The organism is Nocardiopsis sp. NPDC006938, assembly GCF_042869555.1.
In the GTDB taxonomy this organism is placed as follows: Bacteria; Actinomycetota; Actinomycetes; order Streptosporangiales; family Streptosporangiaceae; genus Nocardiopsis.
This window is the reverse complement of the sequence record NZ_JBIAGA010000006.1, coordinates 227292-282914: the sequence shown is the minus strand read 5'-3', so window position 1 is coordinate 282914 and position 55623 is coordinate 227292. Positions and strand designations below refer to the sequence as shown.

At 70.7% G+C, this 55623-nt stretch carries 53 protein-coding genes and 1 pseudogene (2 of these 54 running past the window's edge); 33 read left to right on the top strand and 21 right to left on the bottom strand.

The features are described 5' to 3' along the window. Positions 1–725: the 3' portion of a PAS domain-containing protein gene (locus ACFYL4_RS12640; RefSeq protein ID WP_387518380.1), read on the top strand. 436 nt of this gene lie to the left of the window's left edge; the window shows 725 of its 1161 coding nt (coding positions 437–1161); its start codon lies beyond the left edge, outside the window; its stop codon occupies positions 723–725. Positions 726–850: 125 nt separating this feature from the next. Here ACFYL4_RS12640 and ACFYL4_RS12635 read toward each other — a convergent pair whose 3' ends face one another. Then, entirely contained in the window at positions 851–1492 is a 642-nt protein-coding gene (locus tag ACFYL4_RS12635; RefSeq protein WP_357760764.1) for a response regulator, read from the bottom strand. A 6-nt stretch (positions 1493–1498) separates the two neighbouring features. Further along, complete coding sequence (locus ACFYL4_RS12630; RefSeq protein WP_387518379.1) at positions 1499–5908, bottom strand: HAMP domain-containing protein; 4410 nt, start codon at positions 5906–5908, stop codon at positions 1499–1501. 440 nt (positions 5909–6348) lie between these two features. On the opposite strand from ACFYL4_RS12630, the gene ACFYL4_RS12625 reads away from it, so the two are divergent. After that, a complete protein-coding gene (locus tag ACFYL4_RS12625) occupies positions 6349–8514 on the top strand; it encodes a SpoIIE family protein phosphatase (RefSeq protein WP_357760814.1) in 2166 nt (721 codons plus the stop codon). 45 nt (positions 8515–8559) lie between these two features. Here ACFYL4_RS12625 and ACFYL4_RS12620 read toward each other — a convergent pair whose 3' ends face one another. Further along, a complete protein-coding gene (locus ACFYL4_RS12620; RefSeq protein ID WP_357760758.1) occupies positions 8560–9165 on the bottom strand; it encodes a response regulator transcription factor in 606 nt (201 codons plus the stop codon). Between the two features lie 218 nt (positions 9166–9383). On the opposite strand from ACFYL4_RS12620, the gene ACFYL4_RS12615 reads away from it, so the two are divergent. The 3 genes from ACFYL4_RS12615 to ACFYL4_RS12605 all read left to right on the top strand — a co-directional run bounded on the left by ACFYL4_RS12615 (position 9384) and on the right by ACFYL4_RS12605 (position 13160). Next, complete coding sequence (locus ACFYL4_RS12615; RefSeq protein ID WP_357760754.1) at positions 9384–11087, top strand: trypsin-like peptidase domain-containing protein; 1704 nt, start codon at positions 9384–9386, stop codon at positions 11085–11087. A 348-nt stretch (positions 11088–11435) separates the two neighbouring features. Continuing rightward, on the top strand, positions 11436–12695 hold the full coding sequence (locus ACFYL4_RS12610) for a glycosyltransferase (RefSeq protein ID WP_387518378.1): 1260 nt from the start codon (positions 11436–11438) through the stop codon (positions 12693–12695). A gap of 72 nt (positions 12696–12767) precedes the next feature. Then, positions 12768–13160: a DUF4259 domain-containing protein gene (locus ACFYL4_RS12605; RefSeq protein WP_387518377.1), complete on the top strand. Its 393-nt coding sequence runs from the start codon at positions 12768–12770 to the stop codon at positions 13158–13160. A 291-nt stretch (positions 13161–13451) separates the two neighbouring features. Here the strand turns inward: ACFYL4_RS12605 and ACFYL4_RS12600 are convergent, their stop codons facing one another. The 3 genes from ACFYL4_RS12600 to ACFYL4_RS12590 all read right to left on the bottom strand — a co-directional run bounded on the left by ACFYL4_RS12600 (position 13452) and on the right by ACFYL4_RS12590 (position 16818). Continuing rightward, positions 13452–15083, bottom strand: a complete 1632-nt coding sequence (locus ACFYL4_RS12600; protein WP_387518375.1) for an ATP-binding protein — start codon at positions 15081–15083, stop codon at positions 13452–13454. Positions 15084–15088: 5 nt separating this feature from the next. Next, on the bottom strand, positions 15089–15787 hold the full coding sequence (locus tag ACFYL4_RS12595) for a response regulator transcription factor (protein WP_357760739.1): 699 nt from the start codon (positions 15785–15787) through the stop codon (positions 15089–15091). A gap of 83 nt (positions 15788–15870) precedes the next feature. Then, positions 15871–16818 (bottom strand): HpcH/HpaI aldolase/citrate lyase family protein, encoded by a 948-nt coding sequence (locus ACFYL4_RS12590; RefSeq protein ID WP_387518373.1) that lies wholly within the window; start codon positions 16816–16818, stop codon positions 15871–15873. 193 nt (positions 16819–17011) lie between these two features. Between ACFYL4_RS12590 and ACFYL4_RS12585 the strand changes: the two genes are divergently transcribed. Continuing rightward, entirely contained in the window at positions 17012–19348 is a 2337-nt protein-coding gene (locus ACFYL4_RS12585) for a molybdopterin-dependent oxidoreductase (protein WP_387518371.1), read from the top strand. Positions 19349–19358: 10 nt separating this feature from the next. Further along, positions 19359–19502 (top strand): type II toxin-antitoxin system RelE/ParE family toxin, encoded by a 144-nt coding sequence (locus ACFYL4_RS12580; protein WP_387518369.1) that lies wholly within the window; start codon positions 19359–19361, stop codon positions 19500–19502. A gap of 33 nt (positions 19503–19535) precedes the next feature. Here ACFYL4_RS12580 and ACFYL4_RS12575 read toward each other — a convergent pair whose 3' ends face one another. Continuing rightward, positions 19536–21686, bottom strand: coding sequence for a PrsW family glutamic-type intramembrane protease (locus ACFYL4_RS12575; protein ID WP_387518367.1), 2151 nt, complete (start codon positions 21684–21686; stop codon positions 19536–19538). A gap of 199 nt (positions 21687–21885) precedes the next feature. On the opposite strand from ACFYL4_RS12575, the pseudogene ACFYL4_RS12570 reads away from it, so the two are divergent. Continuing rightward, a pseudogene (locus tag ACFYL4_RS12570) lies at positions 21886–22314 on the top strand (TetR/AcrR family transcriptional regulator); the annotation flags it as partial. 13 nt (positions 22315–22327) lie between these two features. Next, the gene (locus tag ACFYL4_RS12565) at positions 22328–22822 is read left to right on the top strand and encodes an NUDIX hydrolase (protein WP_387518365.1); all 495 of its coding nucleotides are present in this window, start codon (positions 22328–22330) and stop codon (positions 22820–22822) included. 87 nt (positions 22823–22909) lie between these two features. On the opposite strand, the gene ACFYL4_RS12560 is transcribed toward ACFYL4_RS12565, so the two are convergent. Continuing rightward, positions 22910–24472, bottom strand: a complete 1563-nt coding sequence (locus ACFYL4_RS12560; RefSeq protein WP_387518363.1) for an NAD(P)H-hydrate dehydratase — start codon at positions 24470–24472, stop codon at positions 22910–22912. Positions 24473–24646: 174 nt separating this feature from the next. Between ACFYL4_RS12560 and ACFYL4_RS12555 the strand changes: the two genes are divergently transcribed. The 10 genes from ACFYL4_RS12555 (at position 24647) to ACFYL4_RS12510 (ending at position 32947) form a co-directional block, all read left to right on the top strand. Next, entirely contained in the window at positions 24647–25084 is a 438-nt protein-coding gene (locus tag ACFYL4_RS12555; RefSeq protein WP_357760715.1) for a hypothetical protein, read from the top strand. A 119-nt stretch (positions 25085–25203) separates the two neighbouring features. Further along, complete coding sequence (locus ACFYL4_RS12550; RefSeq protein WP_357760713.1) at positions 25204–26940, top strand: N-acetylmuramoyl-L-alanine amidase; 1737 nt, start codon at positions 25204–25206, stop codon at positions 26938–26940. Between the two features lie 139 nt (positions 26941–27079). Next, on the top strand, positions 27080–27442 hold the full coding sequence (locus ACFYL4_RS12545) for a hypothetical protein (protein WP_387518360.1): 363 nt from the start codon (positions 27080–27082) through the stop codon (positions 27440–27442). Continuing rightward, complete coding sequence (locus ACFYL4_RS12540; RefSeq protein ID WP_387518358.1) at positions 27435–27869, top strand: hypothetical protein; 435 nt, start codon at positions 27435–27437, stop codon at positions 27867–27869. The genes ACFYL4_RS12545 and ACFYL4_RS12540 overlap by 8 nt, the downstream gene beginning before the upstream one ends. Positions 27870–27983: 114 nt before the next feature. After that, entirely contained in the window at positions 27984–28409 is a 426-nt protein-coding gene (locus ACFYL4_RS12535) for a hypothetical protein (protein ID WP_387518356.1), read from the top strand. A 96-nt stretch (positions 28410–28505) separates the two neighbouring features. Beyond that, entirely contained in the window at positions 28506–29360 is an 855-nt protein-coding gene (locus ACFYL4_RS12530; protein ID WP_387518354.1) for a sulfurtransferase, read from the top strand. Positions 29361–29756: 396 nt separating this feature from the next. Then, complete coding sequence (locus tag ACFYL4_RS12525; RefSeq protein ID WP_357760701.1) at positions 29757–30356, top strand: DUF4178 domain-containing protein; 600 nt, start codon at positions 29757–29759, stop codon at positions 30354–30356. A 7-nt stretch (positions 30357–30363) separates the two neighbouring features. Next, positions 30364–30876 (top strand): DUF2617 family protein, encoded by a 513-nt coding sequence (locus tag ACFYL4_RS12520; protein WP_387518352.1) that lies wholly within the window; start codon positions 30364–30366, stop codon positions 30874–30876. Positions 30877–30888: 12 nt separating this feature from the next. Then, positions 30889–31269 (top strand): hypothetical protein, encoded by a 381-nt coding sequence (locus tag ACFYL4_RS12515; protein WP_387518350.1) that lies wholly within the window; start codon positions 30889–30891, stop codon positions 31267–31269. An 88-nt stretch (positions 31270–31357) separates the two neighbouring features. Continuing rightward, complete coding sequence (locus tag ACFYL4_RS12510; RefSeq protein ID WP_357760692.1) at positions 31358–32947, top strand: polyamine aminopropyltransferase; 1590 nt, start codon at positions 31358–31360, stop codon at positions 32945–32947. Between the two features lie 339 nt (positions 32948–33286). Here ACFYL4_RS12510 and ACFYL4_RS12505 read toward each other — a convergent pair whose 3' ends face one another. Continuing rightward, positions 33287–33883, bottom strand: a complete 597-nt coding sequence (locus ACFYL4_RS12505; RefSeq protein WP_387518348.1) for a YdcF family protein — start codon at positions 33881–33883, stop codon at positions 33287–33289. A 245-nt stretch (positions 33884–34128) separates the two neighbouring features. Between ACFYL4_RS12505 and ACFYL4_RS12500 the strand changes: the two genes are divergently transcribed. Next, entirely contained in the window at positions 34129–35709 is a 1581-nt protein-coding gene (locus ACFYL4_RS12500; protein WP_387518346.1) for a peptide deformylase, read from the top strand. On the opposite strand, the gene ACFYL4_RS12495 is transcribed toward ACFYL4_RS12500, so the two are convergent. Further along, positions 35632–36483 (bottom strand): helix-turn-helix domain-containing protein, encoded by an 852-nt coding sequence (locus tag ACFYL4_RS12495; protein WP_387518344.1) that lies wholly within the window; start codon positions 36481–36483, stop codon positions 35632–35634. The two genes, ACFYL4_RS12500 and ACFYL4_RS12495, sit on opposite strands and share 78 nt — an antisense overlap. A 17-nt stretch (positions 36484–36500) precedes the next feature. Further along, entirely contained in the window at positions 36501–37235 is a 735-nt protein-coding gene (locus ACFYL4_RS12490) for a DUF6879 family protein (RefSeq protein WP_387518342.1), read from the bottom strand. 238 nt (positions 37236–37473) lie between these two features. On the opposite strand from ACFYL4_RS12490, the gene ACFYL4_RS12485 reads away from it, so the two are divergent. The 4 genes from ACFYL4_RS12485 (at position 37474) to ACFYL4_RS12470 (ending at position 40840) form a co-directional block, all read left to right on the top strand. Next, a complete protein-coding gene (locus tag ACFYL4_RS12485) occupies positions 37474–37614 on the top strand; it encodes an albusnodin family lasso peptide (RefSeq protein ID WP_387518340.1) in 141 nt (46 codons plus the stop codon). Positions 37615–37680: 66 nt separating this feature from the next. Continuing rightward, a complete protein-coding gene (locus tag ACFYL4_RS12480) occupies positions 37681–39507 on the top strand; it encodes an albusnodin/ikarugamycin family macrolactam cyclase (protein WP_387518338.1) in 1827 nt (608 codons plus the stop codon). Then, positions 39504–40256, top strand: a complete 753-nt coding sequence (locus ACFYL4_RS12475) for a lasso peptide biosynthesis B2 protein (RefSeq protein ID WP_387518336.1) — start codon at positions 39504–39506, stop codon at positions 40254–40256. The genes ACFYL4_RS12480 and ACFYL4_RS12475 overlap by 4 nt, the downstream gene beginning before the upstream one ends. Beyond that, positions 40253–40840, top strand: a complete 588-nt coding sequence (locus tag ACFYL4_RS12470) for a GNAT family N-acetyltransferase (RefSeq protein WP_387518334.1) — start codon at positions 40253–40255, stop codon at positions 40838–40840. The genes ACFYL4_RS12475 and ACFYL4_RS12470 overlap by 4 nt, the downstream gene beginning before the upstream one ends. A gap of 423 nt (positions 40841–41263) precedes the next feature. Here the strand turns inward: ACFYL4_RS12470 and gltX are convergent, their stop codons facing one another. Both gltX and ACFYL4_RS12460 read right to left on the bottom strand, forming a co-directional pair. After that, the gene (gene gltX / locus ACFYL4_RS12465; protein WP_387518332.1) at positions 41264–42679 is read right to left on the bottom strand and encodes a glutamate--tRNA ligase; all 1416 of its coding nucleotides are present in this window, start codon (positions 42677–42679) and stop codon (positions 41264–41266) included. A gap of 226 nt (positions 42680–42905) precedes the next feature. After that, complete coding sequence (locus ACFYL4_RS12460; RefSeq protein WP_387518330.1) at positions 42906–43484, bottom strand: flavoprotein; 579 nt, start codon at positions 43482–43484, stop codon at positions 42906–42908. 877 nt (positions 43485–44361) lie between these two features. Between ACFYL4_RS12460 and ACFYL4_RS12455 the strand changes: the two genes are divergently transcribed. The 3 genes from ACFYL4_RS12455 to ACFYL4_RS12445 all read left to right on the top strand — a co-directional run bounded on the left by ACFYL4_RS12455 (position 44362) and on the right by ACFYL4_RS12445 (position 46597). Beyond that, entirely contained in the window at positions 44362–44727 is a 366-nt protein-coding gene (locus ACFYL4_RS12455) for a helix-turn-helix domain-containing protein (RefSeq protein WP_387518328.1), read from the top strand. After that, positions 44622–45212: a DUF5753 domain-containing protein gene (locus ACFYL4_RS12450; RefSeq protein WP_387518326.1), complete on the top strand. Its 591-nt coding sequence runs from the start codon at positions 44622–44624 to the stop codon at positions 45210–45212. The genes ACFYL4_RS12455 and ACFYL4_RS12450 overlap by 106 nt, the downstream gene beginning before the upstream one ends. Positions 45213–45457: 245 nt before the next feature. Then, positions 45458–46597, top strand: a complete 1140-nt coding sequence (locus tag ACFYL4_RS12445) for an rRNA adenine N-6-methyltransferase family protein (RefSeq protein WP_387518324.1) — start codon at positions 45458–45460, stop codon at positions 46595–46597. Positions 46598–46804: 207 nt separating this feature from the next. Here ACFYL4_RS12445 and ACFYL4_RS12440 read toward each other — a convergent pair whose 3' ends face one another. The 5 genes from ACFYL4_RS12440 to ACFYL4_RS12420 form a co-directional block, all read right to left on the bottom strand. Further along, the gene (locus ACFYL4_RS12440; protein WP_387518322.1) at positions 46805–46999 is read right to left on the bottom strand and encodes a DUF397 domain-containing protein; all 195 of its coding nucleotides are present in this window, start codon (positions 46997–46999) and stop codon (positions 46805–46807) included. 210 nt (positions 47000–47209) lie between these two features. Beyond that, positions 47210–47380 (bottom strand): DUF397 domain-containing protein, encoded by a 171-nt coding sequence (locus ACFYL4_RS12435; RefSeq protein ID WP_387518320.1) that lies wholly within the window; start codon positions 47378–47380, stop codon positions 47210–47212. 55 nt (positions 47381–47435) lie between these two features. Continuing rightward, positions 47436–47600: a DUF397 domain-containing protein gene (locus tag ACFYL4_RS12430; RefSeq protein ID WP_387518318.1), complete on the bottom strand. Its 165-nt coding sequence runs from the start codon at positions 47598–47600 to the stop codon at positions 47436–47438. A 435-nt stretch (positions 47601–48035) separates the two neighbouring features. After that, positions 48036–48224 (bottom strand): DUF397 domain-containing protein, encoded by a 189-nt coding sequence (locus tag ACFYL4_RS12425; RefSeq protein ID WP_387518316.1) that lies wholly within the window; start codon positions 48222–48224, stop codon positions 48036–48038. 25 nt (positions 48225–48249) lie between these two features. Continuing rightward, entirely contained in the window at positions 48250–49140 is an 891-nt protein-coding gene (locus ACFYL4_RS12420; protein WP_387518314.1) for a helix-turn-helix domain-containing protein, read from the bottom strand. A gap of 290 nt (positions 49141–49430) precedes the next feature. On the opposite strand from ACFYL4_RS12420, the gene ACFYL4_RS12415 reads away from it, so the two are divergent. The 6 genes from ACFYL4_RS12415 to ACFYL4_RS12390 all read left to right on the top strand — a co-directional run bounded on the left by ACFYL4_RS12415 (position 49431) and on the right by ACFYL4_RS12390 (position 52421). Next, positions 49431–49565 carry a hypothetical protein gene (locus ACFYL4_RS12415; RefSeq protein ID WP_387518312.1) on the top strand — a complete coding sequence of 45 codons (135 nt, stop codon included), beginning with the start codon at positions 49431–49433 and terminating at the stop codon, positions 49563–49565. Then, positions 49562–50089 (top strand): ATP-binding protein, encoded by a 528-nt coding sequence (locus ACFYL4_RS12410; RefSeq protein ID WP_387518310.1) that lies wholly within the window; start codon positions 49562–49564, stop codon positions 50087–50089. The genes ACFYL4_RS12415 and ACFYL4_RS12410 overlap by 4 nt, the downstream gene beginning before the upstream one ends. Positions 50090–50386: 297 nt before the next feature. After that, complete coding sequence (locus ACFYL4_RS12405; protein ID WP_387518308.1) at positions 50387–50995, top strand: ATP-binding protein; 609 nt, start codon at positions 50387–50389, stop codon at positions 50993–50995. After that, positions 50995–51315, top strand: a complete 321-nt coding sequence (locus ACFYL4_RS12400) for a hypothetical protein (protein WP_387518306.1) — start codon at positions 50995–50997, stop codon at positions 51313–51315. Before ACFYL4_RS12405 ends, ACFYL4_RS12400 begins: the two co-directional genes overlap by 1 nt. Positions 51316–51417: 102 nt before the next feature. Then, positions 51418–51960 (top strand): ATP-binding protein, encoded by a 543-nt coding sequence (locus tag ACFYL4_RS12395; protein ID WP_387518304.1) that lies wholly within the window; start codon positions 51418–51420, stop codon positions 51958–51960. Positions 51961–52076: 116 nt separating this feature from the next. Continuing rightward, positions 52077–52421, top strand: coding sequence for a hypothetical protein (locus ACFYL4_RS12390; protein ID WP_387518302.1), 345 nt, complete (start codon positions 52077–52079; stop codon positions 52419–52421). A gap of 50 nt (positions 52422–52471) precedes the next feature. On the opposite strand, the gene ACFYL4_RS12385 is transcribed toward ACFYL4_RS12390, so the two are convergent. The 3 genes from ACFYL4_RS12385 to ACFYL4_RS12375 form a co-directional block, all read right to left on the bottom strand. Next, the gene (locus ACFYL4_RS12385) at positions 52472–53896 is read right to left on the bottom strand and encodes an NAD(P)/FAD-dependent oxidoreductase (RefSeq protein WP_387518300.1); all 1425 of its coding nucleotides are present in this window, start codon (positions 53894–53896) and stop codon (positions 52472–52474) included. 13 nt (positions 53897–53909) lie between these two features. Then, on the bottom strand, positions 53910–55355 hold the full coding sequence (locus ACFYL4_RS12380; protein WP_357760621.1) for a gamma-aminobutyraldehyde dehydrogenase: 1446 nt from the start codon (positions 55353–55355) through the stop codon (positions 53910–53912). 171 nt (positions 55356–55526) lie between these two features. Next, positions 55527–55623, bottom strand: partial view of a response regulator transcription factor gene (locus ACFYL4_RS12375; protein ID WP_357760618.1) — the end only. Its footprint extends 626 nt past the window's final position; the window shows 97 of its 723 coding nt (coding positions 627–723); its start codon lies beyond the right edge, outside the window; it ends in the stop codon at positions 55527–55529.

Sequence of the window (55623 nt, the reverse complement as noted above, 5' to 3'; positions counted from 1 at the left end):
ACGGACCGGCGCATCTGGAGTCGCGGCTGGCCCTGCGCGGATGGGCGGAGGACGTGCACCTGACCCTCACCCGTCTGGAACTGCCCACCGAGGCGCAGCCGCTGGTGCTGGTGGCGATGTCCCCGCCGATGAGCGGCTCCGAGGAGGAGGGTCCGGCCCCGCTGGAGTCCGAGGTGGAGGACCAGGTGGTGGTGCTGGCCGCCCGGCGGCTGGACGTGCTCACGCGGATGACCCGGCTCCTGCTGCGCGGGACCACCCCGACCCGTGACCTGGCCCTGACCGACGCCGCCGACCTGCTGGCCGACTCGTACGCGGACTGGGTGGTCATCGACGTCTGCGACCTGCCCGAGGGACCCCGCGCGGCCCGCCGAGCGGCCGTGGTGGGCCCGGCGGACGCCCCCGAGGGCCAGCGGGAGGAGGTCGCCGCGCTCGTTCCCGGCGACTCGGACATCCCCGGCGAGGTCCTGGGCCGGGGACAGTCGCTGTTGTTCCCCCTGATCGAGGACGAGACCGTCCTGGGCCGCGCGGAGGGCGGCGCGCCGATCCTGGCCGCCCTGGGGGCGGGTTCGCTCCTGTCCGTGCCGCTCAGGGGCAGCCGGGGCGTACGGGGCGCCCTGACCCTCATCCGCCGCAGCAACCGGGCCAGTTTCCGGCTCGCCGACCTCGGCCTCATCGAGGAGATCGGCGAACACATCGGGCTGGCGCTGCCGCCGCGGCCCCAGTGACGCGGTTCCGGCCGCGTTCCGTGGCCGGAGCGGGCCCGGCGGTGCGGTCCCCCGCGCCCGGGCCGTGCGCGTCGGGGCGCCGCGCCGGGTCTCCCGGTTCCCGGCGCCCCTCCCTCGGTCCCGCGCTACTCGTCGGGCCCGTGCAACGTGTCGACCAGCGTGGACAGTCGCGAGGCGGAGCGGTCGACCCGGCGTACGGCGTCGACCAGCGGCTGGTCGATCTCCTGGTAGCGGTCGACGACGTGCTCGCGTAGGGCGGCGAGGTCGGTCTGGACCTGGCGGGAGCGCTGCGCGAGCTGTTCGGCCAGGACCTTGCCGGGCTCCCCGGTCTCCTGGTTGAGGACCCGTTGCAGCGACCGGGCCTGTTCGCGCATCTGCGCCTTGAGCTGGTGCAGTTCCACGAACACCTCGACCTTGGAGCGCAGCACCCACGGGTCGAACGGCTTGATGAGGAAGTCCACCGCACGCGACGAGTAGCCGCGGAAGACCTGGTGCCGGTCGACCTCCTGGGCGGTCAGGAAGATGATCGGCACGTCCTTGGTCTTCTCGCGCTGCTTGATGTGCGCGGCGGTCTCGTACCCGTCCATGCCGGGCATGATCACGTCGAGCAGGATGACCGCGAAGTCGGTTCCCAGAAGGTGCTTCAGCGCCTCCTCACCGGAGTTGGCCCTGACCAGCCTCTGGTCGAGGGAGGTGAGGGCCGCCTCCAAAGCGATGAGGTTCTCGTCCCGGTCGTCGACGAGAAGGATGTTGGCCTTCTGAGTCACTGCTGGCTACTCCGAGTCTTCGTTCGGGGTGCTACTGCTGCCAGTGTCCCCGTTCGCGTCGTGGTTATCCCTGGTGTCGCTGGTGTCCGTCGCGCCATTGTGCCCGGACGCGGAGGCGTCGGACGCACCGGCCCCGAGGTCGTCGCCCGCGGCGCCCGCCCTGGTCTCCTCCGGGCCCGCGGTGAGCCACCGGCGCATCACGTCCAGGAGGTGGTCCAGGTCGACCGGTTTGGTGACGTAGTCGGTGGCACCGGCCGCGAGGCTGCGCTCCCGGTCCCCCTGCATGGCCTTGGCCGTGAGGGAGATGATCGGCAGGTCCTCGAACTGCGGCATCTCGCGGATGCGCTGGGTGGTCTGGTTGCCGTCCAGCTCGGGCATCATCACGTCCATCAGGACGAGGGAGATGTCCTCGTTGGCCTCCAGCTTCTCGATACCGGTGTGACCGTTGTCAGCGTAGAGGACCTCCAGCCCCTGGGCCTCCAGGGCGCTGGTCAGGGCGAACACGTTGCGCACGTCGTCGTCGACGATCAGCACCCGCTGACCGGCCAGCACGGCGCGCCGTTCGGGGTCGGTCCGGGCCTCCACGGCCTCCTGGGCGTTCTCGGACGCCTCCGCCTCTGAGGGTTCGGGCGCCTTGAGCACCTGCACCATCGGCAGGGGTTCCTCGGTCGTCCCGGAGTCGGTCAGCGCCGCCACGACCGCGTCGAAGTCCTCGTCCGGGAGGTCGAGGTCGTCGTCGGACAGGTCGGTGAGCGAGTCGTACTCGATCCGGCTGGGCTCGAGGGCGGGCACCGGCTCCAGGGTGGTGATCTCGTCGGCGCTCTCCCCGGCGTCCTCGGGCAGGCGCACCGGGAGCAGCAGGGTGAAGGTCGAGCCCTGGTTGGCGACGCTCTGCACCCGGATCTCGCCGCCGAGCAGACGCGCGAAGTTCCGGCTGATGGACAGCCCCAGGCCCGTGCCTCCGAAGCGGCGGGAGGTACCGCCATCGCCCTGGTGGAAGGCCTCGAAGATCACCTGGAGCTTGTCCTCGGCGATCCCGATCCCGGTGTCCGCGACGGTGAACGCGATGACCTCCTCGTTCTCCACGAACATGTCGAGGTCGGTGTCCTCCAGGGCCCAGGCGGGCTCGATCAGCAGCCGCACCTCGCCCTGCGGCGTGAACTTCACCGCGTTGGAGAGCAGGTTGCGCAGGATCTGCTGGAGGCGCTGTTCGTCGGTCCACAGGGTGCCGGGGATGTCCGGTGAGACGTCCACGGCGAACGCCAGCCCCTGTTCCCCGGTGACCGGTCGGAACGTGGCCTCCACGTAGTCGACCAGCTGGGCGATGGACACCTCGCTGGGCTGCACCTCGGCGCGGCCGGCCTCCACCTTGGACAGGTCGAGGATCTCGTCGATGAGGAGCAGGAGGTCGCTGCCGGCCTTGTGGATGGTCTGCGCGAACTCCACCTGCTTCGCGGACAGGTTCTGTTCGGCGTTGTCGGCGAGCAGGCGGGCCAGGATCAGCAGGCTGTTCAGCGGTGTGCGCAGCTCGTGCGACATGTTGGCCAGGAACTCGGACTTGTACTTGGACGAGACCTGGAGCTGGTGGGCGCGCTCCTCCAGAGCGTTGCGCGAACGCTGGATCTGCTGGTTCTGGAGTTCGATCGCGCGGTTCTGGTTGGCCAGCTGGGTGGCCTTCTGCCGCAGCTCGGCGTTCTTGCCGCGCAGTTCCTCCTGCTGGCGCTGGAGTTCGTTGGAGCGCTCGCGCAGCTGGCTGGTGAGCTGCTGGGACTGTTCGAGCAGGTGCTCGGTGCGGTTGTTGGCCAGGATGGTGTTGATGGTGGTGCCGAGCAGGGCCACCAGCTGGCGGAGGAAGTTCTTGTGGATCTCCCGGAACTCGTCGTAGGAGGCGAACTCGATGACGCCGAGCGAACGCCCCTCCGTGACGATCGGGAGGATGTACAGGTGGCGCGGCTGCGCGCCGCCCAGGCCGGACTCGACCGTCACGTAGCCCGGCGGGATGTTCGAGACCTGCTGTTCGACCTGTTGGGAGAGGGCCTCCCCGGCCAGCCCCACACCCTTGCGGATGCGCTGGCGGCCCTCGGGCGGGTCGAAACCGAACCCGGCGTAGAGGCGGAAGACGCCCTCGTTGTCCTGGTCCTCGGGCAGGTAGCAGGCGCCGTGCTGGGCCTCGATCAGCGGCGTCACCTCGGTCATGATGAGGCGGGCCAGCTCGTTGAGGTCGCGGTGGCCCTGGATGTGGCCGGAGATGCGGGCCAGGTTCGACTTGAGCCAGTCGGCGTCGGCCTGGTCGGCGGTGGTCTCGCGCAGGTTGGACACCATCAGGTTGATGTTGTCCTTGAGCTGTTCCATCTCACCGCGGGTGTCGACCTGGATGTTGCGGGTCAGGTCGCCCTTGGCGACGGCGTTGGCGACCTCGGCGATCGCGCGCACCTGCGTGGTGAGGTTGCCCGCCAGACCGTTCACGCTGTCGGTGAGCTGCTTCCACGTGCCGGTGACGCCCTCGACCTTGGCCTGGCCGCCCAGCTGGCCCTGGCTGCCCACCTCGTGCGCGACCCGGGTGACCTCGGTGGCGAAGGCGGACAGCTGGTCGACCATCGTGTTCACCGTCGTCTTCACCTCCAGGATCTCGCCCTGGGCGTTGACGTCGATCTTCTTGGTGAGGTCACCGGCGGCGACGGCGGTCGTGACCTCGGAGATGTTGCGCACCTGCGTGGTGAGGTTGTGCGACATCGAGTTGACGTTCTCGGTGAGGTCGTTCCAGATGCCGGAGACGCCGCGCACGCTCGCGCGCCCGCCCAGCTTGCCCTCGGTGCCCACCTCACGGGCCACCCGCGTCACCTCGTCGGCGAACGCGGACAACTGGTTCACCATCACGTTGATGGTGTCCTTGAGCTCCAGCATCTCGCCCTTGGCGTTGACGGTGACCTTCTTGGTGAGGTCGCCCGCCGCCACCGCCCGCGTGACCATGGAGATCTGCCGCACCTGGTAGGTCAGGTTGTTGGCCATGGAGTTCACGTTGTCCGTGAGGTCCTTCCAGACCCCGGACACGTCGCGCACGTGGGCCTGCCCGGCCAGCTTGCCCTCGGTGCCCACCTCGCGGGCCACCCTGGTGACCTCGTCCGCGAAGGTCGACAACTGGTCCACCATCTTGTTGATGGTGTCCTTCATGTCGAGCATCTCGCCCTGGGCGTCGACCGTGATCTTCTTGCTCAGGTCGCCCTTGGCGACCGCCGTCGTCACCTGCGAGATGTTGCGGACCTGGTAGGTGAGGCTGTTGGCCATCGAGTTGACGTTGTCGGTCAGGTCCTTCCAGATGCCCGACACGCCCTTGACGTTCGCGCGCCCGCCGAGCTTGCCCTCGGTACCGACCTCGCGGGCCACCCTGGTGACCTCGTCCGCCAGGGAGTCGAGCTGGTCGACCATGGTGTTCACGGTGTTCTTCAGGGCCAGCATCTCGCCCTGGACGTCCACCTCGACCTTGCGGGTGAGGTCGCCCCGGGCCACCGCCGTCGTCACCTTGGAGATGTCGCGGACCTGGTTGGTCAGGTTGTCCGCCATGGAGTTCACGTTGTCCGTGAGGTTCTTCCAGATGCCCTGGACCCCGCGGACGTTGGCACGGCCGCCCAGCTTGCCCTCCGTGCCCACCTCGCGGGCCACCCTGGTGACCTCGTCCGCGAACGTGGAGAGCTGGTCCACCATCGTGTTGAAGGTGTCCTTGAGCTCCAGCATCTCGCCCTGGACGTCGATGGTGATCTTCTTGCTGAGATCGCCCCGCGCGACCGCGGTGGTGACGGTGGAGATGTCGCGAACCTGGAGGGTGAGGCGGGACGCCATCTGGTTGACCGACTCGGTCACCTCGCGCCAGGCACCGGAGACGCCCTCGACCCGGGCGCTGCCGCCGAGCTTGCCCTCGGTGCCCACCTCGCGGGCCACCCGGGTGACCTCCTCGGTGAAGCCGCTCATCTGGTCGGCCATCCGGTTCACGGTGTTGGCCAGGCGGAGGATGTCCCCCTTGAGCTCGCCCCGCCGGCCCTCCGTGGAGGCCCGGCGGTTGAGTTCGCCCTCGGCGACGGAGTCGAGCACCCGGGCGACGTCGGTGACGGGCTCGGCGACCTCGTCCAGGAGGACGTTGAGGGCCCGGGCGCTGTTGCCCCACGCGCCCCGTGCCGGGTTGACGTTGACCCGCTCGTTGAGCCGGCCCTCGTCGCGCACCACGTCGCCGACCCGCTGGAGTTCGGTGCTGAGCTGTTCGCTGTGGTCGACCACCTCGTTGAACACCGAGGAGATCTCACGGAGTTTGCCGCTGCCGCGCGACCGGAGCCGGACACTGAAGTCGCCGTCACGCATCCGGTACAGGGCACTCAGGATCTCGTCGAGCTGGTCGTCGGCCAGTTCCGTGACCGCCTCGGGCATGAACCCCTCCTCAATCCCGCACGTCTTCTCGGCCACCGGCCGCGCACGGCCCACGGCGAACGGTCCCGCGCGAACCGGACGCACGGGACACGGGGGTACACGTGTCGCACGCGCACCCCTGGTGACATCCCGTCACGCTACCGTCGCGGAATACCACCCGAAAGAAGCGGATGTGTCGTCTTACACTATCTGCCCGGACCCGGACGCACAGGAGTGTTGGCCAGCTTCCGCGTTCGCTCCTGGCTGACCAGCCTCAGCCTTGGAGGCCGCACGCCCTCCCCGTTCGGCGTTCCCGCACGCGGAGTGACGAGGGCGGGGCCCGATATCGAGGTGGTTCTGGGTTCCCCGGGAGGACGGCGCGCGTATCGTGGCAGTGTCCACCCCTCCCAGACCCGCGCCCAGTGACGAAGGACACCGACGGCTTGGCAGCACAAGACGCGTTGAAGGTCGCACGACGAGAGTTCCCCCCTGCTCCCGAGACCGCGGCGGCCGCCCGAGAGTTCGTGCACGACACCCTCCTCAGCTGGGGCGTGCCCGACCCCTTCGACGACATCATCCTGCTGGTGAGCGAGCTGGTCACCAACGCCGTCATCCACGCGGACTCGGCGTTGGAGGTCGCCGTGCGCCGCACGGAGGGCTCGACCGAGGTGATGGTCACCGACTCCGCGCCCGAGCGCGCCGTCCCGCAGGCCGGACCGCTCGCCGTGGACACCTCCCCCTCCACCGGAGACGAGCGCAGCGGAGGCCTGGGCCTGGCCCTGGCCTCGGCGATCGCCTCCAGCTGGGGCGTGAGCTACGGCCGCAACGACAAGGCGGTGTGGTTCCGGATCGAGGACCGACCCGGCGACCACCCCTCGTTGGAGTCCCCGCCGGTCCGCCGGGGCCCGTCGCGCCCGGTGCGCCCGCCGGCGTGGTCGGCCCTGGACTCCGCGTTGGGCTCCCGGCTGTCCCTGCCCCAGCTGCTGGAACGCACCGTGGAGTACGCGACCACCGCGCTGAGCGGCGACGCCGCCTACGTCGCGCTGGCCACCTCCGACGAGACCATGTGGGAGGTGCGCTCGGCCGTCGGCCTGACCGGCGGGGCCCCGTGGCGGCCGCTGCGGGTGCGCTCCGAGGAGATCTTCCCGTCGGCGGCGCCCGAGCCCGGCCCGGTGATCAACGACGACATGATGATCTCCCGCACCACCAGGGGCGCGCTGGCCAGGGCCGGGATGCGTTCGCTGGTGACGGCGCCGCTGATCGTCGACGGCCGGGTGACCGGTCTGCTCGGTGTGGCCTCCACCCGCGCCCGGCAGTTCGGACCGGCGGCGGCCAAACGCCTCCAGGAGGGCGCGGACCTGATCGCGCTGCCCGTGGAGCGGTCGCGGCTGGCCGAGGTCGAGCTGAGCCGCCGCGCCTCGCTGAGCTTCCTGGCCGAGGCCAGCGACCTGCTCGCGGGCACGCTCGACGAGCGGATGACCGGCGCGCTCGCGGCGCAGCTGATCACCTCGCGGCTGGGCCGGTGGTGCGCCATCCACACCATCAACGAGCTGGGCATCTCCAGGCTCACCCACGTGGTGCACGGAGACGAGAACCTCAACGACGTACTGCGGTCCCTGCTGACCGCGCTGCCCCCGCGCGAACAGCGCGAGCCGGGGCCGCTGTGGGCCCACCAGGACCTGGCCGCCGAGGGGCTGGACGAGCAGATGCCCGGCTCCATAGCGCGCGGCCCGGCGATCAGCATCCCGCTGGTGGCCCACGGACGCGCGCTGGGCCGGATGACCATCGGCAAGAACGAGTCGGACGACTTCACCCGCGAGGAGGCCGACGTCGCCGACGACCTCAGCCGCAGGGTGGCGTCGGCGATGGAGAACGCGCGGCTGCACGAGCGGCACACCTCGATGAGCACGGCGCTCCAGCGCAGTCTGCTGCCGCCCAAGGACAAGGAGCCGGTGATCCCCGGAGTGGACCACGCCGTCTACTACCGGCCCTCCGACGAGCGCAGCGAGGTGGGCGGGGACTTCTACGACGTGTTCTCGGCCAGCGGGCGCTGGTGCTTCGCCATCGGTGACGTGTGCGGTACCGGCCCCGAGGCCGCGGCCGTCACGGGTCTGGCCCGGCACACGCTGCGCGCCCTGGCCCGCGAGGGGTTCACCCCGGCGCACATCATGCAGCGGCTCAACCTGGCGATCCTGGACGAGAACACCTCGACCCGGTTCCTGACGATGCTGTACGGCGAGATGACCCCGGCCACCGACGAGGCGGGCGGGATGCGGGTACGCATGGTCTCGGCCGGGCACCCGCTGCCGCTGCGCCTCAACCAGAAGGGCGAGGTGCAGCCGTTCGGCACGTCGCAGCCGCTGCTGGGCGCCTTCGAGGACGTGGGCTTCAGCACGGAGAGCGTGGACATCCGCCCGGGCGAGGTGGTGCTGGCGGTGACCGACGGCGTCACCGAGCGCCGCAGCGGCTCGGACATGCTCGGCGACGAGGGCCTGATGCGGATCTTCTCCGGCGCGGCCGGGCTCACCGCCCAGGCGGTGATCAGCCGGATCGACCGCGAACTGGAGGAGTACGCCCCCGGTGGCAACTCGGACGACACCGCGATGCTCGTCCTGCGCTTCCTGTAGCCGCTCCCGGGCCTTCGCGGGTGTCGCCCACCAGAGGTGCCCCGCTCAGAGCCAGCCCATGTCCTGGGCGGTGCGGATGGCGGCCATGCGGTTGTCGGCGCCGGTCTTGCCGATGGCGTTGGACAGGTAGTTGCGCACGGTGCCCTCGGACAGGTGCAGGCCCTTGGCGATGCGGGCCACCGTCGCGCCGTCCGCCGCCGCCCGCAACACCTCGGCCTCGCGGTCGGTGAGCGGGCTCTCCCCGCCGACCATCGCGGCGGCGGCCAGTTCGGTGTCGATGTAGCGCCCGCCCTCGTGGACCCGCCGGATGGCCCCGGCGAGCTGCTCCACCGGGGCGTCCTTCGCGAGGAAACCCCGGGCCCCCGAGGTCAGGGCGCGGCGCAGGTACCCGGGGCGTCCGAAACTCGTCAGGATCACCACCCCGCAGCCGGGGGCGCGCTCCTTCAACCGGCCCGCGGCCTCCAGCCCCGTGGCCCCGGGCATCTCGATGTCCAGGACGGCGACGTCGGCGGCGTGTTCCAGGACGGTGTCCACCACGAGGTCGCCCCGGCCGACCTCGGCGACGACCTCCAGGTCGTCCTCCAGGCCCAGGAGCGCGGCGATCGCTCCGCGCACCAGGTGTTCGTCGTCGGCGAGCACGAGCTTGATCACGGGTGGGGCCTTCCCTGTCGGACCGGGTCCTGGGAGCGGAGCGCGGTATCGTTACGGACATTGTGGTACACGGACCCCACTGCTCACGGGGTGCGCCGGTCGGGGCGGGGGCCGGGCGACGACTCGAAACCACGCTGTATCGGGCTCTCACCCTGTTCTAACCCACGCCCTCCAAGATGAGGCAAGTCAGTACATCGTCCCGTCAGTCGGAGGATGAGTTGCACCCGAACGACCCGAGTGAAAGCCCGGAGACCGGTGCTGGAGCGGAGCGCGGCGACGCCGAGCACGGTCCCACCGGGTCCGGTGCCGCCGACCAGCCCCGGACCGGTGAGGAGCGCCCCTTCGAGGACTCCCTCTTCGACGACGACCGAGCGCCCGGCCAGGAGGCTCCGGGCGCGCCCGCCGCGCCCGGCCCGTCCGCGCCCCGGTTCACGGCGCCCGAGGGGCCCGAGCCCGGCTGGGCGACCGGCCCCAACGACACGGACCGCGCCTCCTACGTCTTCCCCGGCCCGGACGGACAGCCCGGCCCCACCAGTCACCCCGAACCCGCCCCGGCGGACGCTCCGGCCGGCCACCACGGCGCGGGCCCCGCGGCTCCGGGAGCACCGTTCGGCGCACCCCGGGCACCGGGCCCCCAGGGACACCAGCCCCCCGGAGCACCGCACCAGGGTCCGCACACGGCGACGTTCATGGCGGGCGCGTACGGCGGCCCCCAGGCTCCGGGCGGCTTCGGCCCCGGACAGCCCCACGGCCCCCAGCAGACGGGTCCCTTCGGACCCCCTCCCCACTTCGGCCCGGGCCACCCCGGCCAGCCGCAGGAGCAGCGCCGGCGCGGCACCGGCCGGATCGTGGCGGTGGCCGCGGTGACCGCCCTGGTCACCAGCCTGATCGTGGGCCCGACCGCCGCCCTGGGCACCGCCTACCTCATGCCCGGCGGGTCACCCATCAGCTCGCTCACCGGCGAGCAGGGCACGACCGCGACCGAGGGCGCCGTGGGCGAGGTCGCCGACCAGGTACTGCCGAGCGTGGTCTCCATCCAGACCAGCGCGGGCGGCGGCAGCGGCGTGATCATCTCCTCCGACGGCCAGGTCCTGACCAACGCGCACGTGGTGGAGGCGGCCGGTGACGGCCCCCTGCTGGTGCGGTTCAACGACGGCAGCACGGCGGAGGCCGAGCTGCTGGGGGCCGACCCGGTCTCCGACATCGCGGTGCTCCAGGCCAAGGACCGCACCGACCTCACCCCGGCGACGCTCGGCGACTCCGACCAGGTCGGCGTCGGCGGCGACGTGGTGGCGATCGGTTCGCCGCTCGGCCTGTCCGGCACGGTGACCACGGGCGTGGTCAGCGCGCTCAACCGCCCGGTGAACACCGGCGCCACCGAGAGCGGCAACAGTCAGACGGCGACGGTGATCAACGCGATCCAGACCGACGCCGCGATCAACCCCGGCAACTCCGGCGGCCCGCTGGTGAACATGGCCGGCGAGGTGATCGGCATCAACACCGCCATCGCCGGGCTGTCCCAGGAGAGCGGGTCGGTGGGCCTGGGGTTCGCGATCCCCATCAACCAGGTCCGGCCGATCACCGAGCAGCTGATCGAGACCGGCAGCGCGAGCTACCCGGCCATCCAGGCCACCATCGCGCCCAGCCGGGTCGGTGGCGCACAGATCATGGAGCTGACCAAGGACGGGGCCGCCGAGAAGGCGGGGCTGGAGGTCGACGACGTGATCGTCGCGGTGGACGGCGACGAGGTGTCCTCGCCGGACCAGCTGATCGCCCGTATCCGCGCCCTCCGGCCCGGCGACGAGGTCACCCTGGGCGTGTTGCCGGGTGGCAGCGGCTCCGAGCGGGAGGTGACGGTGACGCTGGGCGAGCAGGGGGCCGCGTCGGCGCAGGAGGAGACCCCGGAGATCGAGGAGGACTGACGGGGGCGTCTTCCTTCCCTTTCTCCGATCCCCGGACGGGGGCGGACCGGTCACGGGGGCCGGTCCGCCCCCGTCCGCTGTCCGGGGCCGGTTCGGGGCGCGCGGCGGGGGTTCGCGGCGGGGCGCGCGGCGGGGGTTCGCGGCGGGGCCTCTTCGGACGCGCCCGTGGTGACGTGCCCCGCCTTGATGGTCACTGAGGGTATTCTGCCCTGCGCCGTGTGCTACGTCGCCGGTCGCCTCGGCGTCACCGGAAGGTCGGCGACGGTCCATACCGGTGGACCACACTCGTGGTACACCGCACCGGACCAGAGCACGGCCCAGCCGCTCGACGCCTCCAGGAGAACCGGTATGTCCACGTCCTTCGCACCACATTCCCCCACCGCCCCCCGTGCTCCGGAGAGGGGTCGCGGGGGCCGTCGCGTCCGGGTGCTGATCGGCACCGACACCTACCCTCCCGACGTGAACGGCGCCGCCTACTTCACCGCGCGACTGGCCCACGGGCTCGCCGAACGCGGCGCCGACGTGCATATGCTCGGCCCCTCCCCCACCGGCCGCCCCTACGTGAGCGAACAGGACGGCGTGGTGGAGCACCGGTTGCGCTCCATGCCGTCGCTGGCCCACGAGAGCGTGCGGCTGGCGCTGCCGCCCGGGGTGCGCGGGCACCTGAACCAGCTCCTGGGGCGTCTGCGCCCGGACACCGTGCACATCCAGAACCACTTCCTGGTCGGCCGGATGCTCGCCCGCGCCGCGCGCGTCCACGGTGTCCCGGTGGTGGCCACCAACCACTTCATGCCCGAGAACCTCTTCGACCCCCTGCGGGTCCCCGGGCCGCTGCGCCCCTACGCGGCCCGCCTGGCCTGGTGGGACCTGGGCCGCGTGCTGGCCGGGGCCGAGCACGTGACCACCCCGACCCCGGCCGCCGCGGGGCTCCTCACCGACCAGGGGTTCGCCCGGCCGGTGGAGCCGGTCTCCTGCGGCATCGACCTGGTCCGCTTCCAGCCGCTGTCCGCCGACGCCCCCGCGGCCGACCGGAGGCGCCTGCGGGAGCGGCTCGGCGTCCCCGACCGCCGGACGATGCTGTTCGTGGGCCGCCTGGACGAGGAGAAGAACGCCGACGAGCTGGTGCGGGCGGTGACGCTCCTGCCCGACACGCAGCTGGTGCTGGCTGGGCACGGCGCGCAGCGGACCCGGTTGGAGGAACTGGCCCGCGCGGAGGGGGTGGCCGACCGGGTGGTCTTCCTCGGGTTCGTCTCCCATGAGGACCTGCCCGACGTGTTCCGGTGCGCGGACGTGTTCACCATCGCGGGCACCGCGGAACTCCAGAGCATCGCGACCCTGGAGGCCATGGCCAGCGGACTGCCCGTGGTGGCCGCCGACGCGATGGCCCTGCCGCACCTGGTGGAGGAGGGGCGCAACGGCTACCTGTACCGGCCCGGTCGGCCCGGGGAGCTGGCGGAGCGGCTGCGCCTGGTGGTGGAGGACGAGGGAACGCGGCGGCGGATGGGGGCGCACAGCAGGCTGATGGCGTCCCGGCACCGTCTGGAGGACTCGTTGGAACGCTTCGAGCGCATCTACGAGGAAGCGGTGGCGGGCACCGGCCCGAGGTAGGGCGCGGGGACGCCCCGAAACGTCGGAACCGCCTGCTTCGATGGCGGTGACCGGCGGGAACGAGAGGGCGTCATGGGCACCTGGGGTAGTGGGAACTTCGAGAGCGACACGGCGGCAGACCACCTGGCGGGGGTGGTCGACCGGCTCGTCGGCGAGGTCGCCTCGGCGATGTCCGGCGACCCGGTCGCACTGGAGGCCGACGAGTACTGGGGCACGGCGCTGCCGTGCCACCTGGAGTTGTTGTACGTGCTGGCCCGGGAGGGCTACTCGGGCGGGCGCCTGCCCTCCCGCGAGGTGGTGCTGGGGTGGCGCCGGGACTTCATGGCGGCGTGGGAGCGGAGCATCGACGGACTGGAGCCCGCACCGGAGTTCAGGGAGGAGCGCCGGGCCGTGCTGCACCTGACCTTCGACCGGCTCGCCGAGGCCACCGCCCCGGGTCCCGGGGGTCCCGGGGACGTCGTCTAGGGCGGGGCGCGGGGAGGGCGCACCCTGGCGGGCGGGCGGCGGGGCGCGGGAGGACACCGGGCGCGAACGCGGCGCGAACCGGGCGAAGGGCCTCCGGCTCTCCGGCAACCCGGCTCTCCGGGAGTCTGGCAGTTCGGCAGCTCGGCTCTCCGGGAGTCCGGGAGTCCGGTGTGGTGCTCACGCTGTGGTGCGCGGTGACGCTCGGCGGGACCGCAGGTCCGTGCGGCGGGGCCGGGGCCGTCCATCCCCGGCACCCCGTCACCCCCGCGACCCCGGGCACCCCTCATGCCCCTACCGCCCCTGGGGTCCCTGGGGTCCCTGGGGTCCGAACTGGCCCGGTCGCCCCGGTGACACGTCCCCCGGAGGTCGGTACGTCGGCAGCCAGAGGCCGATCACCAGCCCGCCGCCCTCGCGGTTGCGGGCGAACACTCCGCCGCCGTGCGTGTGCGCGATCTCCTGCACCATGGCCAGCCCCAGCCCCGAACCAGGCAGGCCGCGCGCGACCGTGGCCCGGTAGAAGCGCTCGAACAGGTGCCCGATCTCGGCCGGGTCCACACCCGGCCCCCGGTCCATGACCTCCACCGCGCCCTGACGGACCCGGATGACGATCGGGCTGTTCCCCTCGGGATCGAACTTGGCGGAGTTCTCCACCGGGTTGGCCAGGGCCCTCTCCAGTGAGCCAGGGCGCCCCCAGACCACGCTGTCGTCGGCGTCCACCAGGATCTCCCGCCCGGTGCGGCGGCGGCTGCGCGCCGCCACCCGCTCGGCGACGTCGGCGAGCGCGACCGGGCTCGGGGACTCGTCCTCGTGGTTGCCGGTGGCCAGGCCGACCAGCTCGTTCACCAGGCCGGTGAGTTCCCGGGTCTCCCCCTGGAGGTCGTCGATGAGCCGCTGGCGGGCCTCCGGGCTGAGCCGGTCCACCCTGCCCAGCACCTGGACGTTGGTGTGCAGGCTGGTGAGCGGGGTCCGCAGCTCGTGCGCGGCGTCCTGGACCAGTCGGCGCTGTTCGTCCTTGGAGCGGGCCAGGCGGGCCAGCATGGCGTTGAACGCGCTGCTGAGCCGCCCCACCTCGTCGTGGCCCGGCTCGTCCGGGCCGCCGACGGACCCCGCCTCGACGGTCGGGTCGGCGACCCCGACGCGGTTCGGTGTGACCGGGTCCAGTCGGCCGGTGGAGCTCACGTACTCGGCGGCGTCGGTGAGCCGGACCAGGCGTCCGGTGATGCGGTGACCCACCAACCAGCCCACGGACGCCGCGCACAGGGCGACCAGCAGCCCCACCCAGAGGATCTGGAAGGCCAACCGGCCGATCATCTGTTCCACCGGCGACAGCCGTTGCAGGAGCTGGATCGCTCCGCGCCCCTCCCCCAGGGACACGGTGCCCACCCGGTACTCCTGTTCCTGGACCTGGGTCTCCCGGGTGTCGACGAGTCCGGCCTCGGCCGCCCGCGCCACCTCCAGGTCGGCGGGGCTGGGTTGGAAGGACGACAGTTCGTGCCGGTTCGCGAGCAGCTGCGCCCAGGTGCCGTCGGGGGTGAGGATCTGCGCGTCCAGGCTGCCCGGGGCCAGGAACGTGAAGGTGTTGCCGTCGGGGGCGCCCTGGTTGTTCTCGGCGGAGATCTCCAGCTGCCGGGACAGGTTCTGCACGGCCTCGTCGAACTCGCTCTCGGCGTCGGCCCTGATGAGCGCGGCCGCCGTGCTGTAGGCCAGGGTGCCGACGAGCGCGATGGTGACCGCCGCGACCAGGGCGAACAGCACCGCGAAGCGGGTGCCGAGCCGCCACTCGCCCGGGTGCAGGACCACGCTCGCGCGCGGACCGGCGCCGGGTGTCCCGGTCGCGTCGCCCGTGCCGCTCGAACCGGTCGTGTCGGTGGGGGCCGGGCCCGTCCCGGTGACGGGCGGCCGCTCGGACGCGGGGTCGGTCATCGGGCTCACCCCTGGGGACGCAGCGTGTACCCGACGCCCCGGACGGTCTGGATCAACGGAGGCCCGCCGTCCTCCAGCTTGCGGCGCAGGTAGCTGATGTAGACCGCGAGGTTCTTGGACTCCGGGCCGAAGTCGTAGCCCCAGATGCGGTCGTAGATGGTGGCGTGGTCCAACACGATGCCGGTGTTGCGCATGAGGAGTTCGAGGAGGTCGAACTCGGTCTTGGAGAGCTCGATCTCGCGTTCGCCCCGCCAGACCCGGCGGGCCCGGGCGTCCAGCCGTAGTTCGCCCGCCCGCAGGGGTGCGTCGCCGTCGACCTCCTCGGGGACGGGGGCGGCCCGGCGCAGCAGCGCGCGCAGCCGCGCCAGGAGCTCGTCGAGCTCGAAGGGCTTGGCCAGGTAGTCGTCGGCCCCGGCGTCCAGCCCGGCCACCCGTTCGGGGGTCTCCACCCGTGCGGTCAGCATGAGGATGGGGGTCCGGTCGTGCTCGGCCCGGAGGACTCGGGCCACGCCGAGCCCGTCCACCCCGGGCATCATCACGTCGAGGACGAGCAGGTCCACGGGGTCGGAGTGGACGGCGGCCAGGGCCTGGACGCCGTCCGCCACCGTCCGCACCGTGTACCCCTCCAGCTGGAGGGCGCGTTCCAGGGACTCCCGGATGGCCCGGTCGTCGTCGGCGATCAGGACGGTGGCGGTGCTTTCCATGGGCACATGCTCTCCCACCTTGGTGAGAGGGCGGTAAGAGGCGGGCCGGAGCGGTACGAGACGGCGGGCCGAGCGGGCCGGGATCAGGCCCCGGGGTCGAACGAACGGGTGCGGGAGAGCCCGGCCGCCCGGCCCTTGCCCGCCACGACCAGCGCCATCTTGCGCGAGGCCTCGTCGAGCATCTCCTCACCCAGCATCACGGCTCCGCGCCGGTCCACGGTGGTGGCGTGCGCGTAGGCGTCCAGGATCAGCTCGGCGTGGTCGTAGTCCTCCTGGGAGGGGGCGAACGCCTCGTTGACCGCCTCCACCTGGAGCGGGTGCAGCACCCACTTGCCGTCGAACCCGAGGGCGGCGGTGCGCCCGGCCGCGCGGCGCAGGGCGTCGACGTCGCGGATCTGGAGGTAGGGCCCGTCGATGGCCTGGAGCCCGTGGGCGCGGGCGGCGACGAGGATGCGCATGAGGACGTGGTGGTAGGCGTCGCCGGTGTCGTAGCCGGGCGGCTGCTCGCCCACGACCAGGCTCTTCATGTTGACCGAGGCCATGAAGTCGGCGGGTCCGTAGACCAGCGTCTCCAGGCGGGGCGAGGCGGCGGCGATGCGGTCCACCTCGACCAGGCCCCGGGCGTCCTCGATCTGGGCCTCGATCCCGATACGGCCGACCGGCAGGCCGCTGGCGCGTTCGATCTGGGTGAGGAGGGTGTCCAGCCAGTGGACGTCGCGGGCGGCGGTGACCTTGGGCAGCACGAGGGTGTCGAGGTGGGCTCCGGCGCCCTCGACCACGGCGATGACGTCGCGGTAGGCCCACTCGGTGGCGACGTCGTTGACGCGCACCGACCGGACGCGCCCCCGCCAGCCGCCGTCGTTGAGCGCCCGGACCACGGTGGCGCGGGCGTCCTCCTTCTCCGAGGGGGCGACGGCGTCCTCCAGGTCGAGGAAGAAGGCGTCGGTGTCCAGTTCCCGGGCCTTCTCCACGAACCGGGGGTTGGACCCCGGAACCGCGAGTACCGACCGCCGTGACCTGAGCTCTCCCATCGTCGCCCGCTCCCCTGTCGTTTCGTGTGCGCTGGTGTGTGCCGGTGCGCGCGCCGGTGGGCGCCGCGCGGATCATCATCGCACCGTGCCGGGCGCCGCACGAGGCGCGCCCCCGTGCGCTGCGTAGAGTGTGAGCCGACGCGGGGGCCGTGCCGCCGCACGGGGACACGCAGGGAACACACGGGGAGTACACATGTCCGCCACGCTTCGCCCGACCAGTGCCCACTGGGGCAGTTACCAGGTCGAGGTCGACGACGGCCGGGTGGTCGGTGTCCGCGCGAACCCGGACGACCCGGCGGCCTCGCCGGTCATGGGGAACACCCCGGGCGCCCAGCACCACCGCTCCCGGGTGGCCCGGCCGGCGGTGCGCCGTCGGTGGCTGGAGCACGGACCGGGCCCCGACCCGCGCCGCGGTGACCCCGGGGACGCGTACGTGGAGGTGGAGTGGTCCACCGTTCTGGACCTGCTCGCCGGTGAGCTGGACCGGGTGCGCACCGAGCACGGCAACGAGGCGATCTACGGCGGCTCCTACGGTTGGGGCAGCGCGGGCCGCGTCCACCACGCGCAGAGCCAGCTGCACCGGTTCCTCAACACCCTCGGCGGGTACACGCGGTCGGTGAACACCTACAGCCACGCGGCCCTGGAGGTGCTGTTCCCGCACCTGATCGGGGTGCGGGACGCGAACCGGCTGTTCAGCCGGGTGCCGTCCTGGGAGCACATCCGTGAGCACACCGAGCTGCTGGTGAGCTTCGGCGGGCTGCGGGTGTCCAACACGTGGACGACCTCGGGCGGGCGCGCGGCCCAGACCTCGGGGCCGGCGATGCGCGCGGCCTCGGACGCCGGGGTGGAGTTCGTGTCGGTGTCGCCGTTGCGCGACGACACCGACCCGGGGGTGAAGTCCGTGTGGGTCTCGCTCCGTCCGGGGACCGACACCGCCGTGATGCTGGCGCTCGTGCACGTGCTGTTCGCCGAGGGGCTGGCCGACACCGCCTTCCTGGACCGCTACACCGTGGGCGCCGACCGGTTGCGCGCGTACGTGAACGGCGAACGCGACGAGCGCGGGCACCCGGGCGGAGTGGAGCGCTCCCCCGAGTGGGCGGAGCGGGTGAGCGGGGTGCCCGCCGCCGACCTGCGCGCGCTGGCGCGGCGCATGGCGGACAAGCGGACCCTGGTGAACGTGGGCTGGTCGCTCCAGCGGGCCCGGTACGGCGAGCAGCCGCTGTGGGCGGGGCTGGCGCTGGCGTGTGTGCTGGGGCAGGTGGGGTTGCCGGGAGCCGGGTTCGCCTCGGGGTACGGGTCCATGGGCAACTACGGCGGCGGGGCCACGCCGCTCGGGCTTCCGCGTATGCCGCAAGGGAACAACGCCGTGCGTACCTCGATCCCGGTGGCGCAGGTCAGCGACATGCTGCTGCGACCCGGGCAGGCCTACGACTTCAACGGCGAGCGCCGTGTCTTCCCGGACATCAGGCTCGTGTACTGGGCGGGTGGCAACCCCTTCCACCACCACCAGGACCTGGCCCGGCTGACCACCGCCTTCGGCCGCCCGGACACGGTGGTGGTGCACGAGACGCACTGGACGGCGACCGCGCGCCACGCCGACATCGTGATCCCCGCGACCACCGTGCTGGAGCGCGACGACCTCGCCGCGAGCCAGGGCGACCTGGCGGTACGGGCGATGCCGCGCGTGGTCGAGCCGCACGGGCAGGCGCGCGACGAGTACGACACCTACGCCGACCTGGCCGAGCGCCTGGGTGTGCGGGAGGAGTTCACCGAGGGGCGGACCAGCGGCGAGTGGGCGCGGACGGTCTACGAGCGGTGGCGGGCGCTGCTGGCCCGCCGGGACCTCACCGTCCCGGACTTCGACGGGTTCTGGGAGCGGGGGCGGATCGACATGCCCGCCCGGGTCGAGGACGAGACCCACCTGGGCGAGTTCCGGCGGGACCCCGACGGCCACGCCCTGCGGACTCCGAGCGGTCGGATCGAGCTGTACTCGGAGACCATCGCGGCGTTCGGCTACGAGGACTGCCCCGGGCACCCGGTGTGGCTGCCCGGCCCGGTGGTGACCGGGGCCGACGACCCGGAGCGGCCACTGGTGCTGGTCGCCAACCAGCCCAACACCCGGCTGCACAGCCAGCAGGACATGGGCGGGTACAGCGCCTCCCGGAAGGTCGGCGGCCGCGACCCGCTGCGCATGCACCCCGACGACGCCGACCGGGCCGGGGTCGTCGACGGCGACGTGGTGCGGGTGTCGAGCGCCCGGGGATCGTGCCTGGCCGGACTCGTGGTGAGCGACGCCCTCAGACCGGGGGTGGTCCAGTTGTCCACGGGCGCCTGGTACGACCCGTCCGGTACCGGCGTGACCTGTGCGCACGGCAACCCGAACGCGCTCACGGAGGACGTGGGCACCTCGTCGCTGTCCCAGGGGTGCACGGGCCAGTTGACGCGGGTGCGGGTGGAGCCGTACGCGGGCGCCCCTCCCCGGGTCCGCGCCTTCGATCCCCCCGTGGGCGTGGAACCGTACGAGGGCTGACCCGGGCCCGGTGGGCAAGCCCTTGGAGGAGCCCTTCGCCGGACTCCACTCGGCGCGGCGCGGGACCTACCGGATCATCTACCGCATCGACCCCGGCAAGGACGTGGTCGAGATCCATTCCATTCGCCACCACCGGGATGCCCACCACTCCTGAGACCCGCCCCGCCGCCGCGACGACGCGCCGCGCTCAGCGGCGGATCAGGTGGTTCACCCGGACGGGCAGGAGCATTCCGGCCAGCCCCAGGAACGCGTACCCGACCTGTCCGGGGGCGAGCATCCCGAGGATCGCTCCGGTGTTGGACGTGGGGGCGCGCAGGAACTCCCCCATGCGTGGGTGCGCGTGGGGCACCGCGTTGCCCACGGTGAGCAGCGACAGCACGGCCAGGCCCGTGAGGGCGGTCCACACCAGCGTGGCGGTGTCGGCGCCGCTGAGCCAGCCCAGGAACAGCTCCAGGGAACGGACCGCGTATCCGGGGGTTCCCTCGGCCGTGACACCGGCCACGACACCGGGCACCGGCCCGGCACCGAGCAGCAGCAGCGCCGCGGCGGACACCACGATGCCGGTGGTCCCGGCCAGGCCGATGCGGCGGGCCAGCTCGCGGGCGTGGCCGTCCAGTTCCCGCTCCGAGGGGTAGCGGCGCCAGTCCCTGCCCCGGGAACAGGCCTCGCCCATGGCGTTCGCACGGCGCCAGCGCAGGAAACGCCACGTGTCGGCCAGCGCCCCCGGCCCCCGCTTGGCGGCCATGGTGGCGGTGGCGAGCTCGTGGGCGACGGTGGTGACCGTGACGACCAGGGTGACCGGGAGGTTCACCCAGGAGAGCGCGATCCGGCGGAAGAGCGGGGCGATGTCGGCCGGGATACGCACCCGCAACGCCACCGACCGGCCGTTCGCCCAGCGCCGGAGCCCCGGGAAGGGGGTCCGGCCGGGCAGCGCGGGCGTGGTCTCCGCCGCCGTCGCGATCACCCGGTAGTCCATGGCCACAGCGAACAGCAGGGCGGTCAGCAGCAGCCACGGGGTGAGCGCCCCGGCGCCGAAGAGGGTGTGCACGAAGGTGGAGACCGTGTCGAGCCGGGCCCCCGCGGCCCGGGCGTTGACGTTCAGGTGGTCCAGGAACACCAGAGCGGCTGCCAGGATCGGCAGCAGCCACAGCCAGCCGCCGTACCTGCGGCCGACGACCGCCAGCCCGAGGGTCGCGCCGATCAGCCCGGTGGCGACGGCGTGCCCGGAGTACGGTTCGGGGGCGAGGCCGCTCACCAGCCCGGTCACGGGGTCCGCCAGCGGGGCGGAGATCCCGACGAGCAGGCGCTCGGCCAGCTGGAACCCGGCCCCCGAGGCGGCGGCGAGGAGGAGGAAGTCCACGGCGGACAGTCGGCGCGCCCGGCGGCGGGCCAGCGCCAGCAGGAGGAGCAGCGGGAGGAGCTTGCCCGCCTCCTCCACGGTGACCGCCACGTAGGTCTGGCTGAGGACGTCGTCGGTGCCCCAGCCGAGCGCCTCGCTGACCGCCCCGGACAGCAGGGCCAGCGGCCAGAGCGTCAGGGCGCCGAGGGCGCAGGTCCGTAGGAGCGTGGCGAACGAGACGGTGCGCGAACGGGCCAGCAGCGCCAGCTGGAACAGCAGCAGGTAGGTGAGGAACAGGGCGGGCGGAGCCGCTCCCAGCGCGGGGACGGCCAGGGGCGCCAGCAGGAGGACGCCGAGCACGAGCCACCCCCAGGCGCCGCGCAGTCCGCGCAGGAAGCGGACCGCCCCCGGTCTGCGCTCACGCGCCCGCTCGGCTCTTCGCGCGAGGCGTTCGGCGAGGTCGGGCCCGGGGCCCCGTGGGGCGCGCGCGTGCCGGGCACCGGGTGCGACGCAGTCGTAGTGCTGTGCGGCCCGCAGCAGTTCCGGCCGGTTGCCCTCCTGGGCCCGGGTCGCGAAGTTGGCGCGGGCACCGGGGATGTCGGGGCCGACGATCTCGCGCACGAAGTCGACCGGGCCGGAGGCGACGGTGAGTTCGCTGGCGGAGACCAGGACGGCGGCGGAGAAGTCCTCGACGCACACGAGGAAGTCGGTGGGGGTGGGCCCCCACCCCCGGATGAGGTCGATGAGGGTGTCGGTGTCGAGGGGGACCTCGGTGACCGGGTCGTAGGAGTACTCCGCCCGGGTGCGGCAGACCAGGAGCCGGTCGACGCCCAGGGCCCGGCCCGCCTCGACGACGCCCCGGATGAGGTTGCGGTCGCGCGGCACCACGAAGGGCGTGGTGACCTTGCCGCGTGCCCGAATCCAGGGGGTGGCGAACTCGGTGGGGCCCGCACAGACGCGCAGCACGAGGTCGCGCGCGAGCATCGCCTGTTCTTCCATGGACTTCCTCGTGCCGGGGGGCGGGGGGTGCGGTGCCGTACGCGTCCGGGAGGGAGGCGCGGCCCGGCACGAGCATAACGGCGGGGGCGTCGCGCCGGACAAGCGCGTTCGCGGCAGTCGTCCCGACCAGGTCGGGGGGTGGGGCCGGGGTCCGGGACGAAAGCGAGGGCCTGCGGGTGGGGCGCAGCCGGGGCCGACCGGGCGGGCCCGCACCCTGGAGGAGCTGGTGGAGGTGGCCACCCGCGTCTACCGGACCGACCTGGAACGCGGCTACATCGCCGAGTTCTCCGAACTGGTCGCAGCGGCGGTCACCAAGCCCGAACTGCGCGCCGAGATCAACCAGCGCTCCCAGCCCTGGATCGACTTCGTCGCCGGGGAGTGGGAACGTGTGCTCGGGGGCTCGCCCCTGGGGCGGCTCCTGCCCGCCCGCGAGGTCGCCCACGCGGCGATCACCTTCTACCTGGGGGTCAACCTCTTCTCCGTGCTGGACGAGGACCGCAGCCGGACCGAGGGCGTCTTCGAGCTCGCCGGGACGCTCGCGCCGCGCGCCAGGCTGCTCACCCTGCGCCTGCCGCGCCGGGGGGCCGCCCCCGGGGAGGACGGCCGAACCCCGCCGCACACCGCCTGAGAAGGAGAGCACCGTGAACGTGGACAACGTGGAGATCGCCGAGGGCGTCGTCTTCCCCGACACCGGCGACGGCGAGCGCTGGGTCGCAGGGGCCGTGGTCGTCGACGACCGGGGACGCGCGTTCGCCCAGCGCAGGTCGGCCACCCGCAAGGTGTTCCCGAACTGCTGGGACATCGTCGGCGGCCACGTGGAGGAGGGCGAGACCATGCTCCAGGCGCTGGCCCGCGAGGTCCACGAGGAGACCGGCTGGACCCTCACCGCCGTGGTCGCCGAGCTGTACCGGCTGGACTGGGACCCGGGTGACGGCTCCACCCGCCGCGAGGTGGACTACCTGGTCCGCGTGGACGGCGACCTGTCCGCCCCCGTCCTGGAGGCCGACAAGCACACCGAGTCCATGTGGGTCGACGACTCGCGGCTGCACCTGCTGCGCGACTCCCGCGACCCCGGCGACTACTTCATCACCGACATCGTGCGGCTCGGCTTGGAGGCGGCGCGCGCCCGGACCTGAGGGGTGTGGAACGGCGACGCGGACCGTCATCGCGCGGTCTCCCCCTGCGGCCCGGGCACCCCGGGCGGGCCCGGGGTGGGTCCCGGCTCAGCGCGACGCGCCCAGCACCTCGGCGACCGCCAGGGGCAGGGCGTCCAGCAGGTCGGAGGCGCTGATCGGCGCCCCGCCCCGGGCCAGTCTCGCCGCCCGCCCGTGCAGGTAGGCGGCGCACATCGCGGCGTCCGGCGCGGTGAGCCCCGAGGCCAACAGGGCCCCGGCCACGCCCGACAGCACGTCGCCCGAACCCGCGGTGGCCAGCAAGGGGGTTCCCGTGGGGTTGACCACCGTCCGCTCTCCGGGGTGGGCGATCACCGTCGTCGACCCCTTGAGCAGGACCGTCGACCGGTACAGCCGCGCGGCCCGGGTGGCCTGCTCCAGTCGGTGCGCCTCGATGTCGGCGCGGTCGGTGTCCGGCAGCAGTCGGGACAGCTCGCCCGCGTGCGGGGTGAGCAACGTGTGCGCGTCGCGGCGGTGCAGGAGTTCGGCGAGCGGCACGCTGCTCGCCACCAGGGTGAGGGCGTCGGCGTCGAGCAGGGCGGGGACGTCGCTCTCCAGCAGGGCCCGCAGCTCGTCCGCGTTGGCGGGGTGGGTGCCGCGACCGGGGCCGACCACCACCGCCGAGACCCGCCCCGGGCCGAGGTCGGTACTGCTCCGGGGGTCCATGTGCAGCCCCACGACCTCCGGCCAGCGCGCGATCACCTGGGACAGGACGTCCGGCCCGCCTCCGTAGCGGACCATGCCCACCCCGGTGCGCAGGGCTCCGCCCACGCACAGCACGGCGGCGCCCCGGTACTGGTCGGACCCGGCGCGGACGGCGAGCACGCCCCGGCGGTACTTGTCGTCCTCGGCTGCGGGAACGGGCAGGAGTCGGGCGATGTCCACAGCCTGTGGACGGACGACCCCGGCCTCGGGCAGCTCCGGACCCAGCCCGATGTCGACCAGGCGCACCCGCCCCGCCAGGCCCGCGCCCGGGTCGACGAACAGGCCCGGCTTGTAGGTGCCGAAGGTGACCGTGACGTCGGCGCGCACCGCCCGGCCCGCGACCTCGCCCGTGTCGGCGTCCACCCCGCTCGGGAGGTCCACGGCGACGACGAGGGCGGGTGAGGCCGACGCCAGCCCGGCGAGCGCCGCGTGGGGTTCGCGCAGGCCGCCACGGCCGCCGATCCCCACGAGACCGTCCACGACGAGGTCGGCCTCCAGGACGGCGGCCCGCGCCTCGTCGGCGATCCCGACACCACCCTCCCCGGGCGCACCGGAAACAACCCTGGCCCCACGCACCTCCTCAACCTCCCGTGCACCATCCCCGACCACCCGCCCGCCCGCCGCGAGCAGGGCGGACAACGCCTCGGGGTGCACCGACCGCCCGGCCAACACCGCCCGCACGAAGCAGCCGCGCGCGGCGAGGTCGGCACCGGCGAAGAGCGCGTCGCCGCCGTTGTCGCCGCCTCCGACCAACAGGGTCACCCGGGACCCGTGGACCCGGGGCAGCAGGCGGGCGCAGTGGACGGCCAGCCCCATGGCGGCGCGGCGCATCAGCGCGCCCTCGGGGAGCCGGTCCATGAGCGCCTGTTCGGCCTCGCGGACGGTGCTGACGACGTGGGCGGAGCGCATGGGTCACACCTTTCGAGGGGGCGGTGTCCCCATGGTCGCGCACCGAACCGGGACGCGCCCGCAGGGCGCACACGCGGAGGGTTCCTTCTCGATTACTTTTTGTGGTGACCGCAGGTGAAAGGGGTGAGAGTGGCCCCCGCACCCCGCACTCGAACCCAAGGCGAGGAAGCAGCCATGCCCCCGACGCCCGGATACCGCCGCCTCACCAAGAGCACCGGACAGCCGCTCCGGCCACGGGAGTGGCACCCGATCGCCTTCGACCTGCGCGACGGGAGGCCACCGGCGGACCCGACCGAGCTGGTGGGGACCGCGGAGCCGTCCGGCGCGCTGTACGACCTCGCCCTGGGGGTGACGCTGACCAACATCACCCCGGGGCGCGAGGTGCGGCTGCGCGCGGTGGAGTCGGCGCCGGACGGCGCGGGCGGGTGGCGGACCCACCGGGAGATGCCGGTGGAGGTGACCACGCACTCGGTCGGGCACGGCGGGTTCACGTACGGATGGAAGGACCTTTCTGAGCCGGGCCACCGGGTCCAGCTGTGGGCGGCCCAGTTCGGCGAGGCCGACGCGCACCTGGTGGCGGCGGAGGCCGTGGTGTTCCTCTGGCCCCGTTAGCCACAGGAGACAAATCAGGCCCCAAAAAGAACTCCCAGCCCAGAGATCACTTTCCACACATATAGCTCGTTGTCACGGATTCACCACGTAGAGACGTTCCCGCAGGGGACAATGGGTGTATGCCTCGACCAAGCAAATATGTGTCCAGGTCCGACCTGGGCTGGGGTTCCTCCCCCGCCGAGCGCGCCAACCCCCGCTCCGGTCTCGTCATCCACTACGACAGCTCCGACCAGAAGCTCGCCGACAAGGACCACTCGGCCTGTCTGACGTACTGGCGCAACACCCGCAACTTCCACACCGGCCCCTCCCGGGGCTGGGCGGACATCGGGTACTGCGCCGACGAGGAGACGCAGGTCCTCACCGAGGACGGTTGGCGCTCCTTCCGCGAACTCCACGCGGGTGACGTGGTCCTCACCCTCGACCACGACACCGGAACCTCACGGTGGCAGCCGGTCCAGGCCGTCAACGTCTTCCCCGCCGCCGAACGCACCCTCGTTCGCATGGAGGGCCGTTCCCACTCCTCCCTGACCACCCCCCGACACCGGTGGCCCGTGGAGCGCGACGACCCGTCAGGACACCACGGGGAGCGCTGGGCCACCAGTGCGACCCTCTCCGCCCGCGACCTGATCCGCGCGGCCGCTCCCTGCGATCACCTGCCCAGCGAGCCCAAGTGGTCCGACGCGACCGTCGCCGAACTCGCGGGCGCCTGGGCCGGGCACGAGCCGCTCCCCGCCTGCCTGGGCGAGACGAGCCCCGACAGGGTTCCCAGTCACGCGCTCCTGCGCTCCCTCACCGGGGCCCAGCTCGAGTCACTGCTCGACGGTTTCGCCGCCGAGCACACGTGCCCGGGTCTGGACCGGGCATCGGCCGAGGCGCTCCAGTTCGCCTCCGTGCTCGCCGGGCGCGCCGCCCATCTCCACCAGGGGCCGGACGCGTGGTCGCTGGTGGAGGACTCACGGCGCCTCCTGCCCGTCGGCGCCCGGACGGCACCCGGGCCGGACGGCCTCACCATCACGGAGGAGACCTACGGCGGGCACGTGTGGTGTCCCACCACCCCCAACGGCACGTGGCTGGCCCGGCGACGGGGGACGGTCTACTTCACCGGCAACTCGTTCATGGCCTGCCCCCACGGGTACGTGATCGAGGGGCGCGGGCTCTACCGGACGCAGGCCGCCCAGCCGGGCGGCAACTCCTCCCACTACTCGTGCACCCTGGCCACCGGCCCCACGGACACCATCACGCCCGAGCAGATCAACGCGGTCCGCGTGCTGCGGCAGTGGCTGATGGAACCCGACACCTCCATCTCCGGCAAGGTGTTGGGCCACCGTGACTTCATCTCCACGTCCTGCCCCGGCGACAGGGCCTACGCGATGGTCAAGGACGGCACCTTCGCCAAGGCCCCCGGAAACACTGAAGGAGACGACGACATGCCCTCTCACCGCAGGTTCGAGAAGGACAAGGCGCAGGCCCTCGAACCGGGCACCTGGGCGAGCCTGGCCTTCGACAAGCGGCACGACGGAGAGACCGGCGAGTTCTACGCCCTGGTCGGGGTCGAGGAGACCAAGGGCGCCTACTACGACATCTCGGTCGGGGTGACCCTGGAGGGGGTCAGCTCCGGCGCGGAGGTGCAGATCAGGGTCACCGAGTACGAACCCGACGGTGACGGCGGCTGGAGGATCGCCCGCAACCGGCCGCTCGACAGCCCCGTGCACGTGGGCGGGAAGGCGCACTTCACCTACTCGTGGAAGGGCAACCTCGCCGCCAAGCGCCGGGTGCGCGTGCGCGTGGCGCAGTTCGGCGACACCGAGGCCAGCATCACGTCGGCCACCGCCGACGTCTTCTACTGGAAGCGCTAGCGCAGGGACACCGGCCCGGCCCCGGGGCGACCGCCGGGGCCGGGTACGCGGTGGTACCGCACAACGACTACGATGCGTCGTAGTTTGTCGTGGTCCGCTGACTTGGGCGGACGTGTGGTGTACCCCGAGCGGAGGCGGCGTGGTCGACTGGCTGACCATGACCATTCAGATGGTGTCGTTGGCGATGGCCGTGTGGTGCCTCGTCTCCACCTTCCGCGACCAACCCATGCTCGTGCCACACCTGGTCGGCGTGGGTGTGCTGTGGCTGCTGGTGCTCGGGCAGGTCGGCGCGATCACGGTGGCGATGGTCGGTGGCGAACGCCCCGGCGAGACCGTCATGCTCGTCTCCTACCTGGCGACCGTGGCGCTGCTGCCGCCCGCCTGCGCCGTGTGGGGGTTCATGGAGCGCAGTAAGTGGGGCCCGGCCGTGATCGCCTTCGCCTGTCTCATCCTCCCCGTCCTCCTCGTCCGGATCGAGCAGATGTGGAGCCCCGTTGTCTGAGGCGACCGACCCCGCGGGCGACCGCACCCTGCGCACCGGCCCCGGCCGTCTGCTGGTCGCGGTGTACGCCGTGTTCGCGCTCGCGGCGACCGCCCGCGGCTCCTACCAGCTGGCCACCCGGTTCGACGAGGCTCCGCTGGCCTACGGCCTCTCGGTGCTGGCCGGGCTGATCTACCTGGTGGCGGCGGTGGGCCTCGCCCGGGCCGGTCGCACCTCGCGCATGGTGGCCCTGGTCTCGGTCTCCGTGGAGATGGCCGGGGTGCTCGTGGTGGGCGCGCTGAGCGTGTTCGCCGCCGGGGCGTTCCCGGACGACACGGTGTGGTCGCACTTCGGCAGCGGCTACCTGTTCATCCCCCTGGTGCTGCCCGCCCTCGGTCTGTGGTGGATTCTGCGTGTCCACCGCATGGACCGCGCCGCCGTCTCCTAGACGCTCTGTCCTGGACGCCGTGTCCTGGGCGCCGCCCAAACCCCGACCCCCTGTGGTGTACCCGACCCGACCGAACCGGCATGGATCGCCACCCTCCGGGCATGGACGTGGCCTATGGAGGTACACACCGGAACACGCGGCCCCGGCAGGGCTCCCCTCCCCCCGGCGGCGGTGGGCGGGCCCGTCGTCCTGGTCATCGGCCTGACACTGGCCCTCGTGGCCTGGAACGACCCGGTACCCGACCCGGACCGGCACCGGATCTTCCTCTCCCTGTGGTTCCTGGGCGCCGCCGTGCTGGCGGTCCGGCTGTTCCTGGACGGCCTGCCCTCCGCCCCGTTCCTGCCCCGGTGCGCGGTGACGTTCGGGATCGGGGTCGTGGGCGCCGCCTCGGCGGCCACCATGCCGTGGTCCGACCTGGGCTCGGTGTTCTGGTACCAGCTGTGGTTCTCCGTCCCGCTGCTGACCGGGCTGGCGTACGCGGCCTTCGGCCCCGGCCCGACCACGTCGGCGCACGGGCCCGACCCCGGCCCCGACAACTGACGCACCGGCCGCCCCTCAACGACCCCGCGTCCCCTGCCGCCACCGAGCGTCGGGGCGCGGCGACTCTCCGCCAGGGCCGCCCACTAGGCTGTCGCCATGTCCGATCAGACACTGTCCCTGCCGGTGGCCGTCTCCGCCGCCTGGCTCCGTGACCACCGCGACGAGATCGTCCTCGTCGACTCCCGCTGGTACCTCGACGGCCGCTCCGGACGCGAGGCCCACCTGAACGGCCACATCCCCGGTGCCGTGCACGCCGACGTGGACACCGACCTGGCCGCGCCCGCCAGCGACGAGGGCGGCCGCCACCCGCTGCCGGCCGCCGCCGACCTCGCACGCACGCTGGGCCGCCTGGGGATCGGCGACCACTCCGCGGTGGTGGTCTACGACGACGCGAACGGTTCCGTCGCCGCCCGCCTGGTGTGGATGCTGCGGGTGCTGGGCACCCCCGCCGCGTTCCTGGACGGCGGCCTCCAGGCGTGGTCCGGAGAGCTGGAGCGCGGCGAGGTCCGCGCCGAGCCCGTGCACCGGACCGCGTTCCCTTGGCCCGCCGACCGGATCGTCGGCACCGAGGAACTCCAGCGCGAGCTCGCCGACCCGGACCAGCTGCTCCTGGACGCCCGCGTCCACGGGCGGTTCACCGGCGAGGAGCCCGCTCCGGTCGACGCGCGCGCCGGTCACATCCCGGGGGCGCGCAGCGCCGCATGGCCCGCCAACCTGGCCCCGGACGGTCTGCTCGCCTCCCCCGAGGTCCTGCGGGAGCGCTTCGCCGCCCTCGGCGCGGACACCGCCGGAACGGTCACCGCCTACTGCGGTTCGGGCGTGACCGCCTGCCACGACCTCCTGGCGCTGGAGCACGCCGGGTTCACCCACACCCGCCTGTACCCGGGTTCGTGGAGCCGCTGGGGCGGGGACGACTCGCTTCCGTTGGAGACCGGCGACCCGCTGGCCTGACCCGTCCCCCTCCACCTTCCGCGCCCCCTTCGACCCTCTCCACCACCACCGGCCCCCGCGCCGCACCTCCGACAGCCACGCCGCCACGGGGCCCGCGCCGCACGCGCGGGCCCCGTGGCGGTTTCGTGGCGGCCCCAGCACGCTGCGTACAGGTCCCCCAGAAAGGCCGAAAACCACCTAGGCTGGGAAGGGACAACAGTCCGAATCATCCGGAACGTGCTGGTCCCGTGTCCGCCGACACCCCCGTGACGAGTTCCCCCAGAGCCCTCCCTTCCCTGACCCGATCCGGCCAGGAGCGGAACCACACCACCAGGACGGGCGTCATACCGGACAGTAGGACCGCCCGGTCCCGGGAGAACCCCCAAGACGTGCTTCACCGCGAAACGAGGAACACTGGTGATCGAACTCCTCCTGCTCCTGATTCTCATCGCCGGGATCGTGATCGCGGTCCTGATATACAAGCAGCGCTCCACCGCGCAGAAGCAGGACACGCCTCCCCCGCCTCCCCAGGACCCCTTCGCCGCGTCCGCCACCACCGACACCGCCGGTGACCCGCGCAACATCAAGGCGGGCGACATGATCGACTGGGGCAACGAGCGCACCTGGATTCGCGGCACGCTGCGCCTCTCCGAGGGCGGCTACGTGTGGTCCGAGCACTTCCTCGAGGTCGAGGGCGGCAAGCGCTGGCTCTCGGTCGAGGAGGACCCCGACGTCGAGCTGGCCCTGTGGACGGGCCGCCCGGACCTGACCATGGTCCCCCAGGGCAAGACCATCGAGCTCGAGGGTGTCACCTACAAGCTCGAGGAGAAGGGCTCCGGCTCCTACCGCTCCGAGGGCACCACCGGCCTCAAGGCCGAGGGCGGCATGGACTACGCCGACTACGAGTCCGAGGACGGCCAGCTGCTCGCCTTCGAGCGCTTCGACCACGGAAGCTGGGAGGTCAGCACCGGAACCAAGGTCGCCCCCGGTACCTTCACGATCTTCCCCGGGAGCTGACACCCACATGCGCGCGAGCATCAGCGCCCCCTTCGTCGACACCCAGGCCGACGACCTGGTCTGGTCCCTGAACCACCCCGTGGTCGAACCCCTCGCGACCCGCACCGTCACGGTGTCGGGCAGACGGGTCGAGCTCCGGGTCCTGGGGGCCTCGCACCAGGTCGTCATCCGGTCGGGTTCCGACGACGGGGAGCTGGTGGAAACGGTCGCCTGTCTGCCGGGTTCCTCCGGCGGGCTACCCGGCAACGCCGAGCACCCCCTGCCTGGGGTGGGCCACTACCGCTTCGGCTCGGTCGTCGAGTCGTTGCCTCGCGCCGCACTCACCCGCCGGGTGGCGGAGGTCCACGACGTGACCTCCGACTCGCCCGGCGGGCTGCTCGTCGCCTTCCCCGGTGATCCCCTCGCGATCACGGCGCTGCACCTGACCTCCGGCAGCGGGGCGTCGCTGCGCTGGCGTACCTGGCACGCCTACCCGCAGAGCGACGAAATGGTGACGACGACCACGACCCTGACCCCTTAAGAGGAGGCCACCATGGCCACGACCACGACCCGGGGAGCCCGCGCTCCCAGACACAGAATCGCCGCGATCGGCGGGGCCACCGCCCTGCTGATCCTCCTCTCCGCCTGTTCGGGCGGCAACAACAGCGCCGACTGCGAGCCCAAGGCCGAGCCCAGCTCCAGCGCGACCAGCTCCACGACCTCGACGGGCACCACCGGTTCCACGACCTCGGCCTCCGGCCCCACGCCCAGCGCGTCCCCCACCGAGGAGTGCTCCAGCCGCAGCGGCGGCGGTGGCGGCGGTTTCTTCTTCTTCGGCGGCTTCGGCGGCGGTGGAAACAACAGCAACAACAACTCCAACAGCGGCGGCAGCGGCAGTGACAGCCGTGGCGGCGGCTCGGGCTTCGGCAAGTAGTCCGCACGGTCGGGGGGTCGGGCCGGTCTGCGGTCCGGCCCCCCGACGTCCGTCGAGCCACCCCTTCCCTTCCTGAGAGAGCAGTTCCTTGAGCGAGACCACGGCCCACGCACGGCCCCGACTCCCGGTGCCGCCCCGTGCGGCCCGGTTCTTCGTTCTGCTGGCGGTGTTCATCTGCGCCGCCTGCGGCCTGGTGTACGAGCTGGCCCTCGTCGCGATCGGCAGCTACCTGCTGGGCGACACCATCACCCAGGCCTCGGTGGTCCTGTCGGTGATGGTGTTCGCCATGGGTGTGGGGTCGCTGCTGTCCAAGCGGTACCAGGCCCGCCCCGCGCTGTCGTTCGCGGTGGTCGAGGGGTTGTTGTCCCTGGTCGGCGGCTTGTCCGTCCTGTTGTTGTACGGGTCGTTCGCCTGGCTGTCGGCCTCCGCCTACCAGCCCACCCTGGTGCTGCTGGCGTTCGTGATCGGCACGCTGATCGGTATCGAGATCCCGCTGCTGATGACGCTGATCCAGCGCATCCGCAAGCAGGACGCCTCCGAGGCGGTGGCCGACCTGTTCGCCGCCGACTACGTGGGCGGGCTGATCGGTGGTCTGGCCTTCCCGTTCCTGCTGCTCCCGCTGCTGGGGCTGCCCAAGGGCGCGCTCATGGTGGGTGTGCTCAACGCGGTGATCGGTGTGGCCGTGGTGCTGTGGCTGTTCCGCACGGACCTGACCCGGCTCGCCTACGTGGGGCTGACCGTCGGGCTCACGTTCATCGTCGCGGTGCTGGGCCTGGCCTACTACTTCGCCGAGAACTTCGAGGTGGACGCCAGGCAGGCGATGTACCGCGACCCGATCGCGCACGCCGAGCGCAGCGAGTACCAGGAGATCGTGCTCACCCAGTCGCTGGACGGCCGGGACGTGCGCATGTTCCTCAACGGCGACCTCCAGTTCTCCACCCTGGACGAGTACCGGTACCACGAGTCGCTCATCCACCCGGCGATGGACGGCCCCCGCGGCGACGTCCTGGTGCTCGGCGGCGGTGACGGCCTGGCCATCCGGGAGCTGCTGCGCTACGACGACGTGGAGTCGGTGACCCTGGTGGACCTGGACCCGGCCGTGATCGAGCTGGCCTCCACGGAGCCGGTGATCCGCGACCTGAACGACGACTCCTTCCAGGACCCGCGCGTGGAGGTCGTGAACGCCGACGCGTTCCAGTGGCTGCGCGACAACCCGGACGACTTCGACGTGGTGATCGCCGACCTGCCGGACGGTACCGACGTGGGTACCTCGAAGCTGTACACGATCGAGTTCTACTCGCTGCTGGAGCAGGCGTTGGAGCCCGGCGGGCGGGTGGTGGTCCAGGCGGGTTCGCCGTTCTTCGCCTCGGACGCGTACTGGAGCGTGGGGCGTTCGCTGGAGGAGGCCGGGCTCGCCGTCACGCCGTACAACGTGGACGTGCCGACCTTCGGGAACTGGGGTTTCTACCTGGGGGCGTCCGCGGACGAGCCGGGCGGCGCGCCGGAGCTGGCCCTGCCGGAGGACGTGCCGGAGCTGAGGTTCCTGGACGACGACCTGCTGCGGGCGGCGCTGGTGTTCCCGATGGACCGCCGGGAGGGTGAGGTGGAGCCCTCGACGATGATGCACCCGAAGATCATCGGCTACCACCAGGACCGCCAGGCCTGGCGCGGGTACTGACCCCGCTGTCTCTGGCTCGAACGCGGTCGGCGCCCGTACCGGGGTACGGGCGCCGAGCCGTGTCTGACACCGCGCGACCTGGAACCTTGGGCCAGTGGGCGGCCACGCGGTGGATCTGGGAGGCGGGACGGGTCGCGCGCGGAGCAGCCGGTTCTGTCGGCTCTCCCCCTGCGGCCCGGTGCCCATCCTCGCCCGGGTGGGGCGGGGCGTACGCACGCCACGCCGCCCGCATCGCCCCACATGACAACCCTTGGTACGGACTTACCGATCCTTGCCGGAAAGGGCTGTTTCCCGTCCCGTACGCACCCCGCCCTCCCCAGCCGCGTGCTGGGCGGCTGATCAGCGCTGGATCAGGCGGCTGTCGAAACCGGAGGCGACGAGGGAGTCATAGGCGTCGAGCACCGGCTGCGGCACCTCCTGCTCGATGGCGAAGCCGATCCGGGGATACTCGATCACGCGTTGGAGGTCACCGACCATCATGTCGATGACGGCCCCGGCGTCTCCCGCCCTCTTGGCGTAGTCGCGCAGACCGAGCGGAGCTGAGGAACACACCACCTCCACGTCGGGCCACTGTTTCCGGGCGGTCGCATACGCTCGCCGCTCCATGTAGGGCATACAGAGCAGAAGCACGCTGTCGGGGACAACTCCGTTGGCTACCAGGGCGGCGTGGGAGTAGGTGATGTTCTGGCCGGTGTTCGACGCCTTGGTCTCCACGAGAATCGACGCGTCGGGGACACCGAGTTCCAGTGCCCGCTCACGGAAGTGCACCGCCTCTCCTCGAGGAAACACCCCGGCGGTCGAAGGGCTGTTCCCTCCGGTGAACACGAGGAGGGGGAAGAGACCGGAGTGGTACTGCTCGGCGGCGTGCTCGGCAACGCCAATGTCGTTACATCCGAGAGCGACCGCCACGTCGCACGGCCGGGCCGGGTGGTGCATGCGGTGGTACTCCCAGATCAGTTCCGCGTGCTGCCACTGCTCCTGGGTGATCCTCGGTAGCGAAGACAGCCAATGGGAACCTCCTCGGTCGGGGCACCGATGCGCCCCGCCGGTCAACTACGAGGCGGGGCGGTGCCGGGGCCACTTCAAGGAGAACCGAGATCGCCCAGGTGAGGCCAGAATGAAAGGGGTTCAGTCACGATTCACTCATACGATCACACTCCGTGTGCGCGATAATCATCCGCATGACCCCCTCACCTCACCCTGCCGACTTCCCCACCGCGCTCGCCTACTGGCGCAAGCTCCGCCGACTGACGAAGAAGGCCCTCGCGGAGGCGATGGGCTTCGACCCCTCCTACATCAGCCACGTCGAGTCCGGGCGCTATCCGGCCAGTGAGGAGTTCGCGCGCCTGGCCGAGCAGAAACTGTCCAGCACGGGAGAGCTCTGGCGTTCCTGGCAATCGGCCCCCCACGCACGTCCCACGCCCGCCGGGGACGGTGAGTTGTTCGTCGACCTCGATCACGCCGAGCTGCGTTATCACAAGGGCACCTACACCGCCTTCATGCGGCGCCGTGTGGTCAACGGCGGCAACGAACCCGTCACCCGCTACCTGGCACGCATCAGCGTCGACCGCTACCCGGGCCAACCCGAACTCTCGAACGAGCTCTACCGCAACCATCCGCTGACGTGGGAACGGCTGAACCTGACCGCCACCTGTGACGGCGAGCCCATGACTTGGGTCGCCAAGCACGACCGGGACTCCTTCAAAGAGGTCTGGCTGAGCTTCGAGAACCAGAACTCGATGTTCCCCCTCTACCCGGGGCAGTCGGCCTCGCTCGAATACTCCTACGTCGTCGGCTCGGACCAATGGGGACAGTGGTTCCAGCGCGCCATCCGGCTACCGACCCGGGCGGTGAGCGTGGAGCTACGCTTCCCGGCTTCACTTGAGCCCGGTGTCTGGGGAACCGAGACCTCGACCACGGCGGCGGCCGTACCGCTGCGTTCGGCGATACGGCGCCGAGAAGACGACGGCGAAGTGATCTTCAGCTGGCACACGAACGATCCTCCGATCGGAGCCCGCTACCGGTTGGAGTGGCGATGGCGCGGCAACCCCGATCGCGACATCGACGCTTTCCCGGCGCTTCGCACGGCCAGCGACCGTATGCGGGCCGCAGGGATCGCGCAGGAAGGCGAGGAAATACTCGCACGGCCCGCGAAGCCCTTCCGCCTGCCCGAACAGGCGCAACAGGCCGAGGAGGTCGTCGATCAACTGCACCGCGCCGTTCAGCGAGTACGCGACCATCACCACTTCGGCAAGGGCATGGGGTTGGCCGCGCCTCAGATCGGAGTCGATCACGCGGCGGCCATCGTGCTTCCGCCGGACCCCGACGCCGCAACGGTGCTCCTGCTCAACCCTGTGATCATCAACGAGTCCGGCCAGACCGATTCCCAGTACGAGGGATGTCTGAGCTTCTTCGATGTGCGGGGACTCGTCCCACGTTCACGCCGTATCGAAGTCGAGCACACCAAGCCCGACGGATCGACCACCATCACGGTATTCACGGACGCCCTGGCCCGACTGGTGGCACACGAGGTGGATCATCTGCACGGCGTGACGTACAAGGACCGGATGGCCGAAGGAGTCTCTCCGATCCCGGTAGAGGAATACCGGGGCACCGGCAAGTCCTGGAGCTATGACCAAGGAACCGCACAAACGCCGCCGATGGAGGAGTCCCAGAAGCTGCCGTCATCGCGAATCCAGCGTTCGCCGTGCCGCGCTGATGACGTGGTGGGCTTCGCCCCCGTAGACCGCCGACTCACCTAGAGTGCGCCAGACCTTCGAGTACAGCGCAATGTTGTCGTCATCGTCAAGCCACAGCTCGGCGTGCCAGTCCTCCGCCACCACCAGACGGTCGTCGAGGAGCCAGAAGCCGTTGGCGGGAACGATCCTCACAGACGCCGCGAACGGGACAATGCCCAGCTCGACCGTGTCCATCCCGATCATCCCGGTAAGCCGGTCAAGCTGGGCTGCCAGGACCGCCGATGGGCAGATGAGCGAACGGAGCGAGGCCTCCCACATGAGCACGCGCACCTTCCGCCCCGGCTGGTAGAGCCAATCCTGCCTGCGCGCCCGCGAGCGAACCGCTCCCTCAACGTCACCCCCGCCACCCAGTAGCCGGGCATAACGTTCGACGACGTGGCGTGCGTACTCGGGGGTCTGGAGCAGACCGGGGACGACCGCCTCCTCCCAGATCCGAATCTCGGTGCTGCGGTCGATCTCGATGCTCAGCGACTCGTGCAGAGGTGTGAAGCCGTTGGCCAAGGCCCTTCGCCACGACCTGATGTGGGACTCGAACCCGGCCAGGCGGTGGATGAGCTCACCCCGGACCTCCGGTTGGCCCGTCGCCTCGGCCCAGGCACGCAGGTCGTCAGGGGTGGCCGTCTGCTTGCCGTTCTCCAGCTTGCTGACCTTGGAGCTCGGCCATCCCAGGCGGGCGGCCAGTTCCCTGCCGGTGAGCCGGCCGTCGGGGCACGTGAACCTCAGCTCTCGCAGCCGTGCGCCCAAAACGCTCCTGGACTGCTGGTAGTCGGTGCTCAATGCCCCCCGGCCTCACGTCATCCGGTCGCTGTGAACTCGTCGTAGGACACCGCGTGATGCGTCGCCGCGTCGCGGATCATGGCGTAGCGCACCACCCGAGCGGGCTCGGTGACGAGCTCGATGCCCGTGATGGTGTCGGCCTCGTCGAAGCGGATCACCGCGACCAAGCGGGAGTCGAAGATCCAGAAGTCCTCGTCGCCGAGGCCCTTGGCGTCCTCGCGCCGAAGGTACCGGATGTCCTCTCCGACAGCCGCGTTGTGGCGCGCGTAGTCAAGCAGGAACGACTGCTCGACGGTCATCGGGTGGTCGGCGACCCGGACGCGACCGACCGTCTTGCCTGCCTGGGTCTGGGCCTTGATGTTGCCGAACCAGGGTTCGGTGAAGTCGCACGGGGCCGACCCGGTCCGGAGGAACTCCTGGAATTCGGGGTCCTCGCGGTCCGACGCGTAGCCACGGCGGGTTTCCAGCCGCCAGGCGGTGTGCTGGAAGGTCTCGAACAGTCGGCGGAAGGTCGGTCGATCAACGAGGTCCGGCTTCTGGTCGGTCTTGGCTGGCCCCCAGTTGACGAGCAGCTCGGCCGGGACCGCCACCGCTGCCTCGCCCTCACCGAAGTGCCTGAGCTGCGCGAGGTCGGCCGGGTCGGTGATGGGCGTGCCCTGAACGATGATCTCCCCGGTGCCCTCGTCGGTGTGCAGGGCGGGACATCCGTCGACCTTGCTGTCGGTGCCGGTGAAACGGAGCTGACGGGCCATGCGCGTTCTCCTCGGTCTTCGAAAGGGGTGGATCGGTCCCAGCATGGTCGTCGTCCCGGTCCGCGGACCATGGGGGCGAGTCGGGTTCGCGAGAAACTATCGGAAATGTGTGTCGCTCGTCGAGCAATATCAAGAAACCTGCCTGCGGCGGCCCCTGTTCAACCCCTAACGTCACCGATGCCAGAACCAAGGACCTGGGAACAGATCGACGGGAACCATTCCGGAAAGGTGGACAAACATGGAGACGGTGGCCGATCAGCCGGACGAAGGGCGGGAGGCCGAATCCCTCGTGCTTCTGGTGAGCCTCGGTGAGGCGTCGGAGCTGACACTCGGGCAGGGCCGGGGCGGATCGGAGGACAAGCGGCGGGCCTACAACTGATTCCGCCCCCGGTGCCCCGTGCCCCCATGGGCCGGGGCAGCGCCTGATGCGGACGACCACCTCAGGATGCGAGGGAACATGCGTTGGTTCGGCGGATTCAGCGGCGCTGGTGCCGCGCCGCGAACACCTGTGCACGGGCGGCCCCTGTGGCCCGGAGCGCGAGACTGCTGGGCGGTCGGCACACGGCTGGGGTCCGAGGCGCGAACCGCCGTGGCCGGTCGCCGGGCGGTGGTGGTGATGGGGCCGTGCGGGGCCTCAGAGGCCGAGCTGAGGCACCTGGCCTCTGACGGTGTGTCCGACAACGTCGTGTGGCTATGGCCGGGCAGTTACGCCGTGGTACTGGTCACCGACGAGTCAACGACGCTATGGACCGATCTTGGCGGGGCACAGCCGCTCTACAGCGTAACGGCACGCGGTGGAACATACTGGGCATCCAGTTCCCGTGCCCTGGCCGGGCTGAACGGGGGCGGGCCAGACCTGGATCGCATGGCCGCGTGGCTCCTGGCCCCGTCGGTCCCCGCCCTGTTGGGGAGCCGCTCTTCTTTCGCGGGCGTGTCCCTGGTGCCCGCCGGGCATCGACTGACACTGCCAACGTACGGTGAGCCGTCCGTGCGGCGTGTGTGGCGCCCCCAGCCCCGCAACGGCCATCCGGCCTTACGGCTGAGAGACGAGCTGACGTCGGCTGTGGATGTGCGGTTCGGATCGTCGACCACGCCGACCACGGACCTGTCCGGTGGCTACGACTCCACGTCGCTGGCGCTGTTGGCAGCCGACGCGGGCCACCCGGTGACGGGCGTAACGGTGCATCCCGCCGGACGCCTGGGCGGTGGCGACCTCGACTATGCCCACCGAGCGGCCGAGCACGTGGGCATCAGCCACCGACTCATACCTCTCGGCGCCGAGCACGCACCCTACTCCGGGCTGACCGAAGTGCCAGTCACGGACGAACCGGCACCGTCGACGATCGCACACGCCCGGTTCTCCGGTCAGCTCTCGTGGATGCGGGAGGAGCTCGGTACCGACTGCCACCTGACCGGCGACGGTGGGGACAGCCTGTTGTGCTCCCCGCCGATCATGCTCGCCGACCTGGTCGCGACCGGACGTGTCGGACGCGCATCGGTCGAGACGGTCCGCTGGGCACGACTACGGCGTCGGGCGGCCTTGCCGCTGCTGCGCTCAGCACACCGAACCGCGCGTACCCGTCGGATGGTCGCGCTCCGAGATCTGGCCGTCGATCTGCGTGCTGGTCGGCCAAGGCACTACGTGGAGGGCGACATCGGGTGGTGTGCCACCGAAGCGGTGCCACCGTGGGCCACGGCCGACGCACGGCGCCGGGCAGGCGTGTTGGCATCGGAGGCCGCTGAGCGGTCTGGCCCGGTCCGAATCGGGGAGTTCTCCTCGACCATGGCGACCGAGGGTATAGCCGAGGTCGGCCGAAGTGCGCGGGCCGACGTCCAACTCGCCGAGTGGTCCGGGGTGGCCCTGCACAACCCGTTCACCGATTCGCGAGTGATCGACGCTTACCTGTCAGTGCCCCTTGACGCACGGCCCGGTCCCGCCCACTACAAACCGATTCTGGGCGAGGCGATGGCCAACCTGTTTCCGGTAGAGCTGGCTCGCCGCTCCACCAAGGGCGACTTCAACCCCGACCACTACGGCGGTATGCGCGCGAACCTCTCCCGGTTGCACGACTTGGCCGACGGCTGGCTGGCAGCACTGGGGCTGGTGGACCCGGCAAGGCTGCGTCTCACCCTGAGTATGACAGCGGCGGGGGTACCAGTGCCGTTCTCCACCGTGGAACCAGCTGTGGCGGCTGAGGTGTGGCTGAGAGCACTGGATGTCGCCGATCCCGTGGAGTGGTCCGCCGTCGGCTCTGAGACGAGTGCGGAATGAGCCCCCGCTACGTCACCGCGCCGAGCCATGTGGCAGCCGTGGACCTCGGTCCGGCGACGGTACTGGTGAACTATCGGACCGGTGCGGTGAAGACGCTCATCGGACCGGCCGCGCATTGGTGGGCCGAGCTGTCTGCGACGGGTGATCCCCGAGTACCCCGTCGTCTTGACCCGGTATCGGCCCGTGCCCTGCTTGACCAGCTCGGGGCTGCCGGGCTCCTGGTCGCCGTACCGGGCGCCGAACCGTGGCCCGCGCCAATGACCGGGGCCCCTTGGGCACCAAGCTGGGGCACGTACGAACTGGCCGCGGGACGAGAAGAACTTCCCCGCGCGCCGACGATGGCGACGGTGGTGGCGGCCCCGGCTCTGGTCGTCGTGCTCGCGGTGCTCTCGGCCGGTCGGACGACCACGCGTATGGCGCGGCTCGTCCGGCTACTGACCTGGGCCACTCGTCGAGCCGCTCGTCAGGCGACGGTCGAGCAGGCCAGCAGCATCGTCCACGCCGTGCGTCGGGTCGGACGGCTGGCACCGGGTCGAGTGGCATGCCTGGAGGAATCAGCCGCTGCCTCGCTTGCCCTGGCCGCGTGCGGGCGTACCGTGACGTGGCGCCATGGCGTCGCGGCCGACCCGATACGGCTTCACGCATGGGTGGAGACCGACGGCCAGAGCCCGGTCGCCGAGCCGCCGTCGACAGCGCGGTACACCCCGCTGCTTACCATCCCGCAAGGCAACCATGGAGTCCGGATATGAGCGAGCAGGCCGACCCGATCGTGTGGATACGTGGAGAACGAGCGGGCCTTGGCCCGCTCTCCGGTGATCTCGTCGAGCAGTACTGGCGGTGGGAGCAGGACCCCTCCGTACTCGTCGGCTACGGTCGGCAGACCCCGGAGTCGTTGGAGGGCCGACGCGAGGGCTACCAGCACCAGGCACGCGGCACCGACGACCAACTCCGGTTCACCGTCCACGACCTCACAGGAGAGTCACCGGTCCCGGTGGGCACCACAGCCGTGCTCATTGACCACCATGTGCGGATCGGGGAGTTCAACATCCAACTGGGCACCGATCGGGGCCGGGGGATCGGGACCGAGGCCACCCGACTCACGCTCGACTACGCCTTCCACATCACTAACCTGCGTTGCGTGCACCTGTCGGTGCTGGCCCCGAACGCGGCGGCGATCCGCGCCTACGAACGGGCAGGCTTCCGCAGGATCGGCGAGCGTCGACAGTCCGGCTACTGGCTCGGGCAACGGGTCAACGAGGTCCTCATGGACGCGGTCCCCGCCGACTTCCCTGGAGAGTCGGTCGTCAAGGGCATCGTTGATCGATCGTGGTGAACCTGGCTGGCGAGAAGGATGACAAGGGCGATGGAACGGTGTGGACGGGTGTCACCATCGGCGGGGTGGAGTCGCGCGAAGGGTTGTGGCTGCGCCCGGCCGTGACGCTCGACAACTCCATCTCCCGGCTGCTCGCGAACAGGACCGCGATCGAAAGCAGACTCGTCACCCCGGGCTTCCCTGGAGCCGCATGGCCGGTGTGCCCTCCCGAGGGCGCGAACTGGCCTACCTCACCGCCCGCCCCCCAGAACAGGCCGAAGAAGCTGTGCGATGGCTGGAAGCCTGGACTCGGGGAAGCGCGAAGGGCCCGGCCCCGCATCCGGTGCGCTGGGTACTCACCGGACAGCGGAACGGGCCCCGAGCCTCAGAACTCCTGGAAGTCCTTCCTTCTCGCTTGGTAGCCGTGCGTCTAAGGGCGGCTCATCAGGCGTTGAGCCGCTCGAACGCCGCGCGCAGGCGCTCCAGCGTGCGCTCCCTGCCCAGCAACTCCAGCGATTCGAAGAGCGGCAGCCCTACCGTTCGGCCGGTCACCGCGACCCGGACCGGTGCCTGAGCCTTACCGAGCTTGAGCCCCTGGGCGGCCCCGGCCTGCTCCAGGGCTCCCTTGAGGGCTTCGGCCTCCCAGTCCAGGGATTCGTCCGAGTAGGTGGCGATCGCGGCGGTGAGCATCTCCGCGCCGATCCCGGGCTTCATGGCCTTGGCCCAGCTCTTCTCGTCGAAAACGGGCGAGTCCAGGAACAGGAAGTCGACGTTGGGCACGATCTCGCTGAGTACCGCGACACGGCTCTGCGCCAGCGGAGCGATCCGCGCGAACACGTCGGCGTCGAAGTCCTCCGTCCGCCACGGCACCCCCTCGCTCCCCAGGTAGGGGGCGCAGCGCTTGACGAACTCGTCGACGGACAGGGCGCGGATGTAGTCGCCGTTGAAGGCCCGCAGCTTCTTCTCGTCGAAGAAGGCGGGTGAGGAGTTGACGTCGGCCAGGTCGAAGAGCGGGAACATCTCCTCGATCGGCATGATCTCCCGGTCCTCGCCCGGGGACCAGCCCAGGAGCATCAGGTAGTTGACCATGGTCTCGGGCAGGAAGCCCTCGGCCTGGTAGGACTCCATCGCGACCTTGTCACGCCGCTTGGACAGCTTCTGGCGCTTCTCGTTCACCAGCACCGGGGCGTGCGCCCACACCGGTGGGGCGTGTCCCAGCGCCTGCCACAGCAGCTGCTGCTTAGGGGTGTTGGACAGGTGTTCCTCGCCCCGGATGACGTGCGTGATGCCCATTTCGACGTCGTCCACCACGTTGGCCAGGACGAACAGGGCGGTGCCGTCGCCACGGGCGATGACGAAGTCCTCCAGGGCCTCGTGCGGGAACTCCACCCGGCCACGGATCTGGTCCTCAACTACGGTCGGTCCGCCCTCGGGGATACGGAAGCGCAGTGCCCGGCCCGGCCCGGCCTCCAGGCCACGGTCGCGGCAGAACCCGTCGTAGCCCAGATTGGGGTTGTCCCGACGGGCCTGGACCTGTTCCCGGGTGCAGTCGCAGTAGTAGGCCAGCCCTTCCTTCAACAGGCGCTGGGCGGCCTCGGTGTGCTGGTCCGCGTAGTCGGTCTGGGAGTAGGGGCCCTCGTACTGGGTGGAGTCCACACCCAGCCAGGCCATCGCCGCCAGGATGCCCTCGGTCCATTCGGGGCGGGAGCGGGCGGCGTCGGTGTCCTCGATCCGCAGCACCATCGCGCCGCCGGATTGTCGTGCGACCACCCAGTTCAGCAGCAGCGACCGGGCGTTGCCCACGTGGAACATGCCGGTCGGGGAAGGCGCGAACCTGGTGCGAATCGAGGTGTCAGTCACACCAAAGAGCCTAACGTGGTCGTCCGCCATGCCGCAGCGATGCGGACGACCTCGTGCGAGGGTCCCCCATTCACCCCGGAAGGTCGCCCGAGATCCAGCGCAGCTCACACGACCGCGCGGGGGACACGACTCCGGGCTGGTGCGTCTTCCGCCCCGTTCAGTACAGCCGCTCCTCGGCGCACTGTGTGAGCGCGCTCGGGGGACGCAATCACAGGAGCTGGGCCGGTCACTCCGGTGCCGCCCGCCGTTGCCATACCCCTCCGTCGTCTTTGACCCTCTTCTCCACATTCTCCAAGGCGGACTTCCAAGGGAACCGGTCGAAGGCATCCGAGCCCTGGCCAATCGGATGAGGTACGAATCCGCCTTCGCCCATGAGTACTCCCACACCCTCCTCCTCAAGCGCCGCCACACTTCTCCGGAATGGGCCTCGACCCGCGTAGGCGGCGTTCACGAAGGGGAGGATCGTGACCGGCACGCCCAGTCCGATGGTCTCGTTCAGCACGTCGAGGGCGTAGTTGTCGGCGATGCCCGCGGCGAGCTTGTTGATCGTGTTGAAACTGGCCGGGGCGACGACCACGGCATCAGCCCTGGGCGAGCGCGGTGTGCTCGGTCCTCGGTGCTGGCTGCGCACGGGACGGCCCGTGAGTTCCTCGACCGCGACGGTGTCAAAGAAGTCCACGGCGGAGGGTGTGGCGATCACCTGGACCTGCCAACCCCGATCCTGCGCGAGGCGAATGAGGCGGTCTACGTGTCCAGCCGGTCCTGCGGCGCACACGACGACGTAGAGCGTGGTGGAGGTCCGCATCAGACCACGCTCCCTCGGTCGATCACATACTGATGGATGTCGTGGCGGGCGTACTCGGAGGTCTGGAGCAGACCGGGGACGGCCCCTCCCAGACCCGCATCCAGGTGCTGCGGTCGATCTAGGTGCTCAGCGACTCGTGCAGAGGTGCGAAGCCGTAGGCCGGGGCCCTTCGCCACGACCGCGCGGTCGCCGACCAGCTCGACGGGTCGATCGACCACTTCTTGACAAGGGTGGCCCGCCCACTCCGTGGCGGTAGTGGCATCGCTCGGCTCTGTTGTCACTGGGCCTCTCTCCTGTCGATCGTTCGGAGTCAGCAGTGTCCCGCGACCAGTCGGGACCACCTATGCGCACGCGCATAACCACGGCGTTCGATTTATGCGCCATGTTCGAATCACGCCTTACCACCAGCCAATATGAAATGCGGGACACGAATATCTGGTTCCATCACCACCCAGCGGTCCTACGCTGGTCGCCGATGGTTCGTGCACGACATGTCTGGAAAGAGCAGGAGAGCATGCGGGGAGGTCGGCGACTTCCACGCAGTTGTTGGGGTTGCTGTAGCTCGACTCACGGAACTCGAGCTCGTAGACGTCGGGGTGCAGGAGGGCGACCTCCGTTGAGGGTGAGGGCACTGACTGACACACGCTGGTCCTGCGCATATCTGGGCCCTGTGTCCAGGAAAACATCCTGAGCCTCCGCAGCTGCGGGCCAAGGTCTGGTCTCAGACTTCCTGGTCGCCATACAAGATGAACGGCAACCCCCGAGGCGCGTACATACTGCAACACGGTCCCGCTCCACACTGGGTCAAGGTCGCTCGCCACCGACGCCCAAGCCGAGCTGCCCTGAACCGAACCGGCGGGTCGAACAGACAGGTGCCATGGCTGAGTCCCCTTCGTCCAGTGCTCGCGAGGCTCGACGCGCACTGGCCACACGGCTTCGGGAACTGAGGCTCGACGCCGGGCACACGGCCCGCGCGTTGTCGTTGGCCGCTGGCTGGCACGAGTCCAAGACGAGCCGGATCGAGTCCGCTCAGCAGGGGCTGACCGATGCCGACATCCACACGTGGTGCGGGTGTGCGGGGCCTCCGATCTCGCGGACGACCTCATCGCGGCCTCCCGGGCCGTGGACTTCGCCTACGTGGACTGGCGACGGCAGCACCGGACCGGTCTGCGGCGCACACAGGAAGCCCGTATCCCTCTGTTCGAGCGGACACGGCACATGCGGGTGTATTCCTCGACGGTGATTCCGGGCCTCTTCCAGACCCCGGAGTACGCGAAGGCCCTGTTGTCCACGATCGCCGCCTTCCGAGGCACACCCGACGACGTCGCGGACGCCGTCGCCGCGCGCATGCGGCGCAACGGGGTACTCAAGGAGGGCGGGCACAGGTTCGGGGTGCTGATCGAGGAGTCGGTGCTTCGCCACGCGGTCGCCGACCGCGACACGATGCGCGACCAACTCCGGCATCTCGGTTCGGTCATGGGTCTGGCGTCGGTGGGGCTGGGAGTGCTGCCGTTCGCCACCGAGGCCCGCCCCATGTGGCCTCTGGAGACGTTCACGCTCTTCGACACCGCGCGTGTGCACGTGGAGGGCCTCTCCGCGCAGATCACCGTCACCGAACCGAGCGAGCTCTCGCTCTACGTGCGTGCCTTCGAGTCGATGTCCCGGTTCGCCGTGTTCGGCGATCGGGCCCGCGCCCTGATCGACTCCGCCGCGAAGCAACTGCGATGAGACCGCAAGTCGTCGCAAGTTCCTTGAGCCGGTTTCCTTGGGGGGCCTAGCGTCGTGGTGTCGGAGCACGAGGGGTCGGCCTCAGGGGCTGGGCCGCGTGCCCTTCCACTCTCCCCAGGAAGGAACCGCACCATGGGCAAGCACGAGGACAAGTCCCAGTGGGACGGACACAAGGACAAGCCCCCGCCTCCCCCCACTCCGAACGACGGGGGCAGTGGAGGCGGGAAGCACGAACGGGACGACAAGTGACCGACGCCGCACGGCTCCGGTCCCGCCTCGCCGAGGGCATGTCCCCGGCGAGGCGGGAGGACTTCCTCGCCGTGCCACGTCACCTGTTCGCCCCCGAGAGGATCTGGGTGCGAGACGGGGACGGGGGCACGGTCGCCCTCGATCGCTCCGAGAACCCGCAGGGATGGCTGGCGGCCTGTTACGAGGACAGACCCCTCGGAGTGCAGTTCGACGACGGACACGACACCGGTCGGGGCTACTGCTCGTCGTCGGCCTCGATGCCGAGCGTCATGGCGTCGATGCTGGACGCCGCTGACCTGGAGCCCGGGCACCGGGTCCTGGAGGTCGGCACGGGCACCGGCTTCAACGCCGCCCTCATGGCCTCTCGTGTCGGCGTGCGAAACGTGACCACCGTCGAGATCGACCGGGGACTGGCCAACCTCGCTCGGTCCACTCTGCGACTGAACGGATGGCCCGTGCGGGTCGTGTCGGGCGACGGGACGCTGGGGTACCCGTCGTCGGGGCCCTTCCATCGGGTGATGTCGACCGCGGCCGTTCAGGAGGTGCCGTACGCGTGGGTGGAACAGACCGTCGCGGGCGGGCTGATCGTCACGCCCTGGGGGACGGCGCTGCACAACGGGGCGCTGCTCCGACTCCGGGTGGAGGCGGACGGTACCGCTTCGGGGAACTTCGGCGGAGACGTCTCCTTCATGTGGGTGCGCGGACAGCGCACACCGCACGGTGCGGTGGAGGACCGGGTACTGCCCGAACACGACCACACCGCGTCCGTGACCGCGCTCCATCCCCACACGGCGGTGGGGGACTTCGACGCCTCCTTCGCCGTTGGGCTGCTGGTGCCGGAGGTGAAGTCCACGACCGTTTTCGACCGGGACGATCCGACTACCAGCCGATACACGGTCTACCTGATGGACCCCCGGTCCGGCTCATGGGCCTCGTGGCGGGTGGAGCCGGGCAGCGAGGAGTTCCCCGTCCGGCAGCACGGCCCCCGGAAGCTCTTCGATGAGGTCGAGTCCGCCTATCGGTGGTGGGTGGGACGGGGACGACCGGAACACTCCCGCTTCGGCGTGACTGTCGATCGGGAGGGACAACACGTGTGGCTGGACGATCCCGGAGACAAGGTGGACGCTCCGCACTGAGTCATGGCTCCCGGCTACCCGCCCCACGCGGGGAGGGTCGTCGGGCTCCATTCCTCGTACGCGTCGACCTCGTGGGAGTCGTCCGCACCTTCCGCAGCGTGGCGCATACGTTCCGCCACGCTGGCACGGGCTTGCGACGTGGTCATTGGGCGGAGGGCCCGAGGTGGGCCCAGGCGATGTCGCGTTCGGTCGGAGGGGCGATAGGCCCTACACGTGGTTGGGGCGGATGGCGCCGAGGGCGGCGGCCCACTCAGGGCCGGAGAAAGCCAGGGGGCCCAGGTCGCGATTCTGGGTATCGCGGACGAGGTGCTCACCGGGGAGGTCGGCGACCTCCACGCAGTTACCGCCGTTGACGCTGTAGCTCGACTTGTGGAAGATGAGTTCGTCAATGTGAGGGTGCATGAGGGCGACCTCCGTTGAGGGTGAGGGCACTGACTGACACATGCTGGTCCTGCCCACATCTGGGCCCCGTGCTCAGAGGAAGGCATCCTGAGCCTCCGCAGCTGCGGGCCAAGGTCTGGTCTCAGACTTCCTGGTCGCCATACAGCAGGGTGTGTTCGCGGGGCGAACACCGGGGAGCCCTCGTTGGCGCAGGGAATCCCACTTTCCAGCTTACGATCGCGTGCTGCGCAACAGTGCGACCCACTCCGGTACGGAGAACGGCAGGTAGCCGTGCTCGGGGTACTTGGAGTCGCGGACTACGGTGCCCCCGGGTACGTCCGCAACTTCCACGCAGTTTCCACCCGTGCCATTGCTGTAGCTCGACTTGTGCCAGCTCGTCATGAGAATCCCTCGCTTACTCCCTGAACAGTTCAGATCTGCCGCGGGCCACAGCATCCTAGAGGCGCACAGCCACCACGAACGCCTTCCACTCCGGCGCAGACGCCTCCAGATGGCCGAGCTCGCGGTTCTGGGTATCACGAAAGTAAGTGACCGGCCCTTCCGCAACCTCCACACAGTTACTACCGTTTGGGCTGAAACTGGACTTGTGCCACTCCGCCATGGGTACCCTCACTTGCTCGCTGAACGACTCCCAGGGGGACAATGAGATCCCCACCACGATCTCACTTCCGCAGGTTGATGGGAAGAAGCTTCTTCCAACGGCCGTTGAGTTCCCAGCACCTGAGCGGCAATGTGGCGATTGTCGCGGATGGATCTCAGGTCTTTGGTCCTGGAGGCATGTGCCGTCCCCCGAGGTCTCTGATCCGGCAGTACGCAGAACGGTCCCCGCTCAACAGGCCTGAGCGGCTACGGTTCTGCGTGCTGCTACTGGCCGCGTACTGCTGCTACCAGGGCCGCCCACTCTGGAGCTGGGGCGTCCAGGTGGCCCAGGTGACGGTTCTGAGTGTTGTGCCCAGGCGCGGTAAGATGGTGGCCGGGTATTCAGGTAAGTCCCCGACCTCACAGCAGGTCGGGGACTTTTCTGTTGGACGAGCGGCTACGCCTGGGTGCGGATTGTGGTGGTCATCGCGACCCACTGGTCGTGGCCGAACAACAGATGGCCCAGCTCACGGTGCTGGGTGTCACGTACTGCGGTCGCCTCGGAGAGATCAGCGACCTCCACGCAGTTGTTGCTGCTGGCTGCGGAGTAGCTGGACTTGCGCCACGAGGCGTTGTTGAGGTCCATGGGGTCCTCTATTCAGGTTGGGCATTCAGGGTTGAGCGGTGAGCGCCTCCATGAACCCATAGCTGTCCTCGACGGACAACGCTGCTGCCTGGAGGCGATCAAACACCAGCGTATAGCGCTTGAACTTCTCCGGTTCCTCCACGTACAGGCCGTCCTGGTCGGTCTCGATGTAGGCGACCGCGTTGCTGCCCTCGAACCGCAGCAGGACGAACTGGAATCCGGACGCGGCGTGAGCGCCTGACTCGAAAGGTAGTACCTGGATGTCGATCGTAGGACGCTGAGCCAGGTCCAACAGGTGCAGGATCTGCTGGCGCATAACCTCGGGTCCTCCAACTTTGCGGCGCAGGACGGCCTCGTCCAGGACCACCCAGATATGCGGTGGTTCGGGCCGGTCCAGGATGGATCGCTGCCGTTCAGCGCGCACCTGGAGCCGGGGCTGAAGTTCGTCGCGTGGCACGGTGACGTCGAGCGACCGCTCCATCAGCGCAGTGGTGTACTCGGCGGTCTGGAACAGCCCGGGGATCAGCTGCGTACCCAGCTCCTCGATGCGCACGGCCTCGGCTTCCAGGGCGATGTAAGGGCCGGGGAACTGCTCGCTGTAGCGGTACCACCAAGACACCTTCTTAGAGTCGCGTGCCATCTGGGCGAGCGCGGCGGTCTCCTCCTCTGAGGCCTTGTACAGCGTGGCCAGCGCGATGACGTCGGCGGCGTTGAGCCGTTTGAAGTTCCCCTGCTCCAATCGGTTCAGTTTGCCCCGGTCCCATCCCATCTCGGTGGCTACATCGAGGTGAGTCAGGGCGGCGGCGGTGCGCAGCTGCTTGAGTCGGCTGATCAGGTAGCGGCGACGAACCGGGATCTGGACCGTGTCGGACATCAGGTCTTCCTCGCTGAGTACAGGGGCGAAGTCACCGATCATAACGACCTCTTTCCCAACTACTCATTCAAGGGTATTCCGGACGGATGTTTTTGCAACTGTTGCAAGTACAGCTCACGAGGTTCATGATGGTCACCTGAACACCCGGTCGCAAGTACGGGATAGGTGACTCCATGTCGCAGTTCCTGAGCACGACACACAAGCCCCCAGCGCCCCACGCGGGGGAAACCCCCTGGCAGCTCGCCTACGAGTTCCGAAGTCGTCACCCCTCCTGGCGGCCACACCAAAATCCGGCTGCCATGCCGTCTCGGCGATGGCGATCGGAGAGGGTGGTGCCCCTCAGCGCAGAGAACATCGGCTTGGTGGACTGGGTGACTGCGGCCACCCAAGTTGAGATCGAGCAGCAAGTCATCGCTCAACAAGAGCTCAACTCCCGGTTCGACGCGATGCGCCGGGAGGGCCGGTGACGGATGTCGAAGTCGGCCGGGTCGAGACCCGCACCGATGTGACCGAGGTGAGACATATGCAGGCCAACCAGGAGACACCGGTGGTGCCAGTTGTTCCCGGGCGCTTCCCTCGGGTGCTCCGGTTCGAGCAGGCTGCCCGTCACGGCATTCTGCTCGGCCCTAGCCGTGAGTACCGGGCCCTGTCGGCCTGGTGTCGGAACGTGCTCCCGGTTCAGGGCGCCCGGTTGGCTCGTATCGCGCGCATCCTGGTCACGAACTCCCATCAGCACTCCCGGTCGGGCCTGCCCGGCGGAACCGTCCGCGTCGTCCTGGACCAGACCCACCCCAAGCTCCCTCGCTTGTACGTCACCGACCAGGGACCACGCACCACCACGCCGCCCGAACACCCCCGGTTGAACCCCGGAACGCACGTGTCCGGGCTCGCGGTCCTGGACCGCCTCGCCTTCTCCTGGTCCCCGTCCTGGACCTGGGACGGCGACCGCGTCCAACAGACCACCGTCGAAGCCGTCCTCGACCTCAACTAGCCCACACACCGCGCTTCCCGCAGAACACACAGATACAGAGCCCCAGGCCCGAGCACCCGGCGCAACGCCCACCGCCCAGGGCCGACTCAGTCAACCCACAAACACGTCAGGAGAACCGTCAGGCATGTCCACTGACCACCCGCCTCCCGGACCGCAACGACCCACCCAAGCACCCCACACCTCCCACGTCCACCTGCGAGGACCCGTCATCCCTTCGCCTCGCAGGCCCGTCGAAACCGTCCCGGTAGAGGTCCTGCGCAAAGTCCTGGCCGGACTGCGACGCCTGGAGGTCACCCCGTGAGGCCCGCTCCGCCGTTCTCCCCCGAACTCGCCCACCGCGAAGTGGTAGCCCCCGTGGCGAGCTTCATCAAGCCGTTCCACTCCCACTACTTCGCCCGCACCGTCGGACCCCCCTACCGCAAGCGCCAGTACTCCTTCGCCGGACTCCCCGGACTCATGCCCCTGGTCCGCGCGTTCCTGGACACCAGCGCCGCCGAACGGTGTGAGGAGTACCAGTTCCTGTTCACCCTCCTGGGCTGCGAGTTGGCGAACAACGCGATCGCCCACAGCCGGTCCAGCGAACGCGGAAGCACCTACACCTTGACGGTGGATCGGGGTGCTAAGGGGATGACGTTGATCTGCCGCGACCAAGGCAGCCGTCTGCCGCAGGAGAAGGGCAACTTCACCGCCGCGACGTTCGCCGACATCGAGGCGGGCACTGCGACGGGTCGGGGGTTGGCGCTGATCGACGCGTTGGCGGATCGGTGGGGCGACAACGGGGACCCGAAGTTCCGGCAGGTGTGGTTCTTCCTGGCCTACGACCTCACGGACAACCCGTGGATGCAGATCGACACCGAAGACACTGACGACGCCGAGGACATCGGCAAGAACGGGGTGGAGTGCTGATGTTGGACATCGACACCAGGGACCTGCTCGAAAGCGCCGAAAACGCCCTCACCGCACCGGGGCACCTGACTCCCGCTCAGGAGGACGTGTGGCACAACCACACCCTGCGTAACCGCATCCCGATGGTGCTTGAGGCGCTGCGGATCGCCCGCGAGGAAGGCGACGCGGAACGGGCCATGCAGCTCATCGACCAGGCCGTGCACGACTACCCCGCCCCCACCCGGATTCCCGGCAACAGGCCGGTACCGGGGTCCCGGCTGCTCTCCCGCCGCCACCGCGCCGACCACAACGACGAACCGGAACCCCCGACCGCCGCCTGAAGCCTGACCAAGGCGTTCACGAAAAAGGCTCTGGCGGGTGCGCAAACACCCCCAGAGCAGGCCGACAACACCAACCCCGTTGAAGAGAAAGAGATTGCCGACATGGCCATTGTGCCGCACACCCCTGCCCTGAACCACACGAACAACCCTCCCCCGGCTGAGTCCCGGTGGGAGTGCCGGGTCTACCCCGGACAGCTCTCCCAGACGAGTCAGGTCCGAGCGGACCTGGACACCGACCTCACCCGCCTGCTCACCCTCCCGGGCGAGGTGCGGGAGGAGATGGTGTTGTGCGTCAGCGAGATGTTCGCCAACGCCTGCGAGCACTCCCGCTCGGGACAGGACCCCGAAGGCAGGGTGGTCCGCACCCTGGAAGCACCGGTCCCGGGCCTGGTGAGGGTGTCGATCATCGACGACGGCACCCGCACCGACGCCGCCGTGGACGCCGTTCCCGGGGTTCCGCGTAGGCGCACCCGACAGGACTGGGAGCAGGCCGAGCGCGGCCGTGGCTTGCTCATGGTCGGCCACCTCGCGTCCCGGTGGGGGTTCCGGCCCGTGCTGGACTTCCCCTTCTGCGAAGGACTGGGCACGGTCATCTGGGCCGAGTTCACCCTCCCCATCCCGGCCGCTGCTGGGGGCACCCGATGACGGCGCAGGTCAGCGCTCAGGTTCGTGCCGAGGTGCGGTCGGTTCTGGCCGCCCCGCGAGGCCATCGCTTCACCCGACCGGCCGGGGGTCGTCCCCTGCGGGCCATCTCGATTCCAGTGAAGGCACCCCAGACGGAGGCGCCGCGCTCGGAGATGCCCTGGGAGGAGACCCACGAGGAACGCCAGGAACGCCTGCTCCGTCAGATGCACGGCAACCCCCGAGTGGCCTACATGCTCCAACACGGACCGGTGCCGCACTGGGTGAAAGTGGCTCGCCAGCACCGCGAACAGAAGGCCCGCGAAGCCCGACAGCCCGCCGCCCGCACCCGGGGCCGTCACCGTGCACCGCGCCGCTGGTGGGGTTGGCCCGCCAACGCCCTCGGAGCCACCCTCCTCCTCGGACAATCCGCCATGGAAACCCTCGGAGCGAGCCTGGCACCCGACATCGGCATCCCGATCTAACCCGACAACCACAAGCGGGGCCCGGCACACCCGCTGGGCCCCGCACCATCTCAGCTGTCGAACCCCATGCCCACGGAGTCCAGCCCCCGCAACCACAGGTTGCGCCGCCCCTCGTTCCGGTCGGCGGCGGCGGTGGCCCTCAGGGTGAGTTCGATACCCAGCGACCGCACCGGCTCGGGCGGGAACGGCAGCGGCTTCTCCCGCACCATCCGCAGTCGGGTGCGTTCGGTGTCCAGCCCGTCGAGCCGGTCCAGCATCACCTGCGCGCCGAACCGGGTGGCTCCCACACCCAGCCCCGTGTACCCGGCGGCGTAGGCGAGGCGCCCCCCGTACGCGTCGCCGAAGAACACGGAGAAGCGGCTACAGGTGTCGATGACCCCGCCCCAGCTGTGCCCGAACCTGATCCCGCGCAACTGCGGGAAGGTCTCCAGGAAGTGTTCGGCCAGCCTCTGGAAGGTCTCCGGACGCTGGTCGTACTCGGGCCGCACCTTCCCCCCGTAGTGGTGCACCACGTCGTACCCGCCCCACAGGACGCGGTCGTCGGCGGTGAGCCGGTAGTAGTGGAAGAGGTGTGCGGAGTCCGAGACCCCCTGCCTGTGCTCCCAGCCGATGGACGCCCGCTGCTCGGCTGTCAGGGGTTCGGTCACCAGCGCGTAGTCGTAGACCGGAGCCAGGTAGTGGCGCAGGCGGCGCAGCGGCCCGGGGAAGGCGCCCCCGCCCCAGGCGACCCTGCGCGCGTGCACGGTTCCGGTGCGCGCCTCCAGGCGCAGCCCGGCGGGCACGGAGCGGATCGAACGAACGGGCGTGTTCTCGAAGAACCGCACCCCCAGGCCCTCGGCCGCGGCCCGCAACCCCCAGGCGAGTTTGGCGGGGTGCAGCATGGCGACCCCGTCCGGGTCGTGGAAGCCGCCCACGTAGGTGGGTGAGTCGACCTGGGCGCGGGTCTGCCCGGCGTCCCACACGTGCGCGGTGCGCCCCTGGGCCCGCAGGGCCAGGGCCTCCTCCTCGAACCCCTCGGCCTGCCAGGGCTCGGTCGCCACGAGGGTCTCGCCGGTGCGCTCGAACTCGCAGTCGATGCCGTACCGCCGGACGGTCTCCTCGATGGCGTCGAGGTTGGCCATCCCCTGACGTTCGAGTTCGTCGATCTCCTCCGGCCAGCGCTCGGCCCCGTTCTCCCGGCCGTGGGTGAGGCTGGCCGCGCAGAACCCGCCGTTGCGCCCGGAGGCCGCCCAGCCGGTGGTGCGGGCCTCGACCACGACCACGTCGCGGTCGGGGTCGCGTTCCTTGGCGATCAGCGCGGCCCACAGCCCGGAGTACCCGGCGCCGACCACGGCCAGGTCGGCGTGTACGTCCCCCAGCAGTGGCGGCGCGGGTTCGGGCACCTCGTGTCCGGGGACGTCGGGGTCCAGCCAGAAGACGCGGGGACGGGCCCCCTCCAGGGCCCGTGCGGCCGCGCGCGCGGTGTCGTCGGTCAAGGCTCTCCCCCGGTCAGCCGATGTAGCTCATGACGTGCTTGATGCGGGTGTACTCCTCGAACGAGTACGTCGACAGGTCCTTGCCGTAGCCCGAGTGCTTGAAGCCGCCGTGCGGCATCTCGGCCGTGATCGGGATGTGGGTGTTGATCCACACGCAGCCGAAGTCCAGGCGGCGCGAGACGCGCAGCGCGCGGGCGTGGTCGCGGGTCCACACGCTGGAGGCCAGCCCGTACTCCACGGAGTTGGCCCAGGCCACGGCGGTGTCCTCGTCGGTGAAGCGTTGGACGGTGAGGACGGGTCCGAAGATCTCGTCGGTGACCAGTTCGTCGCCCTGGCGCAGTCCGGAGACGACGGTGGGCGCGTGGAAGAAGCCCTCCCGCCCGACCCGGGTGCCGCCGGTGAGGATCTCGGCGTGGTCGGGGACCCGTTCCAGGAACCCGGTGACGCGGGCGAGCTGGTCGGCGTTGTTGAGCGGACCGTAGGCGGCGTCGGGGCGGTCCGGTCCGGCGGTGACGGTGTCGCGGGCCCGCTCGGTGAGCGCGGCGGCGAGGTCGTCGTGGACGCCGGGGGCGGCCAGGACGCGGGTGGCCGCGGTGCAGTCCTGGCCGGCGTTGAAGAACCCGGCCTCGGCGATGCCCGCCGCGGTCCGTTCGACGTCGGCGTCGTCGAAGACGATCACGGGGGCCTTGCCGCCGAGTTCCAGGTGCAGGCGCTTGAGGTCGCGCGCCCCGGCGCGGGCGACCTCGAACCCGGCCCGGGTCGAGCCGGTGAGGGAGATCAGGGCGGGGATCGGGTGGTCGACCAGGGCGCGTCCGGTGTCGCGGTCGCCGCACACCACGTTGAACACCCCGGCGGGGAGGAACTCGGCGGCGATCTCGGCGAGCAGCAGGGTGGAGACCGGGGTGGTGTCCGAGGGCTTGAGGACGACGGTGTTCCCGGCGGCGAGCGCGGGGCCGATCTTCCAGGCCGCCATGGCCATCGGGTAGTTCCAGGGGGTGATCTGCCCGACCACGCCGAGGGGTTCGCGGCGAATCCAGGAGGTGTGGTCGCGCAGGTACTCGCCCGCGGCCCGGCCCTCCAGGTTGCGGGAGGCCCCGGCGAAGAACCGCAGGGCGTCCAGGACCTGGCCGATCTCCTCGGTGCGGGTGAGTCCGACCGGCTTGCCGCAGTTGCGGACCTCGGCGGCGACGAGTTCGTCGGCGCGGGCCTCCACGGCGTCGGCGAAGCGGTTGAGCGCGATCTGCCGTTCGGCCGGGGTCCAGTCCCGCCAGCCGCCGTCGAAGGCGCGGCGGGCGGCCCGGAACGCGGCGTCGACGTCCTCGGGCCCGGAGACCGGGGCGGTGGCGAAGACCCTCCCCGTGGCCGGGTCGACGAGGTCGCTCCGGCGGCCCTGTGCGGTGTCGGCGTACCCGCCGTCGACGAAGTTGCGCAGGTGGTCGGGTCGGGGACCTCGGGTCACGGCGGCTTCCCTGGGGTCGGGCGCGGCGGGCGCGCGGGTGCGGGTGGACCGGGACTGGTCACACTGTCACCCCCGCGTGGCGACTTCAAGCGGCCCCGTCGGGTGCGGTGCCCGCGTCTCCGGCCGCCTCGGTGGCCGCCGTGGCCCGTGACCGCCGTGGCCCGTGGCCGCCTACCCGAGGTACTCGGCGCGCACGGCGTAGATGGCGGCCTCGGTGCGCGAGTGCACCTGGAGCTTCTCCAGGATGTTGCGGACGTGGTTCTTCACG

What these genes read in the sequence shown, in the direction of transcription:
- ACFYL4_RS12595 (WP_357760739.1), bottom strand. Translation starts at nt 15,787, where the DNA reads ATGGAAAGCACCGCCACCGTCCTGATCGCCGACGACGACCGGGCCATC.
- ACFYL4_RS12455 (WP_387518328.1), top strand. Translation starts at nt 44,362, where the DNA reads ATGGCTGAGTCCCCTTCGTCCAGTGCTCGCGAGGCTCGACGCGCACTG.
- ACFYL4_RS12430 (WP_387518318.1), bottom strand. Translation starts at nt 47,600, where the DNA reads ATGGCGGAGTGGCACAAGTCCAGTTTCAGCCCAAACGGTAGTAACTGT.
- ACFYL4_RS12460 (WP_387518330.1), bottom strand. Translation starts at nt 43,484, where the DNA reads ATGCGGACCTCCACCACGCTCTACGTCGTCGTGTGCGCCGCAGGACCG.
- ACFYL4_RS12555 (WP_357760715.1), top strand. Translation starts at nt 24,647, where the DNA reads ATGCCCCCGACGCCCGGATACCGCCGCCTCACCAAGAGCACCGGACAG.
- ACFYL4_RS12590 (WP_387518373.1), bottom strand. Translation starts at nt 16,818, where the DNA reads ATGGGAGAGCTCAGGTCACGGCGGTCGGTACTCGCGGTTCCGGGGTCC.
- ACFYL4_RS12585 (WP_387518371.1), top strand. Translation starts at nt 17,012, where the DNA reads ATGTCCGCCACGCTTCGCCCGACCAGTGCCCACTGGGGCAGTTACCAG.
- ACFYL4_RS12395 (WP_387518304.1), top strand. Translation starts at nt 51,418, where the DNA reads ATGGCCATTGTGCCGCACACCCCTGCCCTGAACCACACGAACAACCCT.
- ACFYL4_RS12550 (WP_357760713.1), top strand. Translation starts at nt 25,204, where the DNA reads ATGCCTCGACCAAGCAAATATGTGTCCAGGTCCGACCTGGGCTGGGGT.
- ACFYL4_RS12505 (WP_387518348.1), bottom strand. Translation starts at nt 33,883, where the DNA reads ATGCACCACCCGGCCCGGCCGTGCGACGTGGCGGTCGCTCTCGGATGT.
- ACFYL4_RS12535 (WP_387518356.1), top strand. Translation starts at nt 27,984, where the DNA reads ATGGAGGTACACACCGGAACACGCGGCCCCGGCAGGGCTCCCCTCCCC.
- ACFYL4_RS12400 (WP_387518306.1), top strand. Translation starts at nt 50,995, where the DNA reads ATGTTGGACATCGACACCAGGGACCTGCTCGAAAGCGCCGAAAACGCC.
- ACFYL4_RS12425 (WP_387518316.1), bottom strand. Translation starts at nt 48,224, where the DNA reads ATGGACCTCAACAACGCCTCGTGGCGCAAGTCCAGCTACTCCGCAGCC.
- ACFYL4_RS12560 (WP_387518363.1), bottom strand. Translation starts at nt 24,472, where the DNA reads ATGCGCTCCGCCCACGTCGTCAGCACCGTCCGCGAGGCCGAACAGGCG.
- ACFYL4_RS12480 (WP_387518338.1), top strand. Translation starts at nt 37,681, where the DNA reads ATGCGAGGGAACATGCGTTGGTTCGGCGGATTCAGCGGCGCTGGTGCC.
- ACFYL4_RS12520 (WP_387518352.1), top strand. Translation starts at nt 30,364, where the DNA reads ATGCGCGCGAGCATCAGCGCCCCCTTCGTCGACACCCAGGCCGACGAC.
- ACFYL4_RS12490 (WP_387518342.1), bottom strand. Translation starts at nt 37,235, where the DNA reads ATGGCCCGTCAGCTCCGTTTCACCGGCACCGACAGCAAGGTCGACGGA.
- ACFYL4_RS12600 (WP_387518375.1), bottom strand. Translation starts at nt 15,083, where the DNA reads ATGACCGACCCCGCGTCCGAGCGGCCGCCCGTCACCGGGACGGGCCCG.
- ACFYL4_RS12515 (WP_387518350.1), top strand. Translation starts at nt 30,889, where the DNA reads ATGGCCACGACCACGACCCGGGGAGCCCGCGCTCCCAGACACAGAATC.
- ACFYL4_RS12630 (WP_387518379.1), bottom strand. Translation starts at nt 5,908, where the DNA reads ATGCCCGAGGCGGTCACGGAACTGGCCGACGACCAGCTCGACGAGATC.
- ACFYL4_RS12610 (WP_387518378.1), top strand. Translation starts at nt 11,436, where the DNA reads ATGTCCACGTCCTTCGCACCACATTCCCCCACCGCCCCCCGTGCTCCG.
- ACFYL4_RS12475 (WP_387518336.1), top strand. Translation starts at nt 39,504, where the DNA reads ATGAGCCCCCGCTACGTCACCGCGCCGAGCCATGTGGCAGCCGTGGAC.
- ACFYL4_RS12530 (WP_387518354.1), top strand. Translation starts at nt 28,506, where the DNA reads ATGTCCGATCAGACACTGTCCCTGCCGGTGGCCGTCTCCGCCGCCTGG.
- ACFYL4_RS12605 (WP_387518377.1), top strand. Translation starts at nt 12,768, where the DNA reads ATGGGCACCTGGGGTAGTGGGAACTTCGAGAGCGACACGGCGGCAGAC.
- ACFYL4_RS12485 (WP_387518340.1), top strand. Translation starts at nt 37,474, where the DNA reads ATGGAGACGGTGGCCGATCAGCCGGACGAAGGGCGGGAGGCCGAATCC.
- ACFYL4_RS12435 (WP_387518320.1), bottom strand. Translation starts at nt 47,380, where the DNA reads ATGACGAGCTGGCACAAGTCGAGCTACAGCAATGGCACGGGTGGAAAC.
- ACFYL4_RS12470 (WP_387518334.1), top strand. Translation starts at nt 40,253, where the DNA reads ATGAGCGAGCAGGCCGACCCGATCGTGTGGATACGTGGAGAACGAGCG.
- ACFYL4_RS12575 (WP_387518367.1), bottom strand. Translation starts at nt 21,686, where the DNA reads ATGGAAGAACAGGCGATGCTCGCGCGCGACCTCGTGCTGCGCGTCTGT.
- ACFYL4_RS12500 (WP_387518346.1), top strand. Translation starts at nt 34,129, where the DNA reads ATGACCCCCTCACCTCACCCTGCCGACTTCCCCACCGCGCTCGCCTAC.
- ACFYL4_RS12440 (WP_387518322.1), bottom strand. Translation starts at nt 46,999, where the DNA reads ATGCACCCTCACATTGACGAACTCATCTTCCACAAGTCGAGCTACAGC.
- ACFYL4_RS12420 (WP_387518314.1), bottom strand. Translation starts at nt 49,140, where the DNA reads ATGATCGGTGACTTCGCCCCTGTACTCAGCGAGGAAGACCTGATGTCC.